The organism is Bacillus tianshenii (assembly GCA_020524525.2).
Taxonomy (GTDB): Bacteria; Bacillota; Bacilli; order Bacillales; family Bacillaceae_N; genus Bacillus_AV.
Window position 1 is genome coordinate 2652186 of the sequence record CP129018.1, and the last position, 57671, is coordinate 2709856.

The following is a 57671-nucleotide window of genomic DNA, read 5'->3' on the forward strand; positions in this document are numbered from 1 at the left end:
ACGAACGAAGCAATTCCTTCTGGAAAATCATGCGGGTCAACAAAGTTTGTATCTGATTTCCACAGCTCTTCAATACTGTTAATACAATTTGCAGTTGACTGCTTAACAGCCAGCAATGAAGCTGGTGATTGTTCAGCAATGACTCTTGCCTTTTCAAATGCAAAGCGGTCAATTTGCTCGTCTTCAACTACATAGTTCAGCATGCCATAACGATACGCCTCATCAGCATCAAAGATACGCCCTGTATACACTAAATCCTTCGTACGACTTGGTCCGATTAAATCAACTAATCGCTTTACAAACTTATTATTGAGTTTAATTCCTAACCGTCCGACCGGAATTCCCATTCTAGCGTGGGATGAACCAATACGAATATCACAGCTTAAGGCAAGCTCCAACCCTGCTCCCATTGCTGGACCGTTTATGACACCAACTGTCGGGATTGGCAATTTTTCAAATGTGGAAATTGCTTTTTCCATATGAATAAATGCTTGTTCAGCCTCTTCCACCGTCATTTGGTGAAACTCTTTAATATCTGAACCGGCAGTAAATTGATTACCCGATCCTCGTAACACGAGCACTTTATTTTTCGGGTTATCGCAAATATGCTCACCTATTTCAGTCAGTTCTTGCCACATTTTTGATGACAATGCATTGCGCATATGGGGTCTAAATAATGTCACAATCGCAAGACCTGCACTCTCTTGAACAGTGATCTTTGCTTTCGGTTCAATTCGCTTAATATTTACTTTCACCTTCATCACCTACTTGCTTTTTATTTTCTTCCTCCATTTTAAGTAGTAAAACAAATTCTTAACCCTTTAATATGCAAAAAACGTGCCACCTAGTAATATCCTTCCCTTTTATCATAAAAGACGACAATCTTAATTAAAAGCAAGCTACATATCCAACTCTTTGTTTCCATCAGAAACAAAAGTATTTCTTTTTAGAAACACAACGTCTCACTCGGAAACATTTTAAGTAATCCCATATTTCTTTAACCTCGCGTAAAAGGTCTTTCGGCTAATTCCCAATTTTTTAATCGCTTCAGTTCGATTTCGGCTATTTTCTAACACTTCTAACAGCTTCGTTTTTTCTGTCTGTTCAAGCACTCTTGTCAAACTAGGAGAGTCAGCAATTGCTTCTTCGGGATAAGTTGGAGCTTGTGAAGAGGTACGTCTGATATGCTCTGGTATATCAGTTACTTCAAATCGTGCACCCATACTGACCGCAACCATTCGCTCAAGCACATTGTTCAATTCACGTACATTCCCTGGCCAGTCGTACATACGAAACACTTCATAGATTTCATCATTTATTGTAATTGGTTTTTTGTATTTAAAAATGAGATGGTTAAGTAAGTTGCTTGCGACGTAAGGAATATCTTGCTTTCTATCCCTTAAGGGTGGAATTTGAATTGGGACGACATTCAATCTGTAATAAAGGTCTTCTCGGAATTCTCCTTTTTGAATTTGTTCATTTAAATCACGGTTTGTTGCGCAAATAATTCGCACATCCAGCGGTGAAGCTTTCGTTCCGCCGACCCGATGGAATGAACGTTCTTGAATGACGCGCAACAACTTGGCTTGCACCTTCATTGACATTTCGCCAACTTCATCAAGAAAGAGCGTACCACCATTTGCTAACTCGAGAAGTCCCTTCTTACCGCCCTTACGTGAACCAGTAAAAGAGCCTTCTTCGTAACCAAACAATTCACTTTCTAACAGGTTATCGGGAATGGACGCCATATTAATTGGAATAAACGGCTTGTTCTTGCGGGAGCTTGTTTCATGAATTGCTTTTGCAAAAACTTCTTTCCCGACCCCACTTTCTCCATACAGCATGACCGTTACATCTGTCCCTGCTACTTTACGAGCAATATTAACAGCGCTAATCATAGAAGGAACTTGGCTCTCTAGTAATGAAAAGTTGTTTTTATCTAATTGACCTTCAAGCTGCATGGAGTAACGTTTATAACGATCCAGTTCATCTTGAAGCTTTGTAATTTCATCGATATTTTTCATAATCGTCACGGCACCAATTTGCTTATCGTTCTCCATTAATGGAGTGATTGTTGCATAGACGTCTCTTTTTAAGGAATGAACAAAGCTGCAATCATTAATTAATGGCTCCCCTGTTTCTAATACTTTCAGAATTCTTGCATCTTCTTCAATTTCATTTAATTTTCGGCCGATAATTTTCTTAGAAGGAACATTGAATTGCCGAGAATATGCTTCATTCACAAAGACGATCGTACTATCCTTCAAAACAACAATAATCGGATCTTCCATTGACTCCATGATGGCAGAGAAATGTTGTTTTTCTAAATTCAATCTCTTCCCCCCTAAAAAGTTCTTCTATATCCATATTACCGAATCTTCAGAATATTTTCACCAAAAAAACCCGTACAATAATGTACGAGTTTAACGAAATTGAGCTTCACAACGATAAATACGCTGCCCTTTATTTGAGAATTTTTCTTCGTATTCAGTCATCACATTTCCTTCTATATCACTATTGTGCAAGTCTAAGGAAATATTTTTTACAATCATGCCATAACGTGAAAAGCTTTCTAGCGAATACTCAAACAGCTTTTGGTTATCTGTTTTCATATGAACTTCACCGTTTTCCACAAGCACTTTCTCATAATATTCTAAGAAGGTTTTATAAGATAAGCGACGCTTTTCATGGCGATTTTTAGGCCACGGATCAGAGAAATTCAAATACACACGAGAGATTTCATTTTCAGCAAAAATTTCAGTAATATCTCGCGCATTTTCGTTTAACAATTTCACATTTGTCTGCGGCTCATCGATGATACGCTGCAATGCAGATACAATAACACTGTCATATAGTTCAATCCCAATAAAATTAATATCAGGATGCTGTTTTCCCATGCCGGTCACAAAGCTTCCCTTTCCAGTTCCTACTTCAATATGGATAGGGTTGTCATTTTGAAAAATATCCTTTGCCCATCTGCCTGCATATTCAGCTGGATTTCCAATGACAATATGATTATTTTCCGTGATCATTTCTTCTGCCCACGGCTTATGTCTTAAACGCATGTTTCTGTTACCTCCATCTTTTCGTACATTATCCTTGTCAAACATACCACGAAACACTTGAAAACAAAAGATATCGTTTGCGAACCTTGTCGAAAACTGATTATTTTCAGCAAATCATTTGTTATGTCGCGTATCTTTCAGTTATAGCGAGGATTTTTTAACATCTTCTATCTTATCCGCAGAGATTCACTATGATTTCCTCTCGTCCCATTATACTCACATATTAGCTATTAGGGATGTAAACGCTTTCCCATTTATGATTCGTATAGAACTTAAACTTGGAGTGATTATTACAAATATGAAGTCTATTTTACATGTTTTTCGTAGCTTGCTTGAACTTAGCGTTGTTGGTCTCTTTTCCGTACTTTTTGTTATGTATTCATTAACATTTTATCCAATCGAAAAGCTTTCACATCGTTTAAACCCTGAAGTGAAAAAACAACAATTAAAATATGCTGCTAATTTAAATTAATTCACCATGTCGTGCTTCCATTTAAGCACGGCATTTTTTCATGATTTCTCCTTTACTTGGTTATGATAAGGACATGCCAACTAAAGGAGGAATAATGATGCCTCTCAACCCACAACATCAAAGACAAATTTTAATGGATATTATGCAAAACCATTTAACCGACCAATGTGGTTCTGTATCTGAGTGTCAGCAGATGCAGCGATTAGCCAAATCTCTTGTTGGAAATGACAAAACGGATGAACAGCTGAAGACCCTTCTTCATGAAATTTATGAGTACAGTCAAAAAGGAGCTGGCACGAAAGATTTGAATGCTCATATTCAACAACATTCTCCAAACTTAAATCAATGGCTCGGTACATTACAGCAATACGATACTCCATTTCGCTAAAATTCTCTTGAAACAGATAAAAGCTGAACATTTCCTCGGAAATGTTCAGCACTATAATAATTCTTGCAAATATTCAATCCAATTGTTCATCTCTTTCTGTTCATCTCTTCGCCGATGCCAATCAATTGACATAATCGTTTGTGCTGTAATATACCATCTCATTCGTTGTTTCAAATCTTCTGTTAACGTTACACCGTATTGCTTTAACCAATCATTCCATTCATCTCTTGGGATATACCAATACAGTAACTGACCTAAATCTAAGGCAGGATCTGCAATCATAGCTCCATCCCAATCAATTAAATACAGTTGCTCCTCTGAACTAAGCAGCCAATTATTATGGTTCACGTCACCATGACAAACTACTTTATTGTTATGATAAATTAATTCCATATTTCTTTCTAAATATTGTTCTGCTTTATAAATAACAGGATGGTCAACCTGCGGAATAACTCTTCGTTTCAAATCAGCTAGAACATTTTCCGGCTCTAACGGTGTCTTTCCAATACGCTTCAACATATCTAGCAATTCTTTAGAGCCGTGTATTTTGCCTAAAAGGTACGCAACTGCAGAGTTTGGCATATCCTTCGCTTTAAGCTCTCGTCCCTCAAGCCATTGCTGAGCTGTAATGACATCTCCATTTTCCATTCGCTTCGTCCACACGAGCTTTGGAACGATCCCTTCTGCAGACAGCACAGCTAGAAAAGGAGAAGAATTACGTTTTAAAAAAAGTTTTTGTTTATGGTTTTCCGCGATATATGCTTCACCAGTGGCTCCCCCTGCAGGAGTGATGCGCCATCCTTCGCCTAAACCCAATTGATGTTCCAACGGATTCACCCTCAATTTCAAAGTCAATAGTCCAGACTAAAGTTCATTCTATTAGTATAACGCATTTCGACAATTTACAACATAAGTTTGATGCATTTTCTAGTTATCATATGCTTTTCACTCGCAACGCTACCGTTGTTGATAATGGCTCTAGTAGATAATCAGAGAAATCAACAGAGCGGAGCGGAACCTCTGCTGCAGTTGTTCCTTCTACTAACGTATACCAGCCTTCACTAACATCAAAAGATAACCTTTTTTGTTCACAGCTGTAATTGAAAAGCAACAAAATTTCTTCTTCATCTCCAAGAATAGATGGTCCTGTTAATAAATAGGCAAACCAGCCTTCATCTGATTCAATCCATTTGAGATGTTCGATCAGTTGTGAACGTTTATCCATTCGCAATGCAGCATGCTTTTTCCGAAAGGCAATCAGATTCTTTACGTACTCCACATTGTCTTGGTAGAGTGTTTTTCGCTCCCAATCGATTTGATTAACCGCATCTCCTGAACGATAGCTGTTCCCATCACCATATTTCGTACGGAAAAACTCCATTCCACTATGGAGAAACGGAATACCTTGGGCTAATAATGTCATTGCTAGGCCTAAACGGTGCCGTTTCTTTCTTACTGTTTCACTTTCCGCTTCGTTCGAAACTGATAACTTATCCCACAATGTATGGTTGTCATGACATTCTACATAATTAACAGATTGGTTTGGTGCTTCGAATAAGCCGGGCAACTCTTCATCTATTGTAATTGTACCTGCCATTAAATGCCTTAGTACCTCTTCTTGCAATTCCTTCCCGCTAATAATCCCTTTATCTTCCAAGTTAAAATTATTCCCTTTAACTGCATCACGAAAGCGATCATTGAAAAAAGCAATCCGTGGCAACTTTGATGCATTTTCGATCGTCGCTTTCTTATCAGCAGCTAACGGCGTATTTAAATCCCAGCCTTCTCCTAACAATAAAATCGAATCATCAACCACATCAAGAGCAAGGCGAATATCATTCATCGTTTTAATATCTAAGATTCCCATTAAATCAAATCGGAAACCATCAATCCCGAATTCTTTCGCCCAGTAAACGACCGAATCAATAATAAATTTGCGAACCATTAAACGTTCGGAGGCAATATCATTACCAACGCCAGTGCCATCTGCAGGCATGCCATCCGCATCATAGCGAAAGAAGTAACCAGGAACGAGCTTTTTGAATGCAGATGTTTCCCGTTTATAGACATGGTTATAGACAACATCCATAATGACTCGTAGTCCCTTCTCATGAAGGGCTGCAATCATTTGCTTAAGCTCGTTTATTCGAACATAAGGATCAAACGGGTCAGTCGCATAGCTTCCTTCAGGGACATTGAAATGCACTGGGTTATAGCCCCAATTATAATCATGTTGAGGCTTGCGTTCATCAACCCCTTCAAAATCATGAACTGGCAATATTTGAACGTGCGTAATTCCTAATTCAGCTAAATAGGATAATCCTGTCCTACTTCCTAGTGGTCCAGTTGTATTATCCTCTGTCATTCCTAAATATTTCCCTTTATAAGTTACGCCACTCTTTGGGTGAATTGTAAAGTCTCTAATGTGAGTTTCGTAAATAATCGCATCTGTCATACGATTTAAAGTTGGAAGAGATTCTCGATATAATGGTATATTTACTTTAGATGGATTAATGACAATGCCGTACTTACCATTTACAGAGACAGCCCTTACATAAGGATCAACGGCCTCATTCCATTTCCCGTTAACTTTTGCACGGTATGTGTAGCATTGTCCATCAAGATTACTGCTTACATATTCAGTCCAAACACCTCTGTCTTCGCGACGCATTTTCTTTTGCCGAACAACCATTTCTTCTTTATTATAAAATAACAGCTCAACTTCTGAAGCCGTTGGGGCCCATACTTTAAAAGCTGTACCTTTTTTCGAATACGTGTTACCTAGATCTGTACCGAAATATGCGTACTGTTGATCGAACTCTTCTGTGCGAATAACAGCGCCGATTAATAAAGGGTAGTAATTCCCTTCATGGTCTTCAATGTGATGTTGCTCTTCAAGCAAAACCGGCTTTTTACTGCGACAAATAAACTTCACATATGTTTCAGAATTAATTATTTTGTCAATATCTAACTTCATCTTTCTCTGAGAAGACACTAAGTAAAAGCTGTCAGGATGATAGGTCAGATCAGCTAAAATCGTAATTTTCGTAAGTTCATCTAAATATGGTTGAAATAATTGCTGCATGAAGCGTCACCATCATTTCACGTTTAAATTTAAATATCCGTGGTATTAAATACAAGACATTCATACCAGTAGGATAGACCTTATTAATGGAGTTGATAAATAATGAATATGTGTACACAATGCGGAAGACAAAGTCCAATTCCCCAAAAAGGAACCCTCTTTATCTTCGGAAAACTTGAAATAAATCTGCCTTTTCTTGTACCAGGGCCAAAGCATACATATTTATGCACTTATGAAAGTCATGAACAAATAATTAATTATATTTCGACAATCCAAAGTTATGATAGCAGCCATTCCTTACGAGTTGGAATTAGCACGGATGCTTCTACTCTTCCACTTATAAATCACAGTTTAGAAGAATTAAAAACAAGAGTACAGCACTATGATGTTATAACATATATTCAAGATGGTGATTTTACAAGCTTCCTTCAACCGATTGTTGATCTTACCGAAAATGAGATATATGGGTTTGAACATTTGCTACGTCCACTAGGAAATGCTGACTTATCACCTGGAATTCTATTTTCTACGGCTCAGAAAGCAGGTATGCAGTCAACACTTGATCAACGGGCAAGAGAAGAGGCTATTAAGGCAAGAGCACAACATATCAAGCCTCCTTTAAAAAGCTTTATTAATTTTTTACCATCTAGTATTTACAATCCGGAATATTGTTTACGCCATACATTTGAAATTGTCGAGCGTTATGAAGTAGATCCTTCATCACTCGTCTTTGAAGTAGTAGAAACAGAGAAAATCACTGATGTTCCACACTTGAAGCACGTACTAGATGTATATAAACAAAACGGTATGCAAGTAGCGCTTGATGATGTCGGTTCAGGCTATGCTACACTTGATATGCTCTATAAGTTGCAGCCGAATTATGTGAAAATCGATCGACAATATATTCAAGATTGTCATGAAAATATGGAAAAACAAAAGTTTCTTACATCCGTTATCGACATTGCTTCTAACTTAAATATCAAAGTTCTCGGAGAAGGAATTGAGAAGAAAGAGGAATTTGAATACTGTCAAGAAGCTGGCATGGACTTTGCTCAAGGGTACTACCTCGGTAAGCCAAGCCCAACACCACAATTAGAGAGATGATGTATTGGAATCATCTTGGTCTTCTCTATCCTGTTCATGTTCGTCCTCTTCCTCCCACTCTGGACGCTTAATATACGTGCTCTGAGAGAAATTTAATAAAGCTTGGGCGGCTTTTAATTGTACATGTTTCAATGGGGAAGGCATTCGCTTCATGCGCCCGTGCCATTCTTCAAAGTTAAGACGATCAACATAGAGTGTGTCTGTGCTTGCATGGGCACCTTCTATGAAGCTTTGTCGAGTTAACACAATTTTTTTAATCGGCAAGTCAACCCCCATTTGTTCATAAATACTGTGCACAATTCGGTACATCCGATTTAACGAAATAGTTGGGTTGATTCGTTTTCTTTCCTCTTCACCGTAGCCTTCTATCCAGTAACGCCCTTTATCTACTCGAAAAACATCACTTTCTTTTTCACGACTCTCCAGCACTGTCATACACCATGTTGTCGTTGGACTAATTAAAATAATCTCAAGCTCAACAGGTGCATTTTTGATTTGTAAAATAGGATTATACAGGACAAGATAGTTATCAGGAAATTCTTGAAGCAAAAACCTCAAGATAGGATCGTAATAGTAAGATTGATTGACTAAAGACCTTTCTCTTAATGTAGAGCTTGCCCACATAATTTGAAAGCGAAGGAGCTCATCAAGAAATTCTAGTTTAATGTCTTCAAGTGTACGGCGCTCTTCGGTTCTTTGAAACTCAGATGATGCAGAAAAAAAGTCATTTTCAAAGTATGAGTCTTCTTGTTTATTTTTGTTTTTAGAAAACCAGCTTTTCACTGAAGAAAAGATCGACTTCCTGCCATCACTTAACCAATCGTCACTATCCCACTCTTCCTCTCGATATTCCCCAAACTCCACAGGTAATGCGCCGAATTTCACTTGCTGTAATGTCCCGTTATACCATTCACGCTTAATTCCATCCCAGCGACTTTTCTTCAAACGAAGAAACTGGCTAGGATAACGATAAATATCTGTTTCATAACGTGAAATAAAATCCTGTAACTTTATTAACTGAGCCATTATAATCCTCCATATAAAACATCCCTCATGATCTGTAATTATAATATACGGTTTATTTAAGGAATGTCCTTCATTTCTACAATAACAATTGCACAAACAACGGACTAAGAATTGATGCAAAAATGGCACTTAACGTCATCGCAATCGAGCTGATTGCACCCTCTTCTTCACCAAGCTCGAGCGCTTTTGCCGTTCCAATCCCATGAGAAGCACTACCAAAGCCAATGCCTCTGCCAAGATAATGATGAATACCACTCCACTTTAATAGAAAAGGCCCAATCACAGCACCAGAAATACCTGCAACCATCACAAAAACAGCTGCTAATGTGGGACTTCCCCCGATGACGTTCGCAATATCCATCGCCACAGGTGACGTAACAGATTTCGGAACCATTGAATACAAGGTCATCGTTTCAATACCAAATAGTAGTGATAATTCAATTCCACTAATAATGCCAATTACAGTTCCAGCAAGTACACCTGTCATAATCGGCATGGCATATTTACGAATTGTAGGCCATTGTTTATAAAGTGGATGAGCAAGCGCAACAACTGCAGGGCCAAGTAAATCAACAATCCACTTTCCGCCTATCATATACGTATTATAAGAAATATTGAATAAGAGCAATAAACAAACAATTAAGGTTGTTCCCGTCACAATAGGCACCATAAAAGGCGTATACACACGCGCATAAACCTTCTTCATAGCTTGATAAATGACAATTGTACTGATAATACTAATCAACATGATTAACAATATTTTCATGCTTATGCCCCCTCTCCTGGCGCAGCGCAATCCACTGACTAGCATAAGCAGAGGTAATCATAACTAAAACCGTACTAAGAAACACAACTAATAATGATAAAGCCCCTTTCCCTTTGAACAGGGAGAAATAATCCATTATGCCGACAGTTACTGGAATGAAAAGAAGCGGCAAGTGTGATAAAAGAAAACTTGCCCCAGATTCAATCCAATGTAGTTTAATAATCTTTGCCTTTAACATTGTAAAGAGTAACAGCATTCCGATAATACTGCCCGGGATAAATAAATTCAATGCCTCTTGAATCCACGTCCCGATAAAATAAAAGCCAAATAAAAAGGCAATTTGCACAATCATCTTAATCCATTTCATAACCTTTCCTCTCCCCTTTTCGTACAATTCCCCCCAGCTTTTCAATGCTTGTTTGCGTTTATTCTGTTTAAACGACGATCTTCTTATATTACAAACACATTTATAGCTTCATACTTCGGTGATTGATGAAGGTGTGTTTGATAGAGAACAACTTCGTCTACATTCCAGAGTCCGCCTATCTCAAGCTCACTCTTTTCCGAGAGGAAGGTGTCATTTGAAACCCATTTTCTTGCGAGGGTAATATGTGGAGTAAACCCACGTCTATCTAATTGAAAACCTAACTCTCCACATAATGCGGCAATATCTTTTTGGAGGTTGTTAAGTGCCTTAGATTCTTTAACACCTGCCCAAAAAATACGAGGAGAGTCCCCCCGACCAAAGCTACCAACCGAAGATAACTGAAGCTCAAACGGCTGATGGTCTTTCATAAGAGCTGGCATCTTTTCATTAATAAGTTGAATTTGCTCCTTCGTTGCATCCCCTAAGAAAACAAGTGTAATATGCAAATCCTGCGGATGAACCCACTTTTTAAAATCGAGCCGTTCTTTCCAGTCATTCATCTGCAACGCCAATTTGTCTTTCACTTCCTGCGCCAGAGGGACTGCAAGAAAGTAGTGTGTCTTCAACGTTGTAGCCCTCCTTAATTGTCTAAATTCACAAAATAATTTTTCTTTATTCTATCATAGTTTGCCTTTTATCTAATCGATATACGACGAGAATCAACAATGCACCAAGAAAAGTAAGGCCAGCAAAGAGAATATAGAGCGAAAAAACACCTAAATATTGAATAATAAAGCCTGCCGCAAACGAGCAGAACCAATTCCCGAGTCCATTTCCAGCTGCAGAATAAAGCGAAACCGCTGTAGCCCTCACTTCATCCGGTGCAATATCTCGTACATACTGAAGGGCTGCTGGTACAAATAAGCCGACTGATATCCCTTGCATAATCGTTGTGCCATAGACAAGCGCTAGTGGTGGCTCAAAAATATAGATCATCCACCGAAATGCTGAGACAACCGCTGCCAAAAACAATACTGGAAGCATACCCATTCTTGAAATGATGATGTGAACAAATTTCATAAACGGCGCTTCACTTCCAGCTGCTAACAAAAACGCGACCCCTACCCCTGTTAATGTCGCACCACTTTCCTCAAGAAAAAGGCCAAAATAAAAGTTATTAGCTAACACAGGGCCAAATACGCAAAATGTCGCTGCAACAACTAATAAAAACCTCGGCATACGAATTAATGTCTTACTTCCTTCTTTCATATCAACCCGCATCTGCTGACTTTCTTCAGGCAAACGAAATGAAAGAGCAGAAACAAACACTAAGATGCCAGCAAATAAATAGAAGATTACGAGAATGCTTGTTTGATCAGACAACCATCCTGCTACTAGAACAGCTGCAGAGAAGCCAAGCGCCCCATATAAGCGAATTGAACCGTAATTTTCACCAGTGCGCTGAACATAACTTAATGAAATACTATCTGAAACAGGTACAATGGCACTTTGGAAAAAGGCTGTCACAATTGCAGCCACAATTAGCAATGCATATGTGTCAACAACCAAGTAAAGCAATGCCGCAAGACCTGTTAAACAAAGGGCAATCGTTAATACTTGTCTAGGTCGTTGTGTTGCATCACATATAAGCCCCCATACAGGCTGGATAAAAATCATCACCACTGGACTTAGTGAAATGATAAAACCAATTTGTGTTCCAGATAGTCCTGCTTCATTTCGCAAAAAAACAGATAATAATGGGAACAACGCACCAAATGCAAAGAACATAAAGAAATAAATCGTACGAAACTGGATGCCTGTTTTATCTAATTTTCCTAACGCTACACTTTGCACCTTATGCAGCTCCTTTCCAGCAAAGAGAATACCGCTCCCAAGACTGAGAGCGGTCTCTGTTTCTTATTCGGTTGCCAATTCATAAATTGCCTGCGCATAAATTGCCGTAGCTTTCAATAAATCCTCTACCCACATATATTCATCTTTCTGATGGGCAACTTCTTCCCTGCCTGGGAATAGCGGACCAAACGCCACACCATTTTCAAGCACTCGCGCATACGTCCCGCCGCCAATCGAAATCAGTTCAGCCTTATCACCTGTCTGCTCTTCGTACACACGCTGTAATGTTTTTAACCACTCTGTATCTTTTGGAACATGATGTGGTGTTGAGTTGTCAACAATATTCATCTTCATATTATGCTTACCTGCAATAGCCTCCAACGTTTCTTTTGTTGTTTCAAACTGATGCTTAACTGGATAACGAATATTAAGACCTACCTTACCGCCTTCTTCAGCGCGATAATGCTGCAAACCTACATTTACAGTTAATTCACCTGACACATCATCCTCAGCTTGAATACCTAGCTTTTCACCTTTCCCATCGTCAACAAGGTAATGATCTAAGAAATCAACAAAGCCTTCTCCTTGCTTGTCTAACTTAAGCCCCTTCAAAAACTTTGCAGAATAAAGGCCTGCATTCTTTCCACTTGTCGGCACACTACCATGCGCAGATACCCCTTCTATTTGAAGGAAAAGCTTATGGCCTTCTACTGTCGCTTTCCCATTTACAGGCTGCTCTTGCAAGAAAGCTTCAAACTTCTCCTTTACTTCCTCAGGATTTTCCAAATGCAAAATAACTTGTGCGTCATCTGGAACCATATTAAAGCGACGGCCTGATTCAAAGGAAATGAGGTGATTATTGCTATTTTCCAATGCGTCACCTTTCGTTATCAACTCGATATCTGCAATTCCCTTTTCAGCAAAAATAATTGGAAAATCAGCATCTGGTGCAAAACCAAAGGCAGGCATTTCTTCATGCTTGAAATAATGGTCCATACAACGCCAATCACTTTCTTCATCCGTACCTAAGATCATTCGTACCCGTTTCTTTAATGGAACATTCATTTCTTTCACAAGCTTCATTGCAAAATAAGCTGCCATTGTCGGTCCCTTATCATCAATTGCTCCGCGGGCATAAATTTTTCCATCTCGAATATCAGCTGAAAATGGGTCGGTTGTCCAGCCATCTCCCTCTGGCACAACATCAACATGACATAAGATACCAAGTAAATCAGGGCCATCCCCAAATTCCAGGTGACCAGCATAGCCATCTAAGTTCTTTGCAGTAAAGCCGTCTTGTTCTCCCTTTTGAAGCATAAATTCTAGAGCTTCTTTTATTCCTGGGCCAAATGGTGCTCCTTCACTTGCTTTTTCTTCATCAAGCACACTTTTTATTTGTAAAAAAGCTTGGGTTTCTTTTAAAATTTCTTCTTTTCGGTTTAACACTTCTTCCATCCAATTAAATGTCATCTGTTTGTCACCTCGTTGTATTATTGTTGCTGTAGCTTTTGATATGTTTCTTTATCACAAATAACAAACAACTTTGAATCTGAAGAAATCGCTTCATCAAGTCTGCGATTAATATTTAAACGACTGCCATCTGCAATAAGTGTCGCTCCCTCGCGCAATAGCTCCTCAAACGCGTCGCGATATGTATGCCAGCTTGACCGAACAGGAATTTCATAGAGATCATCCCCATGCGCATGGCTCATTAGCTGTGAGTATACAGACGTTACACCGTGCATAAAGGCTGAACGCACAGCAAGACGAGAAATCATTTCATGACTAAGAACGAACTCATCAACATGAACGTAATTGAAGTTCTTAATATGCTCTTCATCCATTACTTCAACTGTAGTATGTACACCTGAGGCAAAATTTTCAATTGTGGATGCAACTAACAATGATTTTCCGTCTGCTAATTCGGTATCTTGAATGGTATCATCAGCAAAGACTAATACAGCACAAGCTTCTTTCACATTTGCAGCTTGCATCGTTTGTTTTTTAGATGCATTCCCTTGAATATAATGCGTTCGCTCATTGAGCAAGGGTGCTTTTTCTAATTGATCAATAATTACTATTTCTGCTTGGGAAGATTCGATGATTTCTTCAACTGCAAACTTTGCTTTCTTCGACCAACCGATAATTACAATATGATCTTTTCCTTTGTAATCCATCTTGCCCTCCTCACGCTTCTTGCGGATATCTGCAAACCAATCAACAATTTTTCCAATTAAAACACCAATTAATCCAATACCAATCATATACAAGAAGACTGCATAAATTCTCCCGGGTACAGTTGCAGGTGAATAATCACCATAACCAACAGTGGTTACAGTCGTCATGACCCACCAGAAGCCTTCAAATAATGTTGGAAATGTTTCCGGTTCAAGCAAATGTATGACAATCGTACTAAACAAAATGAGTGCTGTGCTTGACCAAAACAAAACCCAATTATTAATATCAACTAACTTTAGAAAAATAGTGCGAAAAAAGTGCAAGCGCAACCCTCCTCATATATTTCCTTGATTATCCACTATAAGGATAGCATGCTCAAAGATAGGAAGAAAGAAAAACGGAATAGCTCCTTTTCATAATGTGACACTAATTTCAATCTCATGCGAAAAAGTGAAAAAAATCAATGACTTTGCAGGATTTTTTCTAATTATAGAGAAATAGTCATAACATTCTGTGATTTGGACATAAAAATATACTAGATGAAGCTTAAACCTGTTCTTAGATCATGGCACACAAAATCACTAAAGTTTTCATAATATAATGAAAGGAATGAGGAGAAGATTCCTTTAATAATGTAAAGGTCTGTATAATAGTGTTAATATTATGTAAATCGTTTTTTATCGCTGGATCTCCTACCACCATTTAAGGTAAAATAGAATTGTCAAATAATTTTTATACTAAAATTATATAAGTAATCGCAGTGATGTCCAGCTAGGTCTTTGGTTCAAATCGATGTCCAAATGAGAAATCATTTAGGACAAGTGACTAAGGAGTGGTTTTTTGAGTCCTGCAACTTCTCGTATGCTAAACCGTGTGAAATCCGTGTACCTGTTTATTAATGAACGTGGAATGGTCTCAACACAAGAGCTTGTTGAGGAGTTTGGAACGACTTCAAGAACGATACAGAGAGACTTGAATGTGTTAGAGTATAACAATCTTGTTCACAGTCCTAGCCGTGGACGTTGGACCACTACAAGAAAAAGAGTAAAAGTAACATCATAAAAAAATAAACGCAATATAGATTCAATCCGCGGATAACAGCATCCGCGGATTTTTTTGATGTTAACCTTGGATATCATTCAATAAAACTTCAAGCTCTTCTTCTGTCAGCTCTCGGTATTCTCCAAGGCTTAACGTTTCATCTAACGGAAGTGAGCCCATTTTTATTCTCATAAGAAATGTAACTCGCTTATCCACCGCTTCAAACATTCGTTTAACTTGATGAAACTTTCCTTCTGTAATCATAACTTCAATTTCCGACTGTTCACCACTTTTTAAAATCGTTAACTCTGCAGGCTTAGTGACATAGCCGTCATCAAGTGTTACCCCTTGTTGAAACTTTTCGACATCCTTTTCTGTTACTTCACCATCTATTTTAGCGTAATACACTTTTTGGACGTGCTTTTTCGGTGATAACAGCTGGTGGGCAAGCTTTCCGTCATTTGTTAGCAGCAAAAGCCCAACTGTATCTTTATCAAGACGCCCTACTGGAAAAGGTTCAAAGATTAAATCTTCCATCTCCAATAAATCTACGACTGTCTCTTGAGCATTGTCCTCTGTTGCGGAAATAACGCCTTGTGGTTTGTTCATCATTAAATAAATATATTCACGGTATTCAACTTCCTCACCGTGCACGGTAATGAGACATTTTTCGGGATCAACTTGTGCCTTCGCATCTTTTACAACATCACCATCTACTTTGACGGTCCCTCCTTTTAAGAGTTTCTTTACTTCTTTCCGACTACCAAATCCCATATTTGAAAGAACCTTATCAATACGCATCTCTTTACCTCCACTTTATTGGAAATTTAGGCCATTTTATCATTACAAATTTTATCTTATCGCATAGCCTACAAATAGGCACAACCATTAGAAATGGAGTGAAAGCAAACATGTATGTTCGACAACAACCATTTCAGCCCTATTCCCCTTATCCAGACTTTTCTAATGGCGGATATTTAAGTCGGCGGCTTGCTCAACTTGAACGAAGAGTTGAACGAAATACAAGCCGTATAAACCGCCTTAATAACCGCTTTGACCAAATAAACCGTCGACTTGACCGAATAGAACGTCAACTTGGATTATAAATTGAAAAAACAGCCCCGGGCATTAATGTGCCGGGGCCAGTTCGTTACTGCTCTTCTGATTTTCTTTTTAAAAAGGCAAACCGTTGTCCAAGTAGCTTTCCTGCAAGATTAGAACGGAAGCTCAATCCTCCATAAGCAGCTGCTCCTGCTAGTATAGCTATGATTAAGACAATAGCTGATTGCATTCTTCCGTCTTCTGGCTGAATCCCCATTGAAAGAAGCCACTGCGTAATACCTGCTACAATTACCATTATTAACGTCAATGCTGAAATAAGCAATGTTCTACGGGCAAATAACTTATACTGAATGCCTGTATATTTTGCGATAACCCAGAAGTTAAATGCAACTGCAAATAAGTAGCCAATTGCGGTTGCACTAATTGCGCCATACACTTCAAATAATTTAATAAGTGGTATATTTAAGATTAGTTTTAGCAATAACCCACCAATTAAACTAATGACTGCAAATCGTTGTTGATTAATACCCTGCATAATTGCGGTTGTCACCATAAATAACGCAAATAGAAGGGAAATCGGCGCATAGAAACGGAGCACTTCTCCACCAAGATCCATGTTTTCTACGCCATAGAGCGTTCCATAAGCAGTGTAAGCAACAACTGACAGACCAAATGCAGCAGGCATCACTAAGAACATAATAATCTGCAGTGCTTGTGAAATTTGCTGCTTCACACGGTCAAAATTTTGTTCCGTATAAGAAGATGTAATTGTCGGAATAAGCGTTAACGCCATTGCTGTTGACAAGGAAATTGGAATTAAAATGACTTTATGAAGCCACATCGTGTAAAGAGCAAGTAAATTTCCAGCCTCCGCACCCTTTCCAATTGAAGCCATTGCTTGCTTAAACGTAAATAAATCAATATTTTGATAAAGCGGATTGGCGATACCAACGAATACAAATGGTCCAGCATACAACAATAATTCTTTATACATCTGCTTGTATGATAGATCGGAGCTATATGTATTTTCCGTTAACAGTGTATCTAAATGATTTTTTCGTTTAAACCAATACCAAATTAAGATACCAAGACCGCCTAACGCCCCAAGAAAGGCTGCGAAAACAGCAAAACCAACGGCTTCTGTTACGGTTCCATCAAGCCACTTTAAAATGACATACGCTCCGCCAAGTAAGAAGGCAATCCGGACAATCTGTTCAACAACTTGAGAGACAGCTGTCGGTCCCATCGAATCATGTCCTTGGAAGAACCCACGAATAAGACTCATGGCTGGAACAATAATAAGTGCCAAACTAACCATCCGCATGACATAGACAATGTCACTTGCACTGTATATGCTTTCTTCATTTTGCGCAATAGACGCCAAAAAAGGCGCTGCCACATATAGAAACAGAAAGCAAAGTAGACCTGTTGCACTCATTAAAAGAAGGCCTGAGCGAAACAACCGTCTACCTGTTTCATAGTCTCCAAGCGCATTATATTTCGCTACAAACTTCGAGACTGCAAGTGGTACCCCTAGAGTCGAGATACTTAGCAAAATAGTATATGGATTGTAAGCATACATAAATAATTCCCCGCCGCTTAATCCAACAAGTGCTTCAAAAGGGAATGTATAAATAAGACCTAAGAATTTCGACAAAAAGGTTGCAGCAGTTAAAATTAGCGTTCCTCGTAGTATCTGCTGGTTCGACATAACTTTCCTCCTACCACCGCTAAAGAGTACTCTTTAGTGAGGCCTTTGGATATTTTATTTGTGAGCATAACTTTGATTTTATCATAGATCGACCTTTGCATCAGCAACATGTTATTCCATTTGACTTATGCTTGATCATTGGTAAGAAAAATGGCTACTATTAGATGACTGGAACTTTTTTTAGAAAGCAGGTGTCACCTTGCAGTATGATGTAATCGTCATTGGCGGCGGACCTTCTGGTTTGATGGCAGCAATTGCCGCTAGTGAGCATGGAGCAAAAACATTACTGATTGATAAAGGATCAAAGCTTGGTCGAAAGCTAGCGATTTCAGGGGGCGGTAGATGTAACGTTACAAACCGCATGCCGATAGAAGAGATTATTCAACATATCCCTGGCAATGGTCGCTTTCTATACAGTGCTTTTTCCGAATTTGATAATGAAGATATTATTCGTTTCTTTGAAAAATTAGGAGTTGGATTGAAAGAAGAGGATAACGGTCGAATGTTTCCGACAAGTAATCGCGCTCAATCTGTTGTTGAAGCCCTTCTTTCACGCCTTGATCGCTTAAAAGTCGATATAAGAACAAATACACCCGTCAAAACTATTCGCTATGATGATGAAAAAGCAAAGGGAATTACCTTAAAAAACGGAGAAGAAATTGATTCGAAGGCGATTGTTATCGCAGTCGGCGGGAAGTCAGTCCCTCATACAGGAAGTACTGGAGACGGCTATGCATGGGCCGAAAAAGCAGGTCACACAATCACAGACCTCTTCCCAACAGAAGTACCGCTTACGTCTAAGGAGCCTTTCATTCGTAATCGTGAGCTTCAAGGGATCTCCATTCGAAATGGAGCATTGTCTGTTATAAATAAAAAAGGGAAGAAGATTGTCACACATGAGATGGACTTTCTATTTACTCACCTCGGCTTATCAGGACCAGCCGCGCTTCGTTGTAGTCAATATATTGTCAAAGAAATGAAAAAACAAAGTGGAAACCCAGTCACAATAACAGTGGATTTGTTTCCAAAACAAAATGAAGAACAAGCATTTCAAATGCTGACAAAACAGCTTAAACAACATTCAAAGAAATCAATAAAGAATGTATTAAAAGAAATGATTCAAGAACGATACCTTCTTTTCTTGTTAGAGCGAAATGAAATCGATCCACAAACAACTTATGATCACTTAAGCAATGAGCAGCTCCGCTCACTTATTACTGACATTAAGAACTTACACGTTAAAATTAATGGAACACTGCCAATTGAAAAAGCATTTGTCACTGGCGGTGGAGTCTCAATTAAAGAAGTACACCCGAAAACAATGGCTTCAAAAAAGAAAGTTGGGCTGTTCTTCTGTGGTGAAATTTTGGATATTCACGGCTATACAGGCGGCTTTAACATAACAGCAGCCCTAGTTACCGGAAGATTAGCTGGATACAATGCAGCAACAGGCGGGGCTTAATACAACCCTGCCTGTTTTATTGGCGATAAACAACCATTGCCGCAAAACAATATACCTGCTCTTCTTCATTCTCTGTTGCAACAGACGTTTGAAACTGAATGTCCTTCACATCCTGTTCATTCAACGTTGCAAGAAATTCATTCAGTACCTCTTCTAAATCCTTCTCATGCTGCTCGTCAAAAATTTTTACCCTTAACAAGAACGGACCCCCTTTTTTTGCTTCTTGTAAGAAGTTACGCCCTTACCTTTGTCGATTCCTTTAGCGAGCATTGGCGACTTTTAGGAGGTTTCGTCCTTTCTAAAGAAAAAAAGCTCTCGTTACGCAAACGAGAGCCTTAAACAGTAAAGTAGTAAATTGACTTTTTCATGTGTTTGTTAATGATTCTTGCTGCCATTCGGATTGACTTATTATCATCTCCGACTACAACAATTTCCTTATCACAAACCGCTTCTTCCTTCATCGTACGAGGAAGGTAAGATAATGGAATATTTTTTGTATGGTCAGTTGGTGTTCGATAATACGAAACAAAATCCCGAACATCAATTAAACAATACCGTTCCAAATCAACAGCATCCTGTTGGATTGGCTTCATATGAAAACGCGGCAGAATATAAGAGCGCATGATTAGCACTACAATTAACGCTGCAAGTAACGCAAATTTTATCATTAGTTATCACCTGTTGTTTTTTTAACGTGATTCCGTGTCTCCCGGCCATGACATCATTCCGCCAACCATATTCACAACTTTGAAACCTTGCTCTTGCATGAACATACATGTGTTATGGCTGCGACCGCCTGAACGGCAAACAAAGATGTATTCTTTGTCTTTATCAAATTCATTTAATCGCTCAGGAATTGTTCCCATACGAACATGCTTCGCTTCTGGAATCATCCCTGCTGCAACTTCTTCATCTTCACGTACATCTATAAGATTTAATTGTTCTCCATTTTTCAATTGCTCTAGTACCTCTTCAGCTGTCATTTCTTTAATCTCTGCCATTTCGATCATTCCTTTCTCAAACATTTTACATCGATTTTATTTTGGATGCATTCATTTCGAATGTCAAGTTTATTATATACCCCATTAGGTATAATTGCAAGTAAAATAAAACTGCCGGAAAGATGCCGGCAGTTTTAGGTTGTCAACAATCTTACAGAGTTTCTTGACCTGGTTTCCAGTTAGCTGGGCAAAGACCACCTGTTTGAAGTGCTTGAAGTACACGAATCGTTTCATCAACACTACGGCCGATGTTATTGTGGTGTACGTTTGCATATACAAGCTCGCCTTCAGGGCTGATGATGAATAGGCCGCGTAGTGCCACACCTTCTTCTTCAATTAAAACACCAAAGTCACGAGATACTTGGTGGTTTGTATCAGCAGCTAGTGGATATTTCAATTGACCAAGACCATTGTCGTCACGATCTGTGTTAATCCATGCTAAGTGAGTGTGAATTGTATCAGTTGAAACCCCAATTACTTCTGCATCAAGGTCTTCGAATTGATCATATGCATCAGAAAGTGCAGTGATTTCAGTTGGACAAACGAAAGTGAAGTCCATTGGATAGAAGAAAAGAACTGTCCATTTGTCATTTTTCATATTTTCTTCAAGAGAAACCTTACCGAATTCTTTGTTTGGTAATACCGCGTCCATTTCAAAGCGTGGTGATTGTTTTGCTACCATACGTTCTGCCATCGCTAAATTCCTCCTTAAAAATCATTATGTAATGTTTATCCTATTTTTGATTATAAAACTGATGTTATTTAAAGTCAATATCTTTTTATAGTAATTTTAATTTAAAACTTATTATAAAAAGATTTACACCGTAAAAACATTGAAATAATAAACTCTGTAAAAGCAACACACGATAGCAAATTATCAATTGCTCGTTTGATTTTTCATTTGCACACATGTTTAGCTTACATGGTTTACATCATTTTGTAAAAATTTTGAGCTTACCGCATACCCTTTATTTTTAACTAAAAAGTAAACAAATATGCATTCTCTATACCTTTGCCCAGCGCATTTACTTTTTCCCACTCTTTAAGCGTACCCTATTTTGTGCAAATCATAACATTTTCCTTTTGAAAAATTTTACACCAAAATAAACCCGCTGAAATATCAGCGGGTTCAGGTGTTAGTTTGCAACAATATTAACCAGTTTCCCTGGGACAACAATGACTTTGCGAACAGTTTTTCCTTCTAATTGTTCTTTTACCTTTTCATCAGCAAACGCGATTTCTTCCATTTGTTCCTTTGTTGCATCTGCAGGGATTTGAATGCGCGCACGTACTTTCCCCATAATTTGCACAACGATTTCTACTTCATCTTCAACAAGCTTTGTCTCATCATATGTCGGCCATGCTTCATATGAAACTGTACCACTGTGACCAAGCTTCTCCCACAGCTCTTCACTTATGTGCGGAGCTACAGGTGCAAGGAGTTTTGCAAAGCCTTCTGCATATTCTTGTGGCACTTCATTTGCTTTATATGCTTCATTAATGAAGACCATTAGTTGCGAAATACCTGTATTAAAGCGAAGCTCTTCAAAGTTTTCACTTACTTTCTTCACCGTTTCATGATAGACCTTCTCTAAATCTGTGGCAGAGCTATCTGCTTTAATTTTATCACTAAGCTGACCATTTTCTCCTACGTAGAGACGCCATACACGATCTAAGAAACGACGCGAACCGTCAAGACCATTTTCGCTCCAAGCAACAGATGCATCAAGCGGTCCCATGAACATCTCATATAAGCGTAATGTGTCCGCACCATGACTATAAACGATATCATCTGGATTGACGACATTTCCTTTTGACTTACTCATCTTTTCATTATTTTCACCGAGAATCATCCCTTGGTTATATAGCTTTTGAAACGGCTCTTTCGTCGGAACAACTCCGATATCATACAAGAATTTGTGCCAGAAACGCGCATAAAGCAAGTGAAGTACAGCATGTTCTGCCCCACCGATATAAATATCAACTGGAAGCCAATTTTCAAGCTTATCTTCATCTGCAAGCTTTTCAGAATTATGTGGATCAATATAACGTAGGTAATACCAGCAGCTTCCTGCCCATTGCGGCATTGTATTTGTTTCACGGCGGCCTTTCTTACCTGTTTCTTCATCTACAACATTAACCCAGTCATCGATATTAGCTAACGGTGATTCACCTGTACCTGACGGCTTAATTTCTGTTGTTTTCGGAAGGACAAGCGGTAGTTCCTGTTCCTTAACACCTGTCACTTCACCATCTTCCCAATGGATAATTGGAATCGGCTCGCCCCAGTAACGCTGACGGCTGAACAGCCAGTCACGCAAACGATACGTAACCTTTTTCGTACCTTTATTATTCTCTTCTAGCCATTGAAGCATTTTTTGGATGCCGTCTTCTTTATTCAACCCGTTTAGGAAGTCCGAATTCACATGCTCTCCATCACCTGTATATGCTTCTTTCTCAATGTCACCGCCTGCGACGACTTCTTTAATCGGCAAACCAAACTTTTGAGCAAACTCGTAATCACGTTCGTCATGCGCTGGAACTGCCATAATTGCCCCAGAACCATATGTCATAAGGACATAATCAGCAATCCAAATTGGCATTTTCTCTTGATTTACTGGATTAATAGCATATGCCCCTGTAAATACGCCTGTTTTATCTTTTGCAAGGTCCGTACGCTCAAGATCACTTTTCGTTTTAATTTGCTCAAGATATTTTTCAACTGCTTCTTTTTGCTCTGGAGTTGTAATTTTATTAACAAATGGATGCTCAGGCGCCAATACTGCATATGTAGCACCAAAAAGTGTATCTGGGCGTGTTGTAAATACGTCAAATGTTTCGTCGTAACCATCAATCTCAAAGGTAACTTCAGCACCTTCTGAACGACCAATCCAGTTGCGCTGCATATCTTTAATACTTTCAGGCCAATCAAGCTCTTCTAAATCTTCAAGCAGACGGTCAGCGTATGCTGTAATTTTCAGCATCCATTGTTTCATTGGGCGACGCTCAACCGGGTGACCGCCACGCTCACTTACTCCGTCAATAACTTCCTCATTCGCAAGTACTGTGCCAAGTGCAGGGCACCAGTTTACAGGCACTTCATCAATGTAGGCTAAACCTTTTTCGTATAATTTTAAGAAAATCCATTGCGTCCATTTGTAATAGTCCGGATCAGTTGTGTTGACTTCACGGTCCCAATCATATGAGAAGCCAAGCGCTTTAATTTGACGGCGGAAATTATCGATATTTGTTTTTGTGAATTCAGCCGGGTCATTTCCAGTATCAAGAGCATATTGCTCAGCAGGAAGACCAAACGCATCCCACCCCATCGGATGAAGGACATTGTAGCCTTGCATTCGTTTCATGCGTGATAGAATATCTGTTGCCGTATAACCTTCAGGATGGCCAACATGCAAGCCTGCTCCTGATGGGTATGGAAACATATCAAGCGCGTAAAACTTTTCTTTTTCTAGGTTATCTTCTGTCTTAAATGTTTTATTTTGTTCCCAATATGATTGCCATTTCTGTTCAATTTGCTTGTGATCAAATGCCATTTCCACTACCTCCTTGTATTCAACCAATCTTCTTTATCTAATCTAAAAGACAAAAAAGCCCCTCATCCCAATTCAAGGGACGAGAGGCTTACAGTTGCATTCCCGCGGTACCACCCTTATTAACGCACTGATTGCGTTCAACTTAGGCCCTTTAACGCAGGGGAATACGGTAAATACTACTACCTTCGTATTTACAACTTCAAGGCGAGTTCACGAAGAGACAAGGGTTGACTCACACCGACCGCCAACTCTCTGAACCTTGCTCACACGTTACTACTCCTCTTCATAGCTTTTGTATATTCGTCCGCATTGTCACATAGTGTGATTTTAATGAAAAAAGAAGAACTATGTCAAGTATTGTTTCACTTTTGTATATTTTAAAAATTCGTTAAAAACATCTCTCATTTTATCCAAACTGATAACTTTTATACAGTAAAGCTGGTATAATATGATAAATGTTTAAGCATATGTAAGGACAGGGAGGAACACTATGCAAGAGTTTAGAAAATACTCTCGTGAGGATTTGCAAGAAAAGCCATTATGTTCTTTCACTTCATTGTGCAGCATAAACGGCAAGCCTCTCACTCAAAATAATACAAAAACATGTATTTTAAATATCAGTGCTGGAGGGCTCTGCTTTCGTTCACATATTCACTTTCCTCTTCAAAAGAACCTTCGCCTGCTTTTTAAAATTCGTTTAATGAACATTCCTTTTGAACTACCCGGGAAGATTGTTTGGCACAAACCACTTTCAAATCACATGCATGAATATGGTGTAGAGTTTGAAGTCGAAGAAAACAACCGAACTCTTTTATCAAAATTAATAAACGATACGATGGTTTGGTATAAGAAAACACGCTTTGCTCCGGACTGTTCATTTTGTAACGAAGTTTGTTCTTTTCGTGATATCGCTCCAGAAGTAGAACATATCTAAAAAGCCGGTTAACCCGGCTTTTTTTAATGAAGAATATTGTTTTGGTCAAGAACCATGTCATTTAAAAGTTGACGAAGCTGAAGCTGCGCCCGGTAAACTTGCTCTTTCTGTTGAGGATTACCGCTGTGCCCTAACACATCAAGCTCTCTTAGCATATCACTAATTTCTGTCTGTGCTTCTGTATACTCTGTTTGGTTGTAATGTTCTTGTTTCCGGTAAGTATCCATTTGCTTTTTGGCTTTCTCAAATATTTCATGTGCTTGCTTCAATCCTTCTTCAATTGAAGAACGAGTTCCCATCCCATATCCCTCCTTACATTCAATTACAAGTAGTTTGTGCACAAGCTACATTTATACTCATGCATTCTTCTCTTTTAATTGGTTTCTTTTCGATAACCATGCTACAATTGCCCTTGAAAATGCCATTTCCTGAATAAAGGAGGAGCGAAAAATGGCTGAGAATCCTTTTTTATATGCATCAGACAATAAGCGTTACCATACATGGAATTATCATTTAAGAAATACATTTGGACATAAAGTGTTTAAAGTAGCACTTGATGGCGGCTTTGACTGCCCGAATCGTGATGGAAAAGTCGCTCACGGTGGATGTACATTTTGCAGTGCCTCTGGCTCAGGTGATTTCGCAGGAAACCGCACGGATAGCTTAGTTACGCAATTTCATGAGATTAAATCGAAAATGCACCAAAAGTGGAAGAACGGTAAATACCTCGGTTATTTTCAAGCCTTCACAAATACATATGCCCCTGTAGAAGAGCTTCGTGAAAAATTTGAAGTCATCCTTGCACAAGAGGATGTTGTCGGGCTATCGATAGCAACACGTCCAGACTGCCTGCCAGATGATGTAGTAGAATACTTAGCTGAATTGAATGAACGTACATATCTATGGGTTGAACTCGGCCTTCAAACGGTACATGAATCAACAGCTAGCTTAATTAACCGAGCTCATGACTTCGCAACGTATGTAGAAGGAGTCAATAAGCTTCGAAAGCACGGAATTAAGGTTTGTTCCCATATTATTAACGGTTTACCACAAGAAACACCCGAGATGATGATGGAAAGTGCCCGTGCTGTAGCAAAGCTTGATATTCAAGGTTTGAAAATCCACCTCCTACATTTACTAAAAGGCACACCTATGGTGAAGCAATATGAAAAAGGCTTACTCAAATTCATGTCACTTGATGAATATGTAAAGCTTGTGTGTGACCAATTAGAAGTTATTCCACCTGAAGTGGTCATTCACCGCATTACTGGAGATGGACCAGCTGATTTAATGATCGGACCGATGTGGAGCTTAAATAAATGGGAAGTCTTAAATCAAATTGATGCGGAACTAAAACGCCGAAATAGTTATCAAGGAAAATTTACAACGAAACAAAAGGTGAAGCCATTATGATTTTAAAACGTGTTCTTCCTTATACACACTCACTACTCCGCTCTGCACTAAATGAAGGGGATATCGCCGTTGACTGCACAGCTGGAAACGGTCATGATACGCAATTACTTGCAGAAGCAGTAGGAGCAACAGGAAAAGTATTTGCTTTTGATATTCAACAAGAAGCCATTCATAACACACACAAACGTCTTGATGACGCTTCATTATTAGAGCGGGTTGAACTTATTCATGGCAGCCACAGCACAATGAATGACCACATCCCAGAAACGTATAATGGGAAAGTAAAAGCAGCCGTCTTTAATTTAGGCTATCTGCCAGGCGGCGATAAAGAGGTGGTCACAACTGCTGATTCCACCATCCATGCTATCCAACACCTTCTAAACATTCTTTGTCCCGGCGGTATTATCGCAATTGTAATCTATCACGGCCACCCTGGTGGTAAAGTGGAAAAAGATGCTGTGCTACAGTATGCCTCCCAGCTTGATCAAAAAGATGTTGACGTGATGCAATACCAATACATTAATCAAAAAAATAATCCACCATTTTTAGTGGCACTACAAAAGAAATAGGCATGCTTCTCAAGCATGCCTTAACTAAATAAACTTCGATACCAACGACCATTTAAATAAAAGAACTTTGAAATAACGCCACCATATTTAATAATTTGTTTTGCTGTTTTTCTTACCCCATGTTGGGCGTTGACTTTACGGTCAGATAAGTAAATACCAAGAAGCCCACGATTAATGAGGCGATGGAATTTTTCATTTGGCAGTCCTCTTACATGCTTGTCCGCTTCTTGAACGAAGTGACCAAACCGCTCAATCATCGTTTCACTGCGTGGATAATAGAAGCAGAAGTTCAAATCTCCTCCATCACGATCTTCTTCTTGGTCAATAAAGTAATCCAACAAAATATGTAAGCCTTGCACATATGGAAAATAACCATAGCGAATTTTCTGTACATCTTCTTCATTCAAATGCTGTTGAAATGCATAAGAAACGAGACAAAAAACACCTAATGTTGAACCTGCACAAGCAGAGAACTCATACCATGTCATTTCTGGTAATTTAGCTTCATATTTTGCGAACCATGCTTTTAAGCGAGGCTCTCGCTCTTCAACTTTTACATGCTTATGCACTTGTAAATCACAGTAATAAGAACATAGTTCATGTAAATATTGTTGAACCCTCTTTAGATGAGGTAATTGACTAAGAACATCTTGGCATGTTTGTACTAATGCAGATAAATACCCACCATCATCACGGTCTTCTCGAAAACGATAATAGTCTTTATGAGAAGCTCCAGGGGTTAATGCATCACGCATTGATTCATGAAGAGCACTGAAATCATCTGGGTCAAGTGATGTACTTCGGTCACATAGGTTATCTAAATAATCACTGATTGTTTGATAAGCGACAACAAACCGAATGCTTTCCTCAATCCGTTCCCCTGCCAAAATCCCATATATAGAGCCGCCTTCACAATGAAAGGTTTTTGCGCTGATACTTGCAAGCGCCTGCATTCGTAACTCTTCATTTGGTATTCGTTCAGCAAGCTTACGCCATTTATCTAATTCACGATGCACACACGGCAGAACATCACGGTAGATTTTTGTCATTAATCCGACTGGATGATTGGGAATCTTCATAAGCCTCCACTCCCGCTTTATTTATTTCGTTGTTGTATATTCATTTGCATTTGCATAAATCCCTTTGCATAACGGAAGACCTCTTCTCGCTCTGGCTCATTAAAAATTTCATGATAAAGCTTATCCCATTCTTTAAACATTTTTTCACTCATTGGTAGTGCATCAAACCACTTTCTAACTGTTACCTTATCGACAATTTTATCATCCCCACCTTGCATAACAAGAAACGGTAAATCGGGAATTTTGTCAATGTTTTGATTAGCAAGCTTCATCGCCTGTACTAATTCACGGTACCAACGAATTGAAACCTTCCTTACAAACAACGGATCATTTTCATCCATTTTCTTTACCTCAGGGTTTCTCGTCGCTAATCCTGGTTCCAAATGTGAAGCAAGACGCAATGACGGCATAAAAACATTTAACCCTTGAGATAGTAAATCAAGAGACTTAGGCGGAGGAGTTGTCAGACCTACACACGGTGAAGAAAGAAGGACAGCTTTCACTGGCAAATCTTTCTCCTGTAATGTTCGAATAACTGCTAATCCACCCATGCTATGGCCAAATAAGTAAACAGGTAATTCATATTTTAAGGCTTCCCTTACCCAGCCTTCAATTGTTTCGATATATTCATCAAATGAATCAATATGACCACGTCGTCTTCGTCGTGTCGTTCCTTGGCCTGGAAGGTCCCCCATTAAGACATGCAGGTGTTCACTTCTCCACATTTCAATTAACCATTTATACCTACCATGGTACTCTGCAGCACCATGTACTAATACAATAACTGCACGTGGTTGTTCAGCTTCCCACTTCCACATGAAACATTCACCTCACAAAACTGTTTGCTTTTTATATTCACTATTTTAAAATGAAAATGAGAGTATGCGCCAATAATATGAACATTTTGAAAAAAAGGTGGGTAACGTATGATTTATGAATACAAAGGAAAAATGCCTAAAATTGCAGACAGCGCGTTTATCGCAGATTATGTAACCATTACAGGTGACGTTACAATTGGAGAGGAATCAAGCATTTGGTTTAACACCTCAATCCGTGGAGATGTGGCACCAACGGTAATTGGAAACCGCGTGAACGTCCAGGACAATTCAGTGCTTCACCAAAGTCCAAATAATACGCTTCTTATTGAAGATGATGTAACGGTCGGTCACATGGTTATTTTACATAGCGCCATTATTCGAAAAAACGCCTTAATTGGTATGGGCACAACAATCTTAGACGGTGCTGAAATTGGAGAAGGCAGCTTTATTGGTGCTGGCAGTCTAGTTCCGCAAGGGAAGAAGATCCCCCCTCACTCACTTGCATTTGGCCGCCCAGCAAAAGTTGTGCGTGAATTAACAGAAGCAGACCTGAAAGAAATGGCACGAATCCGTCGCGAATATGTTGAAAAAGGACAATACTACAAAAGTCTACAAAATAAAGGTTAATCTTATTGTTTCCGATTCTATATAAAAAACTCCAGCTTTTATAGCTGGAGTTTTCTCGTTATTATGACTGTACGCTTGCTTTTAGAATTTCTGCTTTATCCGTACGTTCCCACGGTACATCAATGTCTGTACGTCCAAAGTGGCCGTATGCAGCAGTTTGTTTGTAAATAGGACGACGTAAATCAAGCATCTTAATAAGACCTGCAGGGCGAAGGTCAAAGTTTTCGCTCACAAGCTCAACTAATTTTTCTTCTGACACTTTGCCCGTTCCAAATGTATCAACTGAAATTGATACAGGCTGAGCAACACCGATTGCATAAGCTAGTTGAACTTCACATTTGTCCGCAAGACCTGCAGCAACAAGGTTTTTCGCAACATAACGTGCAGCATAAGCAGCTGAACGGTCAACTTTTGTTGGATCCTTACCAGAGAATGCACCGCCGCCATGACGAGCATAACCTCCGTACGTATCAACGATAATTTTACGGCCTGTTAGACCTGCATCACCTTGAGGTCCGCCAATTACAAAACGACCTGTTGGGTTAATGAAGTATTTTGTATTCTCGTCAATTAGTTCACTTGGAACAATTGGCTCGATAACATGCTTTTTCAAATCTTCTTTGATTTGGTCAAGTGTAATCTCAGGATGGTGTTGTGTTGAAATAACGATTGTATCAATACGAACAGGTTTATCATTTTCATCATATTCAACCGTTACTTGTGTTTTACCATCTGGGCGAAGATAAGCGACTGTTTCGTCTTTACGAACAGCTGCAAGACGACGTGAAAGCTTATGAGCTAGTGAGATTGGAAGCGGCATTAATTCTTTTGTTTCGTTACAAGCGTAACCAAACATTAACCCTTGGTCACCTGCACCGATTGCTTCGATTTCTTCCTCTGTCATTTGACCTTCACGTGCTTCTAATGCTTTATCTACACCTTGAGCAATATCAGCAGATTGTTCATCAATTGACGTTAAAACCGCACAAGTTTCAGCGTCAAAGCCATATTTAGCGCGAGTATAACCAATTTCAGAAACTGTTTCACGAACAACCTTTGGAATATCTACATATGTAGAGGTTGTGATTTCACCTGCTACTAAAACTAAACCTGTATTAACTGTTGTTTCACAAGCTACACGTGCATTTGGATCATCAGTAAGAATTGCATCAAGGATTGCATCCGAAATTTGGTCACAAATTTTATCTGGATGCCCTTCTGTAACTGACTCAGAAGTAAAAAGACGACGATTTACTGCCATTTAAAAGTGTACCTCCTATTTACTGTTGATACGGTACTCTTCCCTTATTCATGCATGATATGTTTTTTCACATGTATGCTAAAGAAATCATAAGCAAAGCGAAAAAATAAAAAACCTTCCCCTATGAGGAAAGGTTGAAATGTTAATTCATGCCTTTCACTCTTATCGTTCAAGACTATACGCCTTGCATCAGGTTGGCACCTTGTCATCATGTCTACATAGTAATAAAGTGTGCATAAAACGTTATGACACATGATGTCGGTTGCCGGGTTTCATAGGGCCTGTCCCTCCGCCAGCTCAGGATAAGAGTATCCGTTCGGGACTTATCATAACGACTTTAACCCAAAATGTCAATAGAAAAGCGGAGATGGGCCGCTTAGAAATATTGTTCACTGGAGCCTTCACGCATAGAGGCGTTCTTTGCCTCGGTGCGGGAAGGTGAAGTGACACAAATTTCTGCCCATCGCAGCTGGACAATAGAAAAGCGGAGAAAGGCGGTTAGGCTGTCCGATTGCTGGAACCTTCACACAGAGAGGTGCTTTTTGCCTCGGCGTGGGAAGGTGAAGCAACTCGCGCAGCCTGCCTTTCACAGCTAGACAGCAAGAAAAGTGGAGATGGGCCGCTTAGAAATATTATTCACGAACGTAGCTGCAAACCTAAATTTCACACTTTCCATTATCACATTTATTTCGTAATAACTTCTTACGATTTCGAGCAATGAATCGATATAAAGGGACACCGATTTTGTCAATAAAGGGAAGGTAACCGACTGCGCCAATAAGGACTGTCGCCGGGAAGGTTAAAAACAGTCTCCGCATTGCATAAAAACCTGCATAAACCTTTCCATTAGATGTAACGAGATGTAGTTCTCGCTTGGCTGCTTCCTTATTAATAGGAACTTTCTCATCTAATTGTTGGAGCGGCATCCACTTTACAATACGGAACCAATCAAGATATCTTAGTGTTCTTTTCGTTTGCATACATAATCCACAATCAGCATCATAGTATACACGATAAGTTTTCATGATCTACACACCCTATCGATAAAATTACCCTGTTTCCATCGTAAAAAAACCAAAAATCATTTATAATGAAATCACTTTCGGAATATTGTAAGAATTTGAAATCGAATATTCCCTCTATTAATGATAAATTGTGTCTTATGGACAGTTATGATTTTCTTAAAAAATAGTATAGACTATTTAAATGAATATGTTATACTAATTCAAGAAGAAAAAAGAAAATCACAATTAAAATAATTTATATTCTAATAAAAAGGATGGTTATGCCAAATGAATTCCGTTGAACGTACTGTTGACTTGAGCGCATTGTTGAAAAGCGAAAGTATGAAACACAACCTATCCGTGCCTCAACTTGTTGAGAAGACACTGGCACGTGGTGAAGGTGTATTAACTTCTACTGGTGCTATCCGTGCGACTACAGGGAAATATACTGGTCGTTCACCTCAAGATAAATATATAGTCGAAGAAGAATCTACAAAAGACAAAATCGACTGGGGGAGCGGTAAACCAGCCAATTTCACCAGAAATATTTGATTCATTATATAACAAAGTCCTAGCATATTTAAACGAAAAAGAAGAAGTTTTTCGTTTCCCAAGGATTTGCTGGAGCAGATAAAAAGCACCGCCTTCAACTTCAAGTAATTAATGAGTATGCATGGCATAACTTGTTCGTGCACCAACTTTTTATTCGTCCAACTGAAGAAGAATTGAAATCACATGAGCCATCATTTACAGTGATCTCAGCTCCTAACTTCAAGGCAAATCCTGAAGTGGACGGTACGAAATCAGAAACATTCATTATGGTTTCGTTCGAGCGTAGAATCGTTCTAATTGGTGGTACGGAGTACGCTGGAGAAATGAAAAAATCAATCTTCTCTGTTATGAACTTCTTACTTCCAGAGAGTGATATTCTTTCTATGCACTGCTCTGCTAACGTAGGTCAAGAAGGAGATGTTGCTCTTTTCTTCGGACTTTCTGGAACTGGAAAAACAACTCTTTCTGCAGATGCAAATCGTCGTCTAATCGGAGATGATGAGCACGGTTGGTCAAATAATGGTGTCTTTAATATTGAAGGTGGTTGTTATGCAAAATGTATCAACCTCTCTCGTGACAAAGAACCACAAATTTGGGATGCAATCCGTTTCGGTTCTGTGTTAGAAAATGTTGTGCTTGATGATGAATCTCGTGAAGCAGACTATGACAATTCTTCATTAACTGAGAATACTCGTGCGGCATATCCATTACAAGCAATCGACAACATCGTTGACCCGAGTATTGCAGGCCACCCGAATACAATCATTTTCTTAACAGCTGATGCATTTGGCGTATTGCCTCCAATCAGTAAATTAACAAAAGAACAAGCAATGTACCATTTTATTAGTGGTTACACAAGTAAGCTTGCAGGAACTGAGCGTGGTATTACTGAACCTGAAGCAACATTCTCAACGTGCTTCGGCTCTCCATTCTTACCATTACCGGCAAGCCGTTATGCAGAAATGCTTGGTGAGAAAATTGACCAATACAATGCCCAAGTATTCCTTGTAAACACTGGCTGGACTGGTGGTTCATATGGTGAAGGAAAACGTATGAATCTTTCTTACACACGTGCAATGGTTCGCGCAGCGCTTGAAGGCGAATTAAATAATGTAGAGCTTATTAAGGATCCTATCTTCGGACTTCAAATCCCTGCACACTGCCCAGGTGTACCTGATGAAGTTCTTCAACCGAAGAAAACTTGGAACGATGGTGCAGCATATGACAATAAAGCAAAAGATCTTGCTCATCAATTCAATGTAAACTTCAAGAAATTCAATGGTGTAGCAGAAGAAATTCGTTTGGCAGGTCCTATCGATACAGAATAATGTGCCACATTATTAAAAAGAGTTGACTCAAATTGAGTCAACTCTTTTTTCTTGTTCCTTCATCCACTCTGTTAATCTTTTGACGAGCTTACGGTTAATATCTGGTGGGAAATAATGAGTGTGTTCGTCAAAAATCCATGCTGTATATGCCTTTTGATACTCCTCCATCTTTCGCATTAATCGATAGGCATGTTCAACTGATACGTTTTCATCCTTTGCACCGTGAATAATTAATGCAGGGACATGAAGTCTATTTACCTCATAAAGTGGCGTACGAGCTTTGTAAGCTTCAGGAACTTTATTTGGAGTCCCGCCAATAACCCGCTTCATCATTCTACGCAAATCCAACCGTTCTTCGTAGGTTAAGAACATATCAGTCACTCCGCCCCATATGACGAGAGAGGATATATTTTCATACAGTCCTGTTAAGAGCGCCATTACTCCACCTCTCGAAAACCCAAATACGTGAATGACATTCTTCTTTACTTTTTCGTGCTGACGTAATAATTCAACCGCTGAGAACGCATCATATCGGTCTTCTCCTGCAAAGTCTTCCTTTCCTTCTCCCCCACGGTTACCACGATAAAATGGCGCCATAACGACAAATCCTTCAGAGGCAAATTGAATAATCCGGCCAATTCTGACCATGCCAACGTTCTTAATCCCTCCTCTTAAGTAAAGGAAGCCAGGAAAAACCCCTTCTCCTTTTGGCTCAGCTAAAAAGCCTTTTACTTTCAGTCCTTTGCTTATGTAAGTAACGAGGAATACACGTATGTTAGGGTGTGGTGAAGGGTATGCTTGTTTTTCAATTATTTGACCATCGTACACAACGAATCACCTTCCTTTAACAATCACTTTCCAATAAAAAACCCTCACCTTACCTTTTTAGGTACGAAGTGAGAGTTTCTCAATTTGCTTTAAACTATGAGGCAATACCTCATCCTTCATCATAAAACTAAACGTCTCGCCTGTACGAAGGTTATCCGGTAAAGAATCAAGCAATACTGGTCCTTCTGTTTCGTAATAAGAGCGTTGTGCTTCAATTTTATTGATGTCAGCGTAATAAATATTCTTTATAATCGTGCCACCTTTACCACAAACTTCATATTGTCCAATGTAATATAAGTTTGCAACTGAAGCACCAGTTTCTTCGAATACTTCTCTAATGGCAGCTTGGTGAGGAGTCTCTCCTTTTTCAACTTTTCCTCCGGGAAACTCAATTCCACGCCTCTTATGCTTTGTTAGAAGCCAATGGTTTTGAAATCGGCATATTACCCATACATGTTTTGGTGTGTTGGAAAAAGGATGGTCATCGAATGAAAGTTTTACAACATTGTCATAGTAATCTGTAAATGTGAACATAGATCCCTTGTACTCCATTTTTTAATATTTTATGTTCAGATCATAGCACTTGTTCAAGAAATAATCCAATTCCCACACACAGAATTATTGATAATGAACATCTTGGATAACCCATTGCTCGTTTTTATATAGAAAATCAATTGTAATTGTATAATTACCGTATAAGCTTGTTTCGTTAGATTGCTGTACCTTTGCATGTGTATTATCTATCTGGTCAATTTCATAAGACTGATTTGGTTTGAACCATGGTGGTAATTCAGTCGGCTTAATATACAAGTCGCCGTTTTTCTCTTGGAAATAATAATCCACATAAGGCTTAACAGCTTTTTCAACTGCAATAGAGTCAAAAGCATCCAACAATTCTTCTTTATTATCATAACGAGTTACTCGGTAATTTTCATCACTATTTTGGACTAACGTATCAATAAATGATTGCGTTGCACGAGCAATATCCTCTTCTTCAAGCTCACTGTAGGAAGCACTTTCGGCGGTCGCGACAGTTGACGATAACGGTTGAATACTATCATTCACTGCTCCAGGGATAAATAAAAATATCGACAAAACAACTGCTACAATTGATGGACCGATGCCTCCGCTCATGTTGTATGCTCCTTTCTGCTAATCATTCTGTATTTTATTATTCCTTTTTTAACGAGTGATTAAACTTATTCTAAGCAATGAATCAAACAAAAAATCAGAAAAATAAAAAAACTTCTCCATATTTCAGGAGAAGTTCAAGCTCAAGCTTTTAACACACCAATGCTTTCGATTTGTTGTTTTGTTTCAGGCGTGCCAAATTCATAGATCATTTGAAACACTTGCTTCATATCATCATCATACATATCGTTTTCTTTATCATGGTGATACTGAACATAAGGAACATGGGAGCGCCAAAAGGAAAGCCAATCAGCAGAATAAGCTTCATCAAAGACTTCACGTAGCCTAAAAATCTCATCCTCTGTCGCCTGAATTTCAAACTGATTTAATCCATAATCTCTTATTTGAGAGATCTCACGCGCTCCAACTGCCACGTAATATGTTTTCTTTTCCATTCCACTCAGCTCCTCCACATACATGCTTACCTTTCTTATGCCGCAAACATGTATAACTTATACATAAAGAGCTGAGGTCTTAGCGCAGATTAGAAAGTCACCTTTAACCCATACATTGCATCGTTGAAGTGAACAACCTCTGCACGATAGCCGTATGCTTCGACTTCGGCCTTAAACTCATTAGAAGCTAGCCGCTCGTGAAGTGGAGGTCCCATTTCAGATTCTACTGCTTCCCATTCAAGCAATAATGCGACGCCATTACTTGTTAAGATTCGTTCGACTTCCTGCAATACGTTTTGTCTATTCGGTACTTCGTGCATAACAAACCCAATTAATACTTTATCAGTTGAGTCAGCAGTAATTTGGGTGTTTTCTAAGTCACTTTCAATGTACGTTATGTTAGAAATAGCTGCTTCCTTTGCCCGCTCTTGAAGAAGTTCAAGCATTTTCGGTTCAATGTCAACTGCATATACAGTTTTGCCTGTTTGTTCAGCAATTGGCAGTGTGAAGAAACCATTTCCAGCCCCTAAGTCTGCCACCACTTCACCTTTTGTTATGTCTAGTGCACTTAACACTTTCTCTGGCGGGAGCGCCTCAAGACGTTCCTTTGAGATTAACTTATCTGCTTTTGCGGGATTAAATCGATGTCCTGCCAAATTAATTCATCCTTTCTGCTTGTATTAACCAAATAGTACGTCAATCCATATTTTAATCGCAGTAGCGGAAATTAATAAAGCCAAAAAGATTTGCAAGAATTTCGTGTTTACTTTTTTACCGAAATTTGCGCCTAATGGTGAGGCAAGCAGAGAGGCTACAATCATAACTGCAGCAGGAAGAAGCAATACTTGACCTGTCGTGAATTTTCCAACTGTCGAACCGATTGAGGAAATAAATGTGATGGCTAATGAGCTCGCAATTGTTACCCTAGTAGGTATTTTCAAGACTACAAGCATTACTGGTACAAGTAAGAATGCGCCCGCTGCACCAACAATACCTGCCCCAATACCGACAACAAAGGCAAGCCCTGCTGCTAGCCAGCGATTAAACGTTACATCTTTCGGGTCAATATCATCATACCCTTTTCTAGGGATAAACATCATAATTGCTGCTAATGCTGCTAGAATACCATATACAAGATCAATTCCATCTTCAGACAGCATACCTGAACCGTAAGCACCGATAAAACTACCAATTAAGACACTGACACCCATATAGAGGATTAAATCTTTATTTAAAAATCCTCCTTTACGATATGCCCAAACACCGCCAATGGTTGCAAATAACACTTGCACTGCGCTAATACCTGATACTTCATGTGAGGTAAAAGCCGCAAAACCTAATAAAGGCGGGATGTAAAGTAACATCGGATATTTAATAATCGAACCGCCAATACCAACCATTCCAGAAATAAATGAACCTACAAATCCAATTAAAAAGATAACAACCCAATACATCATATCCATATTTCTTCACCTGCCATTGCATTTTTGTTAATTAAGAAAAGGCAGTATACACTGCCCTTTCTTTTACCCTATTGTTATACACTAAATTTTTAGAACGTTAGTGTAACATTTGCATCTTGTGCATAGTCTAAGAACGTCATTGCGCCGCCTACTTCGATACCATCAACAAAGTCTTCTTTTTCAAGGCCCATTACATCCATTGTCATTTGACAAGCGATTAGTCGTACGCCCATTTCGGAAGCCATTTCTACTAATTCAGGGATGCTTGGAACATTTGCATTCTTAAATCCTTCGATGAATTGTTCTTTTCCTTCAGGTACTGCTAGTTGTTTGTGGCCTTCCTTGTGAATAAGATTTAACCCTTCAAATGTGAAGAAAATTGCTACCTCTCCATCTGTTGAAGCCGCTGCTGTTGCAATGTTAAACACCTTATACGCATCGAAAAGTCCACCATTTGCTGCAATAATCGCTGTTTTATTAGCCATTGTAAAATTCCTCCTAAAATAATTTAGTATTTTATTATTCTGTTTCTCCTTGCCACTGACTCATGCCGCCATCCATGTTAATAACATTAAAACCATGTTCTTCTAGAAACATAGAAGCTCTACCACTTCTGTTTCCTGAGCGACAAACGGCAACATATGTTTTACTTTTATCTAATTCATTCAGGCGTGAAGATATCTCACCTAACGGAATATGCTTTGCGCCTGGAATTTTCCCTTCAGCCACTTCTTCATCTTCTCTTACGTCTAAAAAATGAAGGGGTTCTTTTTGTTGATATGCTTTCAAAGCTTCATGTGTTGATATTTCTTTCATCTCGAGAAGCTCCTCCTTCCATCTACAACTTTTTGTTTACCATTACCCCTAGAGGTATATTACTAAAGATTTTAAAAAAGATCAACACCTAAAAAAATATTTCACCTTATACCCTGTGACGTAAACATAAAAATAAAGAAAGAGGACTAGAATTATCTAGCCCTCGTCTCCATTTCATATCCATGTTGAATGGTTTCTACCTCATTCATTAAATCTTCTCCAATCCTTGAAGCAAAATCTTGATATAACGGCTCAAAATAAGCTCTCCACTTTTTTCGTTCGTCATATGTCAGCTCATAAATTTGAATATCTGAATGCTGACGAATTCTTAGTAGCTGCTGTTCATTTAGATGTGCAGATTGCTTAAAAATCCATGCAGTCGTTTCATCCATCGCTTCCTGAATATCTGATTGTACATCATTCGGTAGATTATCCCAGAACTTCTTATTCGTTAATACCCCATACCCTAAATAACCGTGGTTGCTGATTGTTAAATAATTCTGTACTTGATAAAACCTTTTTGAATAAATATTTGAAATTGTATTTTCCTGGCCATCTAAGTAGCGTGTATCAAGATTATTATATACTTTATTAAATGGTGTGCTGCTTGGCTGCACATCAAGCATTTCAAATTGTTCTCTCAAGACATTACTCGGCATAATTCGAAACCTTTGACCTCTAAAGTCCTCCGGTTCTCGCAATGGGCCTTCATTACTTGTCATTTGCTTAAACCCGTTACTCCACAATGCCAACCCCTTTATTTGATGATCTTCTAGCTTCTTCAGTAAGATATCTCCAATTTCCCCTTCAAAAGCTCTCTTTACATCTTCATGTGTTTCAAATAAGTATGGTAAATCTAATACTTGCCATTCTGATGATAACTCCGTCAACTTGGAAAATGCAGGGGCAATCATTTCCACATCTCCTCTAAGGAGTGCATCAATTTCTTCCCCATCAGAATACAGCATGCCGTTAGGAAAAACTTCAACCTTTACTTTACCATCTGTTTTTTCCTTTACTATTTCAGCGAACTTCTGTGCTGCTAACCCTTTTGGCGTATTCTCAGCAACAACATGACTGAAATTAATTACAATTTGTTCACTAAGGCCTTCTTGCTCATCATCTACTGAAATTGCAGTAAGAGAAGAATCATAGCCGAAGCCAACTACTATTGCGATACAAACACAAGAAATAATAAATAAGCTCAAACTAACAAAATTACGCACGATGCCCTCACACCATTTCATTTCCTGATTTTATATTATTGTACCAGATCAAAATTTTGAATGTTAAAATAACATTAAACATTACTCCGCTAAAGAAATTACTTCAATTGCGAAAAGGTTGAGAACTGATGCAGCGAATATCAATTAAATGGAAGATATTAACTTTTATTTTCACAATTATTGTTTTCACCTTAATTATTGTTGGGATTGTTCTCACAGGAAACTTTATCAACATGAAGGAACAGGAGTTAAGTCAACGAGCATTAATAACTGCACGCACGGTTGCACAGCTTTCTAGCGTGCAGGAAAATGTCAACGGTACAAAATTAGAGCGAAGCAAAATAAATGAAGTTGTCGAACGAATTCGCATCATTAACAATGCAGATTATATTGTTGTCTTAGATATGAACCGGACACGCCTCTCACACCCAGTTGAAACACTTATTGGAACCCCTTCTACTGGGGAGGACGAAGATGCTGCATTTGCTGAACATACCTATACATCAAAAGCAAAAGGTGAAGTCGGCACTGCAGTTAGAGCTTTTGTGCCAATTATGAATCATGAACATCAACAAGTTGGCGTTATTATTGCAGGTTATATACTACCAAGCATCTTTGAATTAATGAAGGAGCTCCGACAAGAAATTTATATCACTGCTACAATCTCTTTCCTTTTCGGTGGCTGGGGTGCATGGATGTTGGCAAAAGTGATAAAAAGAGAAATTTTTCAACTTGAACCTCATGAAATTGCAAAGCTGCTTGTTGAGCGTACAGAAACATTCAATGCGATGCATGAAGGGGTTGTCGCGATTGATAAAGAAAAGAGAATTACTATCTTCAATGACCGAGCCAAGGAAATGTTAAGCATTAGTGGGAACCCTGAAGGCAAACTGATTCAAGAAGTAATCCCTGATACACGCTTACCTGAAATCTTGCAACTAGAACATCCTATCTACAATAAAGAACTTCAAGTTAAAAATAAAAACATTCTAAGTAATCGTGTGCCAATTAAAGTAGACAATGAAGTTGCAGGGGCTGTCGCTATATTCCAAGACCAAACAGAAGTCAAAAAGATGGCAGAGGAGCTAACAGGTGTTAAAGCATTCGTAAATGCATTGCGCGTTCAAAATCATGAACATATGAACAAACTGCATACCATTGCTGGTTTAATTCAAATGGGGAATGAAGGACAGGCTTTGGATTACGTCTTTCAAATTACAGAAGAACAACAGGAGTTGACCCGCTTCTTAAGTAAAAATATTCATAATGACAGCATTTCAGGTCTTCTTTTAAGTAAAGTACGACGCGGAAAAGAGCTTGGAATTGACGTCTATATTGACCGCAGAAGCCAATTAAAACAGTTTCCTCCTTCTCTTGACCATCATGATTTTGTTTTAATCTTAGGTAATCTAATTGAAAATGCATTTGATTCATTTAAATCATTCGATGTAGAACAACGTGAAATCTATATTAGCATTGAACAAGATGATGAAATTCTTTCAATTCTCGTAGAAGATAACGGGTGTGGAATGACCGACAGTGATGCTGCCTATATTTTTGACCAAGGGTTTTCGACAAAATCATCAGAAAACCAAGGTATTGGACTATTTTTAGTGCAACAAATTGTTCAAAAAGGAAAAGGCGATATTCAAGTAAACTCACAAAAGAACTTCGGAACAAGCTTTATTATTACGTTTTTAATGGATGGGAGTGATGGAAGAGGTGGCGAAGCAAGTATGTAAAGTCTTGTTGATGGAAGACGACCCAATGGTACAAGAAGTAAATAAGCAGTTCATTGAGCGCGTCGAAGGCTTTAAAGTAGTTGGTATTGCCTCAAATGGCGTAGAAGGTGTAAAGATGGTACATGCTTTAAAGCCTGATTTAGCGGTTATCGATATTTTTATGCCTGACCAGGATGGTCTTGAAACAATCTCTTATCTTCGTAACGAAGAACATCCAATTGACGTCATTGCTGTAACGGCTGCAAATGACATGGAAACCGTAAGACGTGTGCTTCAACATGGGGCTGTCGATTATATTATGAAACCATTTAAATTTGAACGAATCAAGCAAGCACTCGAAAATTATAATCAATACCGCCGAACACTCCATACAAACACAAAAATCTCACAAGCTGAGCTAGATAGCCTTTTGCATAACAAAACGTATGAAAATCGAGAGACATTACCAAAAGGGTTAAATGCTGTCACCTTGAATAAAATTGTTCTCTATCTGTCTAATATAGACTATGCTGTTTCAGCTGAAGAAGTAGCAGAAGGGGTCGGTTTAGCCCGTGTCACGGCTCGAAGATATTTAGAATATCTCGAAAAAGTAGGAAAGGTCCAAATTACAATCCAATACGGCGGTGTCGGCAGACCTGTAAATCGCTATATGATTAACCAATAAGCGAAGAAGGAACTTTCCTTCTTCGTTTTTTTATTTTCTGAGCAGGCTGCTCTTATGCTTGTCGCCCCTGAGCGGCCCACCTCCGCTTTCGACGCACAGGATGTGCTAGTGCAGGCGTTGTCACAGGACGTGACGCTCTTAGCCAGCGTTCCTTTGATCTAGCTGCGAAAGGCAGGCTGCGCGAGTTGCTTCCGACGCACAGGATGTGCTAGCGTCGGTGTTGAAACAGGACGTTTCGTTCTTAACCGACGTTCCTTTTAATGCGTCGAAAGCAAAGAACGGCTTTCTCTGTGTGAAGGCTCCAGCAAACAATATTTCTAAGCGGCCCACCTCCGCTTTTCTTTTTGGCCAGCTACGGTGGCTAGGGGCTCGAGGTCATAAGTCAGTCTGTTGCGGGAACTAAGGGCGGTTCCCTCCACATTCTGCCTTATGCTTGTCGCCCCTGAGCGAGCCACCTCCGCTTTTCTTATCGTAAGCGTTTTCAGACCAAAATGAACAAAATTAACAATATGAACAAATTCTTAACAATTTGCTTATTGAAGGCTAACATTTAATTATAAATATTCTAAATATTTTTGATGTTAGTCAAACTAACAATTCGAAGGGGGAATTTTTTATGTTTAAGAAGTGGGCGATGTTAACCATGGCTTTCGTATTAGCATTAGGCGTACTTGCTGGCTGTGGAGCTCGTAATCAAGAAAGTTCGAGTGCACCTGCAGAAGGTGAAGGTGGAGAAGGTCAAGCATCTGATGAGAAAATCGTTGTGAAGTTTTCGCACGTTGTAGCTGAAAATACGCCAAAAGGTCAAGCAGCGAACATGTTTGAAGAATTAGCTGAGGAATATACAGGTGGAAAAGTTGATGTGCAAGTATTCCCTAACTCCCAGCTATACAATGATGACGATGTATTAGCAGCTGTTCAACAAAACAATGTTCAATTAGCAGCTCCGGCAACATCTAAAGTGTCAAAGCTTTTCCCAGAGTGGACGATCTTTGACTTTCCATTCGCATTTCCTAATGTAGAAGCCGTTCAAGCAGCAATGGAAAGCGAAGAAATTGGTGGAAAACTATTTGGCATGTTAAAAGAGCAAAACCTATATGGTCTTGCAATGTGGGATAACGGTTTTAAACAAATGACACTTGATGAAAAGCCACTTATTAAGCCTGAAGATTTTGAAGGGCAAAAGTTCCGCGTTATGTCTAGTAAAGTTCTTGAAGCTCAATTTGAGGCAGTAAATGCAAATCCTACACCAATGCCTTTCAGTGAAGTATACAGCGCACTTGAGCAAGGTGTTATCGATGGACAGGAAAATACACTTTCAAACATTTACTCTAAGAAATTCCATGAAGTACAAAAATATATGACAATCAGTAACCACGGTTACCTTGGCTATGCAGTAATTACAAATGCTGAATTCTGGGAAGGACTTCCAGAAGACGTACGTGAAGGTCTTGAGCAAGCACTAAATGAAACAACTACTTGGGTACGTGAAAATGGACAGCGTTTGAATGATGAAGAATTAGAAAAAATCAAAGCTGATGGCACACTTGAAGAAATTCATGAACTAACTGATGAAGAGAAACAAGTTTGGATGGAAGCAATGGACCCAGTTTATAAGCAATTTGAAGAAGAAGTTGGGAAAGACTTAATCGATGCTGTTAAGGCATTACGTAATTAATGTTAGATGAGGGGGAGCACTTTCCCCCTTTTTATAACCAAAACCTTTCTTGCCTCACCATTGGTTATGAACAACTCTACTTTCCTCATATTTAATATTTATTAATACTGAATCTTCTACTTATACCCAGGCGTATGATTTTTTATTGAAATGGATTTTCTAGAAAGAGGGGATTGAACGTGAAAGTCCTTAATACACTGTTAAACCGCTTAGAAGAAATTGCAGTCGGACTTGCCCTTGTCGTTGGCGTTACGCTTACATTTATTGAAGTTGTTTTACGCTACGGTTTTGGAGGCTCACTTGGCTTTACACATGAACTTGTCGTTTATTTATTAATTTTTACTGGCTTAATTGGTGCTTCGATTGGGGTACGTGAAAAGGTTCACTTAGGTGTAGATTTAGTCGTTCAACAATTTCCTTACTCCATTCAAAAAGGTATTACAATATTAACACTTTCCGTCTGTACGTTGTTTTGCTTCTTAATTGCATTGTTAGGTTATCAGCACATCCTAATTATTATGGAATTTGGACAAGTAACACCAGAAATGGAAGTACCTCTTTACGTTCCTAAAGCAATCGTTCCACTTGCATTCGGATTAATGTCAATTCGTTTTATTCAAGAAATTGTGAAAGTAATCAAAACACCTGCAGAGCTTGTCCTACATCAAGAAGGAGGGGTGAAATAATGCAAGCTGCTAAACTTGAGTCAAACACACCGGAAATTAATAAGCCAGGTTCACCACTGAAGCGTCTTTTCTCAGCCTTATGTGTTTTGCTTTCTTTAGGCGGGACAGTCTATGCAATGCAAACAGGAAACATGGGGCTTGCACTTTTCACCATATTATTCCTGTTCTTACTGCTCGGTTTACCAATTGCAATCTCATTGGGTCTTGCATCACTCGTAACAATTTATTATTTTACAACTGACCCATTACCTGACTTAGCAGGTAAAGTTTTTTCAGGCTTAAACAGCTTTCCACTAATGGCAATTCCATTCTTCGTCCTTGCTGGTAATATCTTTACCACAGGGGGAGTTGCAAAACGATTAATTAACCTTACGAATGCTTGGGTTGGCCATATACCTGGAGGATTATCGATTGCGGGCGTTGTTTCCTGTGCCCTATTCGCTGCCATTTCTGGCTCTTCACCAGCAACAGTTGTTGCTATCGGGGGCATCATGATTCCAGCGATGGTTAAGAACAATTATGATAAAAGCTATGCAGTCGGTTCGATCTCAACTGCCGGTTCACTCGGCATCCTTATACCGCCAAGTATTCCGATGATCGTATATGCAGTTACAGTTGAGCAATCTGTGGGAAAATTGTTTTTAGCAGGTATTGTGCCTGGTATTCTTCTAATGTCACTACTTGCTTTTGTTAGTTTCTATCGTGCGAAAAAATTCAACTTTGCCCGTGCAGAAAAAGCCACATTTGGCGAAAGAATGAAAGCACTACGACAGGCAGTCTGGAGCTTATCCTTGCCAATTATCGTAATCGGTGGAATTTACAGCGGGATATTTACACCAACTGAATCAGCTGCTGTGGCATGTATTTTCGGTCTTATTGTCGGCTTGTTTCTTCATAGAGATTTAAAGCTTAAGGATATCCCTGGAATTCTTGTTGATTCGAGCAAAACAACTGCAATGCTATTTTTCATCATTACGATGGCAATGGTATTTGCTCACATCTTAACTCTTGAACGTATTCCACATTCAATCGCTGAGTTAATTACAGATTGGAATGTTGGTCCGATTGTCTTCTTATTAATCGTAAACGTATTGTTATTCTTTGCAGGACAATTTATGGAGCCAACTGCGATTATTACGATTTTAGCTCCAATTCTTTTCCCAGTTGCAATGGCACTCGGAATTGATCCAATTCACTTCGGTATTATCATGGTAGTGAATATGGAAGTCGGTATGATTACACCGCCTGTAGGCTTAAACCTCTATGTTGCCAGCGGGATAACGGACATGCCTCTTATTGACGTAACAAAAGCTGCAGTTCCTTGGCTTATTGCCGTCGTTGTCGGTCTTATCCTTGTCACATATATACCGGCAATCAGCTTGTGGCTTCCAAACTTATTATACGGACTATAAAAAGAAGCGGCGCCTCTTTGGCAGCCGCTTCTTTGCTTATTCTTTAATGTGGTGATTCGAATACGCTTCCGATGCACAGGACGTGACGCTCTTAGGCAGGGTTCCTTTGATCCAGCTGCGAAAGCCAAACCGTCGGGCTGCTTCACCCCTTCCTCCGAAAGCAAAAAACGGCTTTCTATGTCAGGAGTTCCACCAGCCGATCGGTTTAAGCAGGCTTTCTCCGCTTTTCTATATTTTAAAGGTTTCTTTTCGGACGGTTAGTCTTTCGAGGAAGCCTCTGTCTACGATTACACCGATTCCATGTTGGTCTGGTACTTGCATTGTGCCGTTTTGAACGGTCCATTCTGGTTTTACGATGTCTTGTTCCCAGTAACGGGATGAAGCTGATAGATCACCAGGGTAAACGAAATTGTCCAATGTTGAAATTGCGACATTGTGGGCGCGGCCAATACCTGATTCTAATAATCCTCCACACCAAACAGGAATGTTATGCTCCTTGCATAAGTCGTGAATTCGCTTAGCAGCTGTAATGCCGCCGACTCGACCAATTTTCAAATTAACAACTTTGCATCCTCCTAATTGGACAGCCTTCTTTGCAGATTCGTAAGAAGTAATGCTTTCGTCTAAACAGATTGGCGTTTGAATTTGTTTTTGTAATAAAGAATGTTCGATTATATCATCAAACCCAAGTGGCTGTTCAATCATTAAAAGGTTATACTCATCAAGTGCTTGTAAGTCTTCGATATCATTCAAGGTATACGAACTATTGGCATCTGCCATAAGAGGCAGATTAGGAAAGCGTTCACGGATAGGGGCAAGGATTTCTCTATCTTTCCCAGGCTTGATTTTGACTTTCACCCGTTCATACCCTTGGGCAAGATATTCATCGATTGCTTTAAGCATATCTGAAACAGGTTGAATCCCTACCACGACACCTGCTTTCACTTGTTTTCGTTTTCCGCCAATTACCTCTGCCAATGGCTTCTTCTGTCGCTTAGCAAATAGGTCCCACACAGCTTCATCTAGCGCTGACTTCGCCATATAATTCCGCTTATAAAGCGATAATTCTTCCAACAAGTCTTCTGGTCTACCAAGTGGCTTTTGGAAAACTTCAGGAATGAACACATCCTCAAGAATATGCCATGCCCCATTAATCGTTTCTTCTGTATACCACGGAACAGCGAATGCTGCACATTCTCCCCAACCTGTTTGTCCTTCTTCATCTTCCATTTCAACAATTATAAATGGTCGCTTTGTAATTGTTCCATAGCTTGCTGCAAAAGGCATTTTCAAATTCATCTCAATATGGTGAAGCGTAATTTTGCGAATTTCCAACAGTTTCACATCCTCGTTATTCATTCATACGTTTCACTATCTTTTCATTTACCCATTTTTTAAGTGTTCGTCTTAATAATTTTTTCGAAGCATTACGTGGAAGTTGCTCTACCTTATAGAAAATCTTTGGCACTTTATATGAAGCAAGCTTTTGAGAGCAAAAATGAATTAATTCATCTACAGATGCTGATTCACCTTCTTGAAAAACGACAAACGCCGCAGGCACCTCTCCCCACTTTTCACTTTCGACACCACATATACCTGCTTCTTCAATTGCCTCATGTTCCAAAAGCACACTTTCAATTTCGGCAGGATAAACATTCTCTCCTCCTGAAATAAGCAAATCACTACGTCGGTCAAGAACATATAGAAATCCATCTTCATCTAGAAACCCAATATCTCCTGTGTAAAACCAGCCATCTTGAATGGCTTCACGTGTCGCATCACGTCTACGATAATAACCATTTGTTACGTTAGGTCCTTTTACAACAATTTCCCCAGCTTCATCAGACCGTGCTGCTCGTCCGTCTACCTCAATTCGAACAGAAGCAGGATATAGCGGCTTACCTGCTGAACCAAGCTTTGAAAGCATATATTCAGGGGCCAACGTTACAACTTGTGAAGCAGTCTCAGTCATTCCATACGTTTGAAAAATAGGAATATTACGTCCCTTGCACTCTTCAAGCAACGGCATCGGCGCAGGGCCTCCGCCAAGCAGGACACATCGCAATGATTTCGGATAAGCTTGTTTCCCTTGCTGCTTCAGCATTTCTGTTAACATTGCACTTACCACAGAAATCATCGTCACATTGTTTTCTTCGATTGACTTATTTACCTCATTAGGGTCAAAACGTTCGTGCAAAACAACCGTAATGCCATAAAACATCGCTCTCATTAGAATTGATAAGCCACTGACATGAAAAATCGGTACACAAGCTAACCAACGATCATCAGCATGAAGACCAAGGTTTAACGATGAACCAATCGCACTCCACCAATGATTTCCGTACGTAAGCTGAACTCCTTTTGGCTTTCCAGTCGTCCCTGATGTGTACATAATTGTATGTAATTCCTCTAGCTCAAACGTTTCTCTTAAAACAATGGGACCAGCTTGCTTCTCTTGTTGTAGCTGCTTAAAAGAATAAGAATGTACAGACGGTAAGTTTGTTGTTATTTGATCGGCCACGTCTCCAAAATCTTTATCATAAAAAAAGGAAGAAACATGTGCATCATTCATTTGCCAAACAATTTCTTCCATAGTAAGGCGAACATTTAACAGTACACAAACCGCCCCAATTGATTCTAATGCGCGAATAAGCACGACGCTCTCAACCCGGTTTTTAATAAGCAAACCACAATTGTCTCCAGGTTTGACACCTACTGCAGCTAACTGAGCGGCCATTTTCTTTGTTTCATGCAATAATTCTAAATAAGTGATTGTTTGTTTTTCCGTAATAATTGCCGGCCTATCAGGCGTTAAATTTGCTCTTTGTAAAAGCCAGTTCGGCATTGTTTCTGACATTGTTCTCACACCCTTGTTGTTCTCTCCTTATTCTAACAAAGAAAAAGGACACATGCTTCTATTGAAGCAGTGTCCTTCGATTGAGTCAAACGCTCACAAATGGCTTACGGGAAGCGTGGGAATTGCTTGAAATCAGGTGTACGCTTTTCTTTAAATGCGTCGCGCCCTTCTTTTGCTTCATCAGTTGTATAATAAAGCAATGTTGCGTCCCCGCCGAATTGTTGCAGACCAGCTAGTCCATCTGTATCGGCATTGAAAGAAGCCTTTAAGAAACGAAGTGCTGTTGGTGACTTTTCAAGCATTTCCTTACACCATTGCACAGTTTCTTCTTCAAGCTTTTCAAGCGGAACTACTGTATTGATTAAGCCCATGTCCAATGCTTCCTGCGCAGTGTATTGACGGCATAAATACCAGATTTCACGTGCTTTCTTATGCCCAACCATACGAGCAAGAAGTCCAGCACCATAACCAGCGTCAAAGCTTCCAACTTTCGGTCCTGTTTGACCGAAAATTGCATTATCTGCTGCAATTGTAAGGTCACAAACGACATGAAGAACATGCCCGCCGCCAATTGCATAGCCTGATACCATTGCCACAACCGGCTTTGGTGTCACACGAATTAAACGTTGTAAATCTAATACATTTAGACGTGGAATTTTATCTTCGCCAACATATCCTCCGTGCCCGCGAACTTTCTGATCGCCTCCTGCACAGAAAGCGTCATCTCCTGCACCTGCTAAAATGATAACACCGATGTTTGAATCATCGCGTGCATATGCAAACGCATCAATTAATTCATTTACTGTTTGCGGACGGAATGCATTACGAACCTCTGGACGGTTAATCGTAATCTTCGCGATTCCATTATACGTTTCATACAAAATATCTTCGTAGTTACGTTCTTGTACCCATTCAACTGCCATTCCTTATGTACCTCCTTAAAGACTGCACGTAGATGTGCTTTCTAAAATTATGAATGCTCTTTCAAAGCATCTACTACTATTTTAGCAAAGATTTTTGGTTCTTCCAGATGAATTGTATGGCCTGCATGATCAATTACTTGATGAAATGCGTTTGGAATAAGCTTTTTCATCTTTTTTGCAATTGTAAAAAATTTTTCATCCTCCTCGCCTGTTAACAAAAAAACAGGAAAATTGAATGTATTTAACTCATTCCACCATGAAGGCTGTTCACCTGTTCCCATTCCTCGCAAGCTGTTCGCTAAACCGCGTGGGACATTTTTTAGCCTTTGTTTCGTTTGCATTTCCTTCACTGCATCAGGTAAACGTTTTTGAGAGGCGAATAATGGAATGTTACCCCATTTCCCCACAAACCATTCCATTCCTTCTTGCTCAATTTTATTAGCAAGCATCCGATCTCGTTCACGTCGTTCTTCACGCTCTTCTTCTGTTTGTAGCCCTGGAGAGCTGCTTTCAAGAATAAGCTTGTGCACACGCTCTGGATAAATACTTGCAAATGATAAAGCAGTACGGCCTCCCATTGAATAGCCAAGCAGTGTCACTTTTTCCAAACCAAGCTGATCAAAAATTTCTTTTAAATCTTCAACGACTTCTTCCATTTGGTAACGCGCTTCATCATGCGGCTTTTCTGTTTTCCCATGCCCAATTAAATCAATTAACACAACTTGAGATGCTTTTGAAAACTCTTCTACGAAAGGGAACCAATCGGCTGTAGAGCCTGTGAAACCGTGAAGGAGAACAAGTGGTTCGCCTTCCCCTTTCGTTTCAACATAGTAGTTCACATTACGAATTTTCATGACGCAACGCCTCACTTATATGCTGTTGAACGTCCTTCCAAAGCTGGCGATGAAGCTGTTCATTGTCAACGCGGTTTGTCGGGACTTCAATAACGTGGAGACCACTAGCTTCAATACTTTCTGCTAAAGCTTCATTAAAATGCTCCCAAGCTGTAGCTTTGGTATATTTTCCGCCATACATCTTAACCGCATACTCGAACTCTAAGCCATGTGGGGTGCCAAACAATGATTCAAAGTGCTCAGCCTGTTTTGATTGAGGAAGAAAAGAAAAAATTCCCCCTCCATCATTATTCACCACAATAATTGTTGCATTCAACTGATACATTTTTGCTGCAAGCAAACCATTCAAATCATGATAAAAAGATAAGTCACCAATTAACAGCACAAGCGGTGATTTCACAGTGCTTACACCAAGAGCACTGGAGACGACGCCATCAATTCCATTTGCACCTCGATTTGCAAAAGTTTCAATATCCTTTGAATGGTTCAATAAAAATGTATCTAAATCGCGTACAGGCATACTGTTTCCAACAAAAACAGATGCTTGTTGCGGTAAAGCGTTCATTAAATACTTCACAACATGTCCTTCAAAGAATCCCTCTTCATAAATAAAACCATTGATTACACCTTTAGCCATGTCATTCGCTTTAACCCAACGATTTAACCATTCAAATCGAGCTGGTCGCTCATCAATGACTTCAATTATTTGCTCACAAAAAGAAACTGGGTCAGCATAGATCATATGAGAGGCCAGCAATGTCGGTTCACGCCAGCCACTATCATTATCAACAACCATTTGGCGGATGTGTGGGTACTTCTTCAAAAACAGCATGTAAGCCTTTGAAACAGGCATCGCTCCGAAGCGGATAACCACTTCCGGAACAAGCTTTGTCGTAATTTCTTCATCTCGAAGAAACGCATCATATGTTTCAATTACAAGCTCTTTCGAATGACTTCCTCCACGAAGCTGTGATAATGGGTCAGCTAGAATTGGCCAGCCAAGTGCCTCAGCTAACTCAACAACTGCTCGAGGCAAATGTTCATCCTGTTGTGGTCCACAAACAATCAAGCCTTTCTCAACATGTTCAAAATATGAGATATAATGCTCTAATTCAGGTTGACTCAATGTTTTCTTCCCTGTATTAACCTGAACGTAAGGCTGTTGTTCCTCTCTTGCAGTATATGTAAGCATCTCTTGCTCAAGTGTCGGAATTAATGGTTCACGCAATGGAAAATTCAAATGTACAGGTCCAGCTGGTTCAGCATTCGATACGGCTGCGGCCCGTCCTGCTACTGTACGAACATAGCGGATAATCTGCGAGGAATTATCTGGTAAAGCCATTTCCGAAAACCATTTCACATAACTTCCGAATAAGTCGATTTGATTAATCGCTTGAGGAGCTCCGATATCACGAAGCTCATGGGGACGGTCTGCAGTTAAAACGATTAACGGTACACGTGATTGCTTCGCTTCGACAACAGCTGGCATATAATTTGCAGCAGCTGTACCAGAAGTACAAACAATTGCTGTTGGTTTCTTACTTGCCTTTGCCATCCCTAACGCAAAAAAAGCCGCAGAACGCTCATCAATATTCACCCAAGTTTCCATTCTTGGGTGTTGAGCTGCGGCCATGGCGATCGGAGTGGAGCGAGAGCCTGGACTTATTACGAGACTGGTCACTCCTGTTCGAACTAATTCATCAATAAAGGCAAATACATAAGAACTTAAAGGCTCATTCAGGGACATTTATTCTTCCTCCTATCGCCGAAAGCATGGGACGGAATTTTACGTTTGTTTCGTTATATTCACTTTCAGGAGTTGAGTCTCCAACAATACCGCACCCAGCAAATAAAGACACTTCTTTTCCTTGCAACAGACCAGAGCGGATCGCAACAGCAAACTCACCGTTCCCTTGATAATCGATCCAACCAATAGGAGCTGCATACCATCCTCTTTCAAGTGCCTCATGCTCACGAATCTTCTCAAGTGCTACCTTGCGTGGGTACCCTCCAAGGGCTGGCGTTGGATGTAAATGTCCAACTACTGACAATAAAGAAACATTCCCTTTTGCCCTACCCACTACAGGTGTATATAAGTGTTGAATATCTCGAGCTTTATATAAAACAGGCTTTTCCGGAATATCGACTTCATTACAGCACAGTTCCATTGCAGAACGAATCATATCCACAACGATCTGATGCTCGTGAAGGTTTTTTCGGTCATCTAACAACACTTGCCCTAATTGTTGGTCCTCTTGAGCTGTAGCACCGCGCTCAATTGAACCAGCAAGACATGTTGAAAGAAACTCTTCATTTTCTCGTCTGACTAGTCGTTCAGGAGACGCTCCTAAGAAACAGTCATCTTCAAATTGAAAAGCGAAAATGTAGCTAGTAGGCTGTTCATGTTTTAATCGTTTTAGCACCTGTTCTGCGAGCAATGCTTTATCCATGCCAATTCGTAACTCACGAGCGAGTACAACTTTTTCATATAATCGATCACGAATCTCTCGGGCAAGGTCATCTACTGCCTCTAACCACTCTTCCTTCGCCTTTTCTTCAACAAAAGTAAACTTATTTTGTCCAGCTGAAGAAACAGAATGAATGGCTGAAAACATTTCATTTTCCAGCTTTACAAGTTCATCTGCTTTTCCATCTATATTATCCTCTTCATTAACCACTACATTCACCGTTAACCATGTTTGTTCTTGCGTTCGAGAAACAATAAATTGGGGAAGCACAAACTTCGTATTAGAAAATTGCTTCCATAGCATTGGATTTGTATTTTTGTTTTCATCAAACGCAAATCCACCTAAAAGCATCGGGCCTGTTCCTTGTGGTCCGTTGTCAGGAGCAATCACCGCATGCTTCACAATTTCTTGCCATTTATAGGCTACTTCTGTATAACGGTCTTCTGTAACCGCTTCCACCGTTTTTACCGCGCCAATAGCAGCCATTTGCAAGACACTGTTAGGTTCTGCCCAATATATTCGTTCTTTTATATTTAACGCTCTAGCAGCTGCAAAAACAGCGAGTGGAGAACAATCGTCAAGCTTCTTCACCATACTTACGAGGATATCTCTCGATTGTTCTTTCGCTTTTTGCACCCCAAGAGCTAGTTGCTCTGTTACAAGTTCCTGTTGAATTGCAACCATGATTGCTCCCTCCATAGGCAATTTCGCACAAAATCAGCTTATTTTAAGATACAACGCAAGTTATAGAGTGTCAATATAAGCATACCACGTTTCCCTACGCATTTAACATTGAAAGACTTCCCGAAGTGTGCTGTATTTCCCAAAGGTTCAATATAATCTGCGAAAAGTGCGAATGAATTCAAAGTAATTCTAGGCCTTAAAACAACATAAAAATGCCTGCTCCCTTATTTTCTTTAAGGAAACAGGCATCTAATAACGTAACACTCCTACGTCGCTCTCCATATTCATCACCCTTTTCTAGTTTCTGGCTTGCTCTAACATCTTCTCTAACTGATCAACTGTAAGGCTCTTCATAAACTGCGAAAAATCATAAGCTGCTTCTAAACCATGTTTGCGACAACTCTCCAAATAAAATTTCCAAGCTGGTCTATACTTTTCCATGTTTACCGCCTCCTGTTTTATAACAGTTAATGTTTTATTGATTACTATTATATAACAAAGAATATGGATGTCAATAAAATATATGTATTTTGGGCTTCATTTTTTAAAAAATTTTTGGGTATTCTTAGTCTGTGTAAAATAAAGAAATATGGGTGAAACTTCTTTTGATTAAGCTAATGAGCATGAATACTGAAAAATATTGACACCATCAGGTTGATTCCCTAAACTTAAATGTGAACAAAAATTGAAAATACACTCCACATAAAAACCTTCTATTGGTGTTTTAGGAGCAAAAAGATATAACAAGGGAGAGAGACCCGATGCAACAACATATTGAAAAGAGTCATGAAGCGGTTATCTCTACGCCTCCGAAGAAAAGCTGGAGAACATGGTGGCGTTTATTACGACCGCATACATTAACAGCAGCATTTGTACCTGTATCAATTGGAACAGTACTTGCTTTAAAGGATGGGGAATTTCATTTATTGCTTTTTGCTGCAATGATGTTTGCGAGTATTCTTATTCAAGCAGCCACAAATATGTTTAATGAATACTACGACTTCAAGCGTGGACTTGATAATGAAAAATCGGTTGGAATTGGTGGGGCAATTGTCCGAGAAGGTGTTTCACCGAAAACCGTATTAAATCTTGCTTTTACGTTCTTTGGCATCGCAACCTTACTTGGTATTTATATATGTATCAACAGCTCTTGGTGGGTAGCTGCAATTGGAACAATTTGTATGATTGCAGGCTACTTATATACAGGCGGACCGCATCCGATCGCCTATACGCCATTTGGAGAAATTGTTGCAGGGTTATTTATGGGCCTTACGATTATTCTGCTGTCTTATTTCATCCAAACCGGCACTGTTACAACAGCAAGCATTCTTGTGTCTGTACCAATTTCCATTCTTGTGGGTGCGATTTTACTTGCGAACAACATTCGCGACCTTGATGGTGATAAAGAGAATGGACGAAAAACATTAGCGATCCTTCTCGGTCACAATAAAGCCGTATTGTTTTTAACAGGTATGTTTGTTGTTTCATATTTATGGATGGTCTCACTTGTCGTTGCAGGCATGTTCTCTGCTTGGTCGTTAATTGTTTTTATTAGTGTTCCAAAAGCAATCCAAGCTGCTAAAGGATTTAAAGGAAAGACATTACCAGTTCAAATGATGCCAGCAATGCAAGCAACAGCTCAAACAAATACACATTTCGGTTTCTTATTAGCATTGGGACTATTAATTAGCTACATTCTTTAAGACACGGCGTTTTTAATTGCCGTGTCTTTTATATATTACATATAGTTAGGGGAGAATGAGTCAATGAATGAAAAAACAAACTACAGTAACACGATTATGGAAGTACTTGGGATTGAAAATGTAGAAATAACGAAAGATAAACTTGTCTTATCAATGCCAGTCGGTCCAAAAACACACCAGCCAATGGGACTTCTTCATGGTGGCGCATCTGTTGTACTTGCTGAAACAGCCGCAAGTATCGGCACATGGATTAACATCGATTCTGAAAAGTACGCACCTGTCGGGTTAGAAATAAACGCCAACCATATTCGCGGTAAAAAAAGCGGCACCGTCTACGCTACCGCAACCCCACTTCACAAAGGCCGCAAAACATTTGTATGGGATATTCAAATTACCGATGAACAAGAAAAATTAATATGTATCTCCCGCTGCACAGTGGCAGTAATTGAAAAACAATAATCCCAAAACAAAAAGGATGCTCCAACCTACATTGCCCCATACTAACAAGAAAAGCGGAGGCGGCTTGAACAGGTGCGACAAGCATAAGGCAGGTTGTTACAGGGACCGCTTTTTGTCCCTGTAACAAGATGACTTATGACCTCGAGCACCTAGCCGCCGCAGCTAGATCAAAGAAAAGCGGAGAAAGGCGTTTAGGCTGTCCGATTGCTGGAAGCTTTACACAGAGAAAGCCGCATTTTGCTTTCGGCGCATTAAAAGGAACGTCGGTTAAGAACGAAACATCCTGTTTCAACACCGACGCTAGCACATCCTGTGCGTCGGAAGCAACTCGCGCAGCCTGCCTTTCGCAGCTGGACATCTCGAAAAGCAGAGGCGGCTGGAACAGGTGCGACAAGCATAAGGCAGGTTGTGGAAGGGACCGCCCTTTGTCCCTGCAACAAGATGACTTATGACCTCGAGCACCTAGCCGCCGCAGCTGAAGCAAGAAAAGCAGAAAGGAGCATCCAAAATGCTAAGTGCAGAACAATTAAAGTACCTGCAAAACATTTTACTCACAAGACTTGACGAAATAAATGAACAATTAGATGAGGGTGAGCATTTCGGGAATGAGTGGGCGCATGCCCAGCAATCTGTAGGTGAACTCTCCAATTATGATAACCATTCAGGGGATACAGGCACTGAATTATATGAAAGAGAAAAGGATATCGCCTTAAATGAACACATTGAACAAGAGCGAAATGAAATCCATCATGCTCTTCACTCTATTCATGAAGGAACTTACGGGAAATGTGAGGTCTGTCAAAAACCAATTCCATATGAACGATTAGAGGTTCTTCCAACAGCACGATGCTGCATCAAACACACAAAGGAAAGGGCGCTCTCTAAAGATCGACCAATTGAAGAAGAAGTACTGGTTGACCCGCTTCATGCCTTCGATGTTAGTGAAGAGGCAAACTACTTTGATGGGGAAGATGCTTTCCAAGCTGTCCAGCGTTATGGAACCTCTGACACGCCGTCTGATTTCTTCGATAACACCATAACAAATTACAATGACTTAACAATTGAAGATGATGAAGGAACAGAAGGTGTGGAGGCTTTCGAAAATTTCATTGGTACAGATATTGAAGGACGAAACCTCACTGTATATCCAACTGAACTGCATGAAAAGTATGAAAGCCAACTTGATGAAGATGATGTACGTTTTCTGGAAGAGATGGGTTTAGATTTCGGAGACTTTGATGTTTTAAGTGATAAGGAACAATAAATTCAATGAAGAAGCCCCGGCGTTTGCCGGAGCTTTTTTAGTTTGTTTCACGTACATGTGAGTGAATGTCCCAAATTTCATCTGCATACTGTTGAATGGTCCGATCGCTTGAGAACACACCTGACTTTGCAATATTTACAATTGCCTTTTTTAACCATTCTCTACGATTTTCATATGCATTACCGACCGCCATTTGTGCTCTTGCATAGCTTGCAAAATCTCGCAACACAAAGAATTCATCGTTTTGAACAAGCAATGAGTCATAAATTTGTTCAAACTCGCTACTTGTTGCCGGTAGTGAACCATTTACAAGCTGTTCAAGCACAGTGTGGATCCGTTTGTCATGATGGTAATATTCAAAAGAGTTATAACCACCTCTTTGCTGATATGCAAGGACCTCATCTGCACTCAACCCAAATGTAAACATGTTATCATCACCGACAAGCTCATGAATTTCAATATTTGCTCCATCCATTGTTCCAAGTGTGATGGCTCCATTCATCATGAACTTCATATTTCCTGTGCCAGAAGCTTCTTTGCTTGCCGTTGAAATTTGTTCACTGACATCTGTAGCAGGTATTATATCCTCTGCAAGGGAGACACGGTAATTCTCCAAGAAAACAACTTTGAGGTAATC

Annotated in this window: 58 protein-coding genes, 1 pseudogene, 1 riboswitch and 1 other annotated feature (2 of these 61 cut by a window edge); of the genes and pseudogenes, 18 read left to right on the top strand and 41 right to left on the bottom strand. The window is 39.5% G+C overall.

Going from position 1 to position 57671, the window contains the following annotated elements:
- The 3 genes from LC040_13465 to trmB form a co-directional block, all read right to left on the bottom strand.
- Positions 1-755 carry the 5' portion of an enoyl-CoA hydratase/isomerase family protein gene (locus LC040_13465; GenBank protein ID WLR50275.1) on the bottom strand. The gene continues 40 nt to the left of window position 1, outside the view, so only the first 755 of its 795 coding nucleotides appear in the window; the start codon lies at positions 753-755; its stop codon lies off the left edge, out of view.
- A 222-nt stretch (positions 756-977) separates the two neighbouring features.
- Complete coding sequence (locus tag LC040_13470; GenBank protein WLR50276.1) at positions 978-2333, bottom strand: sigma 54-interacting transcriptional regulator; 1356 nt, start codon at positions 2331-2333, stop codon at positions 978-980.
- Between the two features lie 90 nt (positions 2334-2423).
- Complete coding sequence (gene trmB, locus LC040_13475) at positions 2424-3065, bottom strand: tRNA (guanosine(46)-N7)-methyltransferase TrmB (protein ID WLR50277.1); 642 nt, start codon at positions 3063-3065, stop codon at positions 2424-2426.
- Between the two features lie 566 nt (positions 3066-3631).
- Between trmB and LC040_13480 the strand changes: the two genes are divergently transcribed.
- The gene (locus tag LC040_13480; protein ID WLR50278.1) at positions 3632-3925 is read left to right on the top strand and encodes a YtzH-like family protein; all 294 of its coding nucleotides are present in this window, start codon (positions 3632-3634) and stop codon (positions 3923-3925) included.
- Positions 3926-3976: 51 nt separating this feature from the next.
- Here the strand turns inward: LC040_13480 and LC040_13485 are convergent, their stop codons facing one another.
- Both LC040_13485 and pulA read right to left on the bottom strand, forming a co-directional pair.
- On the bottom strand, positions 3977-4753 hold the full coding sequence (locus tag LC040_13485; protein WLR50279.1) for a phosphotransferase family protein: 777 nt from the start codon (positions 4751-4753) through the stop codon (positions 3977-3979).
- A 106-nt stretch (positions 4754-4859) separates the two neighbouring features.
- On the bottom strand, positions 4860-7010 hold the full coding sequence (gene pulA, locus LC040_13490; protein WLR50280.1) for a type I pullulanase: 2151 nt from the start codon (positions 7008-7010) through the stop codon (positions 4860-4862).
- Between the two features lie 102 nt (positions 7011-7112).
- On the opposite strand from pulA, the gene LC040_13495 reads away from it, so the two are divergent.
- Positions 7113-8114 carry an EAL domain-containing protein gene (locus LC040_13495; GenBank protein ID WLR50281.1) on the top strand — a complete coding sequence of 334 codons (1002 nt, stop codon included), beginning with the start codon at positions 7113-7115 and terminating at the stop codon, positions 8112-8114.
- On the opposite strand, the gene LC040_13500 is transcribed toward LC040_13495, so the two are convergent.
- From LC040_13500 to LC040_13530, 7 genes are all read right to left on the bottom strand, one after another.
- Complete coding sequence (locus tag LC040_13500) at positions 8103-9140, bottom strand: NERD domain-containing protein (protein WLR50282.1); 1038 nt, start codon at positions 9138-9140, stop codon at positions 8103-8105. The two genes, LC040_13495 and LC040_13500, sit on opposite strands and share 12 nt — an antisense overlap.
- Before the next feature lie 76 nt (positions 9141-9216).
- Entirely contained in the window at positions 9217-9906 is a 690-nt protein-coding gene (locus tag LC040_13505) for an LrgB family protein (GenBank protein ID WLR50283.1), read from the bottom strand.
- Positions 9878-10273 (bottom strand): CidA/LrgA family holin-like protein, encoded by a 396-nt coding sequence (locus LC040_13510; protein WLR50284.1) that lies wholly within the window; start codon positions 10271-10273, stop codon positions 9878-9880. The genes LC040_13505 and LC040_13510 overlap by 29 nt, the downstream gene beginning before the upstream one ends.
- Positions 10274-10356: 83 nt before the next feature.
- Positions 10357-10899: an RNA 2',3'-cyclic phosphodiesterase gene (gene thpR, locus LC040_13515; GenBank protein WLR50285.1), complete on the bottom strand. Its 543-nt coding sequence runs from the start codon at positions 10897-10899 to the stop codon at positions 10357-10359.
- 46 nt (positions 10900-10945) lie between these two features.
- Entirely contained in the window at positions 10946-12061 is a 1116-nt protein-coding gene (locus tag LC040_13520) for an MFS transporter (GenBank protein ID WLR53293.1), read from the bottom strand.
- 129 nt (positions 12062-12190) lie between these two features.
- Positions 12191-13597 carry a dipeptidase PepV gene (gene pepV / locus LC040_13525; GenBank protein WLR50286.1) on the bottom strand — a complete coding sequence of 469 codons (1407 nt, stop codon included), beginning with the start codon at positions 13595-13597 and terminating at the stop codon, positions 12191-12193.
- 20 nt (positions 13598-13617) lie between these two features.
- Positions 13618-14628, bottom strand: coding sequence for a potassium channel family protein (locus LC040_13530; protein WLR50287.1), 1011 nt, complete (start codon positions 14626-14628; stop codon positions 13618-13620).
- Positions 14629-15145: 517 nt separating this feature from the next.
- On the opposite strand from LC040_13530, the gene LC040_13535 reads away from it, so the two are divergent.
- Complete coding sequence (locus tag LC040_13535) at positions 15146-15367, top strand: DeoR family transcriptional regulator (protein WLR50288.1); 222 nt, start codon at positions 15146-15148, stop codon at positions 15365-15367.
- Positions 15368-15427: 60 nt separating this feature from the next.
- Here LC040_13535 and LC040_13540 read toward each other — a convergent pair whose 3' ends face one another.
- On the bottom strand, positions 15428-16147 hold the full coding sequence (locus LC040_13540) for a pseudouridine synthase (protein ID WLR50289.1): 720 nt from the start codon (positions 16145-16147) through the stop codon (positions 15428-15430).
- Positions 16148-16257: 110 nt separating this feature from the next.
- Between LC040_13540 and LC040_13545 the strand changes: the two genes are divergently transcribed.
- The gene (locus tag LC040_13545; GenBank protein WLR50290.1) at positions 16258-16452 is read left to right on the top strand and encodes a hypothetical protein; all 195 of its coding nucleotides are present in this window, start codon (positions 16258-16260) and stop codon (positions 16450-16452) included.
- A 44-nt stretch (positions 16453-16496) separates the two neighbouring features.
- Here LC040_13545 and LC040_13550 read toward each other — a convergent pair whose 3' ends face one another.
- Positions 16497-18119: a polysaccharide biosynthesis protein gene (locus tag LC040_13550; GenBank protein WLR50291.1), complete on the bottom strand. Its 1623-nt coding sequence runs from the start codon at positions 18117-18119 to the stop codon at positions 16497-16499.
- Positions 18120-18363: 244 nt separating this feature from the next.
- Here LC040_13550 and LC040_13555 point away from each other — a divergent pair, with 244 nt between their 5' ends.
- The gene (locus LC040_13555) at positions 18364-19581 is read left to right on the top strand and encodes an NAD(P)/FAD-dependent oxidoreductase (GenBank protein ID WLR53294.1); all 1218 of its coding nucleotides are present in this window, start codon (positions 18364-18366) and stop codon (positions 19579-19581) included.
- A gap of 16 nt (positions 19582-19597) precedes the next feature.
- Here the strand turns inward: LC040_13555 and LC040_13560 are convergent, their stop codons facing one another.
- The 5 genes from LC040_13560 to leuS all read right to left on the bottom strand — a co-directional run bounded on the left by LC040_13560 (position 19598) and on the right by leuS (position 24136).
- Entirely contained in the window at positions 19598-19780 is a 183-nt protein-coding gene (locus LC040_13560) for a sporulation protein Cse60 (protein WLR50292.1), read from the bottom strand.
- Positions 19781-19916: 136 nt separating this feature from the next.
- Positions 19917-20249 carry a rhodanese-like domain-containing protein gene (locus LC040_13565; protein ID WLR50293.1) on the bottom strand — a complete coding sequence of 111 codons (333 nt, stop codon included), beginning with the start codon at positions 20247-20249 and terminating at the stop codon, positions 19917-19919.
- A 21-nt stretch (positions 20250-20270) separates the two neighbouring features.
- On the bottom strand, positions 20271-20582 hold the full coding sequence (locus LC040_13570) for a rhodanese-like domain-containing protein (protein WLR50294.1): 312 nt from the start codon (positions 20580-20582) through the stop codon (positions 20271-20273).
- Positions 20583-20733: 151 nt separating this feature from the next.
- The gene (locus LC040_13575) at positions 20734-21276 is read right to left on the bottom strand and encodes a peroxiredoxin (protein ID WLR50295.1); all 543 of its coding nucleotides are present in this window, start codon (positions 21274-21276) and stop codon (positions 20734-20736) included.
- A gap of 442 nt (positions 21277-21718) precedes the next feature.
- Positions 21719-24136 (bottom strand): leucine--tRNA ligase, encoded by a 2418-nt coding sequence (gene leuS, locus LC040_13580; protein WLR50296.1) that lies wholly within the window; start codon positions 24134-24136, stop codon positions 21719-21721.
- A gap of 72 nt (positions 24137-24208) precedes the next feature.
- Positions 24209-24432: a binding site (T-box leader), on the bottom strand.
- Between the two features lie 194 nt (positions 24433-24626).
- On the opposite strand from leuS, the gene LC040_13585 reads away from it, so the two are divergent.
- Complete coding sequence (locus LC040_13585; protein ID WLR50297.1) at positions 24627-25070, top strand: PilZ domain-containing protein; 444 nt, start codon at positions 24627-24629, stop codon at positions 25068-25070.
- A 23-nt stretch (positions 25071-25093) separates the two neighbouring features.
- Here LC040_13585 and LC040_13590 read toward each other — a convergent pair whose 3' ends face one another.
- Positions 25094-25369 (bottom strand): DUF2524 family protein, encoded by a 276-nt coding sequence (locus LC040_13590; protein ID WLR50298.1) that lies wholly within the window; start codon positions 25367-25369, stop codon positions 25094-25096.
- A gap of 151 nt (positions 25370-25520) precedes the next feature.
- Between LC040_13590 and LC040_13595 the strand changes: the two genes are divergently transcribed.
- Positions 25521-26483, top strand: coding sequence for a TIGR01212 family radical SAM protein (locus LC040_13595; protein ID WLR50299.1), 963 nt, complete (start codon positions 25521-25523; stop codon positions 26481-26483).
- A complete protein-coding gene (locus tag LC040_13600; GenBank protein WLR50300.1) occupies positions 26480-27052 on the top strand; it encodes a class I SAM-dependent methyltransferase in 573 nt (190 codons plus the stop codon). The genes LC040_13595 and LC040_13600 overlap by 4 nt, the downstream gene beginning before the upstream one ends.
- Before the next feature lie 20 nt (positions 27053-27072).
- On the opposite strand, the gene LC040_13605 is transcribed toward LC040_13600, so the two are convergent.
- Both LC040_13605 and LC040_13610 read right to left on the bottom strand, forming a co-directional pair.
- Positions 27073-28131, bottom strand: coding sequence for a tetraprenyl-beta-curcumene synthase family protein (locus LC040_13605; protein WLR50301.1), 1059 nt, complete (start codon positions 28129-28131; stop codon positions 27073-27075).
- Between the two features lie 17 nt (positions 28132-28148).
- Positions 28149-28949: an alpha/beta hydrolase gene (locus LC040_13610; protein WLR50302.1), complete on the bottom strand. Its 801-nt coding sequence runs from the start codon at positions 28947-28949 to the stop codon at positions 28149-28151.
- 108 nt (positions 28950-29057) lie between these two features.
- On the opposite strand from LC040_13610, the gene LC040_13615 reads away from it, so the two are divergent.
- Positions 29058-29576, top strand: coding sequence for a gamma carbonic anhydrase family protein (locus tag LC040_13615; GenBank protein WLR50303.1), 519 nt, complete (start codon positions 29058-29060; stop codon positions 29574-29576).
- 61 nt (positions 29577-29637) lie between these two features.
- On the opposite strand, the gene metK is transcribed toward LC040_13615, so the two are convergent.
- Positions 29638-30837, bottom strand: a complete 1200-nt coding sequence (gene metK, locus LC040_13620; GenBank protein WLR50304.1) for a methionine adenosyltransferase — start codon at positions 30835-30837, stop codon at positions 29638-29640.
- 159 nt (positions 30838-30996) lie between these two features.
- A riboswitch (SAM riboswitch) is annotated at positions 30997-31146 on the bottom strand.
- Between the two features lie 347 nt (positions 31147-31493).
- On the bottom strand, positions 31494-31862 hold the full coding sequence (locus tag LC040_13625) for a DUF393 domain-containing protein (protein ID WLR50305.1): 369 nt from the start codon (positions 31860-31862) through the stop codon (positions 31494-31496).
- A 267-nt stretch (positions 31863-32129) separates the two neighbouring features.
- Between LC040_13625 and pckA the strand changes: the two are divergent.
- Positions 32130-33721 (top strand): annotated as a pseudogene (pckA, locus tag LC040_13630) (phosphoenolpyruvate carboxykinase (ATP)).
- 27 nt (positions 33722-33748) lie between these two features.
- On the opposite strand, the gene LC040_13635 reads toward pckA, so the two are convergent.
- From LC040_13635 to LC040_13675, 9 genes are all read right to left on the bottom strand, one after another.
- On the bottom strand, positions 33749-34549 hold the full coding sequence (locus tag LC040_13635) for a prolyl oligopeptidase family serine peptidase (GenBank protein WLR50306.1): 801 nt from the start codon (positions 34547-34549) through the stop codon (positions 33749-33751).
- A 57-nt stretch (positions 34550-34606) separates the two neighbouring features.
- A complete protein-coding gene (ytkD, locus tag LC040_13640; GenBank protein ID WLR50307.1) occupies positions 34607-35083 on the bottom strand; it encodes a nucleoside triphosphatase YtkD in 477 nt (158 codons plus the stop codon).
- Positions 35084-35167: 84 nt separating this feature from the next.
- Positions 35168-35683: a hypothetical protein gene (locus LC040_13645; protein WLR50308.1), complete on the bottom strand. Its 516-nt coding sequence runs from the start codon at positions 35681-35683 to the stop codon at positions 35168-35170.
- Positions 35684-35823: 140 nt separating this feature from the next.
- On the bottom strand, positions 35824-36135 hold the full coding sequence (locus LC040_13650) for a hydrolase (protein ID WLR50309.1): 312 nt from the start codon (positions 36133-36135) through the stop codon (positions 35824-35826).
- Between the two features lie 89 nt (positions 36136-36224).
- Positions 36225-36791, bottom strand: coding sequence for a methyltransferase domain-containing protein (locus LC040_13655; protein ID WLR50310.1), 567 nt, complete (start codon positions 36789-36791; stop codon positions 36225-36227).
- 24 nt (positions 36792-36815) lie between these two features.
- Entirely contained in the window at positions 36816-37598 is a 783-nt protein-coding gene (locus LC040_13660; GenBank protein WLR50311.1) for a sulfite exporter TauE/SafE family protein, read from the bottom strand.
- 89 nt (positions 37599-37687) lie between these two features.
- Complete coding sequence (locus tag LC040_13665) at positions 37688-38083, bottom strand: DsrE/DsrF/DrsH-like family protein (protein ID WLR50312.1); 396 nt, start codon at positions 38081-38083, stop codon at positions 37688-37690.
- Positions 38084-38117: 34 nt separating this feature from the next.
- Positions 38118-38414, bottom strand: coding sequence for a rhodanese-like domain-containing protein (locus LC040_13670; protein ID WLR50313.1), 297 nt, complete (start codon positions 38412-38414; stop codon positions 38118-38120).
- Positions 38415-38566: 152 nt separating this feature from the next.
- Positions 38567-39640, bottom strand: coding sequence for a TRAP transporter substrate-binding protein (locus LC040_13675; protein WLR50314.1), 1074 nt, complete (start codon positions 39638-39640; stop codon positions 38567-38569).
- Positions 39641-39768: 128 nt separating this feature from the next.
- Here LC040_13675 and LC040_13680 point away from each other — a divergent pair, with 128 nt between their 5' ends.
- The 5 genes from LC040_13680 to LC040_13700 all read left to right on the top strand — a co-directional run bounded on the left by LC040_13680 (position 39769) and on the right by LC040_13700 (position 45822).
- Entirely contained in the window at positions 39769-41382 is a 1614-nt protein-coding gene (locus LC040_13680) for a sensor histidine kinase (GenBank protein WLR50315.1), read from the top strand.
- Positions 41383-41392: 10 nt separating this feature from the next.
- Complete coding sequence (locus LC040_13685; protein WLR53295.1) at positions 41393-42046, top strand: response regulator; 654 nt, start codon at positions 41393-41395, stop codon at positions 42044-42046.
- Positions 42047-42662: 616 nt separating this feature from the next.
- Positions 42663-43724: a TRAP transporter substrate-binding protein gene (locus tag LC040_13690; protein ID WLR50316.1), complete on the top strand. Its 1062-nt coding sequence runs from the start codon at positions 42663-42665 to the stop codon at positions 43722-43724.
- A gap of 179 nt (positions 43725-43903) precedes the next feature.
- The gene (locus LC040_13695) at positions 43904-44410 is read left to right on the top strand and encodes a TRAP transporter small permease (protein WLR50317.1); all 507 of its coding nucleotides are present in this window, start codon (positions 43904-43906) and stop codon (positions 44408-44410) included.
- Complete coding sequence (locus tag LC040_13700) at positions 44410-45822, top strand: TRAP transporter large permease subunit (protein WLR50318.1); 1413 nt, start codon at positions 44410-44412, stop codon at positions 45820-45822. Before LC040_13695 ends, LC040_13700 begins: the two co-directional genes overlap by 1 nt.
- Before the next feature lie 228 nt (positions 45823-46050).
- Here LC040_13700 and menC read toward each other — a convergent pair whose 3' ends face one another.
- The 7 genes from menC to LC040_13735 all read right to left on the bottom strand — a co-directional run bounded on the left by menC (position 46051) and on the right by LC040_13735 (position 54049).
- Positions 46051-47157 (bottom strand): o-succinylbenzoate synthase, encoded by a 1107-nt coding sequence (gene menC / locus LC040_13705; protein WLR50319.1) that lies wholly within the window; start codon positions 47155-47157, stop codon positions 46051-46053.
- Between the two features lie 16 nt (positions 47158-47173).
- Positions 47174-48679 (bottom strand): o-succinylbenzoate--CoA ligase, encoded by a 1506-nt coding sequence (locus tag LC040_13710; GenBank protein ID WLR50320.1) that lies wholly within the window; start codon positions 48677-48679, stop codon positions 47174-47176.
- Between the two features lie 104 nt (positions 48680-48783).
- Complete coding sequence (gene menB, locus LC040_13715; protein ID WLR50321.1) at positions 48784-49602, bottom strand: 1,4-dihydroxy-2-naphthoyl-CoA synthase; 819 nt, start codon at positions 49600-49602, stop codon at positions 48784-48786.
- A gap of 47 nt (positions 49603-49649) precedes the next feature.
- The gene (menH, locus tag LC040_13720) at positions 49650-50456 is read right to left on the bottom strand and encodes a 2-succinyl-6-hydroxy-2,4-cyclohexadiene-1-carboxylate synthase (protein WLR50322.1); all 807 of its coding nucleotides are present in this window, start codon (positions 50454-50456) and stop codon (positions 49650-49652) included.
- The gene (menD, locus tag LC040_13725) at positions 50443-52203 is read right to left on the bottom strand and encodes a 2-succinyl-5-enolpyruvyl-6-hydroxy-3-cyclohexene-1-carboxylic-acid synthase (GenBank protein WLR50323.1); all 1761 of its coding nucleotides are present in this window, start codon (positions 52201-52203) and stop codon (positions 50443-50445) included. Before menD ends, menH begins: the two co-directional genes overlap by 14 nt.
- The gene (locus LC040_13730) at positions 52190-53608 is read right to left on the bottom strand and encodes an isochorismate synthase (GenBank protein WLR50324.1); all 1419 of its coding nucleotides are present in this window, start codon (positions 53606-53608) and stop codon (positions 52190-52192) included. The genes menD and LC040_13730 overlap by 14 nt, the downstream gene beginning before the upstream one ends.
- A 297-nt stretch (positions 53609-53905) precedes the next feature.
- On the bottom strand, positions 53906-54049 hold the full coding sequence (locus tag LC040_13735; protein ID WLR50325.1) for a hypothetical protein: 144 nt from the start codon (positions 54047-54049) through the stop codon (positions 53906-53908).
- A 320-nt stretch (positions 54050-54369) separates the two neighbouring features.
- Here LC040_13735 and LC040_13740 point away from each other — a divergent pair, with 320 nt between their 5' ends.
- The 3 genes from LC040_13740 to LC040_13750 all read left to right on the top strand — a co-directional run bounded on the left by LC040_13740 (position 54370) and on the right by LC040_13750 (position 57034).
- Positions 54370-55311, top strand: coding sequence for a 1,4-dihydroxy-2-naphthoate polyprenyltransferase (locus tag LC040_13740; GenBank protein ID WLR50326.1), 942 nt, complete (start codon positions 54370-54372; stop codon positions 55309-55311).
- A gap of 63 nt (positions 55312-55374) precedes the next feature.
- Complete coding sequence (locus LC040_13745) at positions 55375-55770, top strand: hotdog fold thioesterase (protein ID WLR50327.1); 396 nt, start codon at positions 55375-55377, stop codon at positions 55768-55770.
- 508 nt (positions 55771-56278) lie between these two features.
- Positions 56279-57034: a TraR/DksA C4-type zinc finger protein gene (locus LC040_13750; protein ID WLR50328.1), complete on the top strand. Its 756-nt coding sequence runs from the start codon at positions 56279-56281 to the stop codon at positions 57032-57034.
- 37 nt (positions 57035-57071) lie between these two features.
- On the opposite strand, the gene LC040_13755 is transcribed toward LC040_13750, so the two are convergent.
- Positions 57072-57671 carry the 3' portion of a glycogen/starch/alpha-glucan phosphorylase gene (locus LC040_13755; GenBank protein WLR50329.1) on the bottom strand. It continues 1806 nt past the right edge of the window, so the window shows 600 of its 2406 coding nt (coding positions 1807-2406); the start codon falls outside the window, past its right edge; it ends in the stop codon at positions 57072-57074.

What these genes read in the sequence shown, in the direction of transcription:
- trmB (WLR50277.1), bottom strand. Translation starts at nt 3,065, where the DNA reads ATGCGTTTAAGACATAAGCCGTGGGCAGAAGAAATGATCACGGAAAAT.
- LC040_13480 (WLR50278.1), top strand. Translation starts at nt 3,632, where the DNA reads ATGATGCCTCTCAACCCACAACATCAAAGACAAATTTTAATGGATATT.
- pulA (WLR50280.1), bottom strand. Translation starts at nt 7,010, where the DNA reads ATGCAGCAATTATTTCAACCATATTTAGATGAACTTACGAAAATTACG.
- LC040_13495 (WLR50281.1), top strand. Translation starts at nt 7,113, where the DNA reads ATGAATATGTGTACACAATGCGGAAGACAAAGTCCAATTCCCCAAAAA.
- LC040_13500 (WLR50282.1), bottom strand. Translation starts at nt 9,140, where the DNA reads ATGGCTCAGTTAATAAAGTTACAGGATTTTATTTCACGTTATGAAACA.
- LC040_13505 (WLR50283.1), bottom strand. Translation starts at nt 9,906, where the DNA reads ATGAAAATATTGTTAATCATGTTGATTAGTATTATCAGTACAATTGTC.
- LC040_13510 (WLR50284.1), bottom strand. Translation starts at nt 10,273, where the DNA reads ATGAAATGGATTAAGATGATTGTGCAAATTGCCTTTTTATTTGGCTTT.
- LC040_13520 (WLR53293.1), bottom strand. Translation starts at nt 12,061, where the DNA reads ATGTTCTTTGCATTTGGTGCGTTGTTCCCATTATTATCTGTTTTTTTG.
- pepV (WLR50286.1), bottom strand. Translation starts at nt 13,597, where the DNA reads ATGACATTTAATTGGATGGAAGAAGTGTTAAACCGAAAAGAAGAAATT.
- LC040_13540 (WLR50289.1), bottom strand. Translation starts at nt 16,147, where the DNA reads ATGCGTATTGATAAGGTTCTTTCAAATATGGGATTTGGTAGTCGGAAA.
- LC040_13545 (WLR50290.1), top strand. Translation starts at nt 16,258, where the DNA reads ATGTATGTTCGACAACAACCATTTCAGCCCTATTCCCCTTATCCAGAC.
- LC040_13550 (WLR50291.1), bottom strand. Translation starts at nt 18,119, where the DNA reads ATGTCGAACCAGCAGATACTACGAGGAACGCTAATTTTAACTGCTGCA.
- LC040_13555 (WLR53294.1), top strand. Translation starts at nt 18,364, where the DNA reads ATGGCAGCAATTGCCGCTAGTGAGCATGGAGCAAAAACATTACTGATT.
- LC040_13565 (WLR50293.1), bottom strand. Translation starts at nt 20,249, where the DNA reads ATGATAAAATTTGCGTTACTTGCAGCGTTAATTGTAGTGCTAATCATG.
- LC040_13570 (WLR50294.1), bottom strand. Translation starts at nt 20,582, where the DNA reads ATGGCAGAGATTAAAGAAATGACAGCTGAAGAGGTACTAGAGCAATTG.
- LC040_13575 (WLR50295.1), bottom strand. Translation starts at nt 21,276, where the DNA reads ATGGCAGAACGTATGGTAGCAAAACAATCACCACGCTTTGAAATGGAC.
- leuS (WLR50296.1), bottom strand. Translation starts at nt 24,136, where the DNA reads ATGGCATTTGATCACAAGCAAATTGAACAGAAATGGCAATCATATTGG.
- LC040_13585 (WLR50297.1), top strand. Translation starts at nt 24,627, where the DNA reads ATGCAAGAGTTTAGAAAATACTCTCGTGAGGATTTGCAAGAAAAGCCA.
- LC040_13590 (WLR50298.1), bottom strand. Translation starts at nt 25,369, where the DNA reads ATGGGAACTCGTTCTTCAATTGAAGAAGGATTGAAGCAAGCACATGAA.
- LC040_13595 (WLR50299.1), top strand. Translation starts at nt 25,521, where the DNA reads ATGGCTGAGAATCCTTTTTTATATGCATCAGACAATAAGCGTTACCAT.
- LC040_13600 (WLR50300.1), top strand. Translation starts at nt 26,480, where the DNA reads ATGATTTTAAAACGTGTTCTTCCTTATACACACTCACTACTCCGCTCT.
- LC040_13605 (WLR50301.1), bottom strand. Translation starts at nt 28,131, where the DNA reads ATGAAGATTCCCAATCATCCAGTCGGATTAATGACAAAAATCTACCGT.
- LC040_13610 (WLR50302.1), bottom strand. Translation starts at nt 28,949, where the DNA reads ATGTGGAAGTGGGAAGCTGAACAACCACGTGCAGTTATTGTATTAGTA.
- LC040_13615 (WLR50303.1), top strand. Translation starts at nt 29,058, where the DNA reads ATGATTTATGAATACAAAGGAAAAATGCCTAAAATTGCAGACAGCGCG.
- metK (WLR50304.1), bottom strand. Translation starts at nt 30,837, where the DNA reads ATGGCAGTAAATCGTCGTCTTTTTACTTCTGAGTCAGTTACAGAAGGG.
- LC040_13625 (WLR50305.1), bottom strand. Translation starts at nt 31,862, where the DNA reads ATGAAAACTTATCGTGTATACTATGATGCTGATTGTGGATTATGTATG.
- ytkD (WLR50307.1), bottom strand. Translation starts at nt 35,083, where the DNA reads ATGTTCACATTTACAGATTACTATGACAATGTTGTAAAACTTTCATTC.
- LC040_13645 (WLR50308.1), bottom strand. Translation starts at nt 35,683, where the DNA reads ATGAGCGGAGGCATCGGTCCATCAATTGTAGCAGTTGTTTTGTCGATA.
- LC040_13650 (WLR50309.1), bottom strand. Translation starts at nt 36,135, where the DNA reads ATGGAAAAGAAAACATATTACGTGGCAGTTGGAGCGCGTGAGATCTCT.
- LC040_13660 (WLR50311.1), bottom strand. Translation starts at nt 37,598, where the DNA reads ATGGATATGATGTATTGGGTTGTTATCTTTTTAATTGGATTTGTAGGT.
- LC040_13665 (WLR50312.1), bottom strand. Translation starts at nt 38,083, where the DNA reads ATGGCTAATAAAACAGCGATTATTGCAGCAAATGGTGGACTTTTCGAT.
- LC040_13670 (WLR50313.1), bottom strand. Translation starts at nt 38,414, where the DNA reads ATGAAAGAAATATCAACACATGAAGCTTTGAAAGCATATCAACAAAAA.
- LC040_13680 (WLR50315.1), top strand. Translation starts at nt 39,769, where the DNA reads ATGCAGCGAATATCAATTAAATGGAAGATATTAACTTTTATTTTCACA.
- LC040_13685 (WLR53295.1), top strand. Translation starts at nt 41,393, where the DNA reads ATGGAAGACGACCCAATGGTACAAGAAGTAAATAAGCAGTTCATTGAG.
- LC040_13690 (WLR50316.1), top strand. Translation starts at nt 42,663, where the DNA reads ATGTTTAAGAAGTGGGCGATGTTAACCATGGCTTTCGTATTAGCATTA.
- LC040_13700 (WLR50318.1), top strand. Translation starts at nt 44,410, where the DNA reads ATGCAAGCTGCTAAACTTGAGTCAAACACACCGGAAATTAATAAGCCA.
- LC040_13710 (WLR50320.1), bottom strand. Translation starts at nt 48,679, where the DNA reads ATGTCAGAAACAATGCCGAACTGGCTTTTACAAAGAGCAAATTTAACG.
- menB (WLR50321.1), bottom strand. Translation starts at nt 49,602, where the DNA reads ATGGCAGTTGAATGGGTACAAGAACGTAACTACGAAGATATTTTGTAT.
- menH (WLR50322.1), bottom strand. Translation starts at nt 50,456, where the DNA reads ATGAAAATTCGTAATGTGAACTACTATGTTGAAACGAAAGGGGAAGGC.
- menD (WLR50323.1), bottom strand. Translation starts at nt 52,203, where the DNA reads ATGTCCCTGAATGAGCCTTTAAGTTCTTATGTATTTGCCTTTATTGAT.
- LC040_13730 (WLR50324.1), bottom strand. Translation starts at nt 53,608, where the DNA reads ATGGTTGCAATTCAACAGGAACTTGTAACAGAGCAACTAGCTCTTGGG.
- LC040_13735 (WLR50325.1), bottom strand. Translation starts at nt 54,049, where the DNA reads ATGGAAAAGTATAGACCAGCTTGGAAATTTTATTTGGAGAGTTGTCGC.
- LC040_13740 (WLR50326.1), top strand. Translation starts at nt 54,370, where the DNA reads ATGCAACAACATATTGAAAAGAGTCATGAAGCGGTTATCTCTACGCCT.
- LC040_13745 (WLR50327.1), top strand. Translation starts at nt 55,375, where the DNA reads ATGAATGAAAAAACAAACTACAGTAACACGATTATGGAAGTACTTGGG.
- LC040_13750 (WLR50328.1), top strand. Translation starts at nt 56,279, where the DNA reads ATGCTAAGTGCAGAACAATTAAAGTACCTGCAAAACATTTTACTCACA.